This window comes from Spirosoma panaciterrae DSM 21099, assembly GCF_000374025.1.
Taxonomy (GTDB): Bacteria; Bacteroidota; Bacteroidia; order Cytophagales; family Spirosomataceae; genus Spirosoma; species Spirosoma panaciterrae.
This window is the reverse complement of the sequence record NZ_KB893193.1, coordinates 1-57,671: the sequence shown is the minus strand read 5'-3', so window position 1 is coordinate 57,671 and position 57,671 is coordinate 1. Positions and strand designations below refer to the sequence as shown.

Sequence of the window (57,671 nt, the reverse complement as noted above, 5' to 3'; positions counted from 1 at the left end):
AGTAAGGATGCCTTTCAGCGCGTTATTGTCTTTGCTCGTACCAAAGAGACCGCCGAGAACATCTATAAATTTCTGGCACGCAAAGTGATAGAGTCCGATAAGATTCGGGTTATCCATGCCAACAAAGGCCAGAATGCGCGTATCAATGCGATGGAGGCTTTCAAAGAAGGCAACATCCAGGTATTGGTTGCTACCGATGTGGCTGCCAGAGGGATCGACGTTGCCGAAGTTAGCCATGTTATCAACTTCGATCTGCCGTTAATTTATGAAGATTATGTGCATCGCATCGGTCGTACAGGACGAGCCAACCGATCGGGTGAAGCCATAACGTTTCTGACAATGGCCGAGGAGTATCATGTGCAGAAGATCGAAAAGATTATCCGCATGAGCATTCCACGGAAGCCGCTTCCAGCCGAAGTAGAGGTTACGGAAACGCCTTTCGATGAGCAGCAAGCCATGCTTCGGCAGGTTGATGAACAACGGCGAAAAGAAGATCCTACCTTCCTGGGGGCTTTTCATGAAAAAAAAGCAAAAAATTTACCGGGTGGTAAAACAAAATTGACCAACAAAAACAAGCCGGGTGGTGCCAAGAAAGTGGCCTCTTCGTTGAAAGGACAGGCTTCTGGGACTCCAAGACGTAAAACCGGGACACCGTCAGGCAATAAAACAGGTACAGGCAAAGGCTCAGGATTTCGGGGAGGACGACGTTAATTTGCCCGTAATGTACTAACTTGGTTTCCCGTTTCGTTGTATCGTAACACATACCTGCGTGTAGTACATGCTTCCGATGAGCGTTCGCATAAAGCTGATACAGTGGACTTTACTTGGATTGCCGTTTTTATCGGCAGCCCAACCCAAGCAGTTCATTACATCGGCGCGTTCGGGCGATACGGTTCGGCAGTCCAAATCCGAGCACGATCACTCCGAAACGCTTGCTCACCCTGCCGAATCAACTTTAGATGCATCGGGAGGCCTTGCTGTCAATACCATTCCTTTGTTTGGCGAACGGCCTAAAACGGCCGAACAGATTAGCGAAGAAATTCACTTTTTGAACGACTGCGACCGGAATTTTGCCAGCCGTACCGAAGCCAGTGAATTCTTTGCCAATCGTGGATGGGATTACATCGATAAGCAACAATTAGATACGGCTGCGCACCGCTTCAACCTGGCCTGGTTGCTCAACGATAAAAATGCGGATGCGTACTGGGGCTTAGGGGTAGTCTGTTACCAGAAAAACCAACTGCCAGAAGCCATCCGGCTAATGAAAAAAGGCGTTGCTGTTGACGAAAACAATACGGTACTGATGACCGATCTGGCAACCCTGGAAATAAAACATTACCAGGAGAAACCGAATGAAGAAATGCTGACGGATGCCGAAGCGAATCTTCAACGGGCCATTGGCGTAAACCCAAACGCCCTGTCGTATCAAAAGCTTTCAGTGGTTTACTATCTGAAAGCGAACTATCAGAAAGCCTGGGATTATTTTCATCAGGCCAGTTCCCTCGATTTTTCGGCCATCGACATCAGTTATCTTAACGAGCTTCTGGCCAAGCAACCTGATCCTAAAGGAAAATTTAAGTAGAGACGCGATCCGTCGCGTCTCCTGCCCGGATGGTTTTATTTGCAAACGAGAATGCTGCTGACGCATAGGAGACGCATTATTGCGTCCCTACATTAATTCTCTGTTTCTTCTTCCTGAACTACTTTTTCTTTAGCGCGTTCGTAAGTAACTTTTCCTTTTTCGTCCCACTCGGTGATGGTATAGGATTCAAATTCAGTATCCCACTGGTCGCTGGCATATTGTGTGAGTTTACGACGCATACGACGGCCTCCGGGATTAATAGGGTAATACTCTGTCCAGCGGCCTACTTTTATCCCATTATCGTATTTGCCCTCCTCGGCCAGCAATCCGTTTTCATGAAAGGCCATGTATGTGCCTTTAATTTTCCCATACTCCATCGGGATAATCTCTTTAATCTTATGATGGGTAGAGTCGTAAAAAGTCAGTTTTGATTCGGCCGGAACGCCCTGATGCCAGCGGGATTTATCCAACAACATAAAATGGCTGTCGTATTTCTCCCAGCGGCCATCTTTCATACCCGCATAGTAATAACCTTCTTCGATCAGATCGCCGTTCTGATACCGTTTATAGGGGCCGTGCAATAACAACCCAGCGCCTTCATCGCGTACGATCGAGTTAGTGACACGACCTGACTTCTGATAATATCGATAAATGTCCCGAATGTAGGCTAAAGGTTTGGCCGCATCGTTGTCGCGCAATACATGAAACTCTTCGACGATTGTTCGATCACCACTACCAAACTTGGTATACGCTTTTACCATCGAAAGTCCTTCGTATTCGGTTTTCGACTGCTTATTTTTGGATTTCCGGTCAGCTTTTAGTTTTTTTAATTGCTTAACTTTCAGCCCCAAGTCGGGCATAATCCCTGAGAGATAGGCATCCTTCTGATCTTTAAGATCGTTAACGTAAGCATCTTTTTTTTCTTTCAACGACGACATAGTGGGTAAGCCCAGTGTTGTCATGGATGAAGGTACTGACGAAAAAGGGGCAAAAGGAGATGATGGTGCTCCCGATGACTCAAGTACTGGTTTGGCTGCAGTTGTCAATGACGATGGAGTTGTCTGCGCCCACCCAATCGGCACAATTGTTACCGAAATTACCAAATTGAAGATAATTAGTTTAAATTTATTCGCAATCATGGCAATTTGACCAATTGGAGACCTAAGTTTGTTAGTTTTGCAACGCTTTACCTCATTGCAATATTTTATCAACCTGTCCACCAGACCTTCCGGTGGTTTATCTATAACGTGTACTCGTGGAAAAACAAGCTCGTATTTATGTAGCCGGACATCGGGGGATGGTCGGCTCTGCCATTGTCCGTAAACTTCAACAGGAAGGTTATACCAACATTATCTCCCGTACCTCATCCGAACTTGACCTGCGTAATCAGGCCGCTGTTGCTGATTTCTTTGATCAGGAGCGCCCCGAGTACGTATTTCTGGCTGCAGCTAAGGTGGGTGGTATTATGGCTAATAACACCTATCGTGCCGAATTTCTGTACGATAATTTAATGATTGAATCAAACATTATTCATTCTGCCTATAAAACAGGCGTAAAGAAATTGTTGTTCCTTGGTTCGTCGTGCATTTACCCCAAATTAGCCCCCCAACCGCTAAAAGAGGAGTATTTATTGAGTGGCTATCTCGAAGCGACCAACGAGCCGTATGCCATCGCAAAAATTACAGGGATTAAACTGTGTGAAGCGTATCGTAGTCAATATGGCTGTAATTTTATTTCGGCCATGCCAACCAATTTATACGGCCCGAACGACAACTACGATTTACAAGGCTCGCACGTACTTCCAGCCCTGATCCGGAAATTTCACGAAGCAAAAATCAACAATCTACCTACTGTAGAAGTCTGGGGAACAGGCTCACCCATGCGCGAGTTTCTCCATGCCGATGATCTGGCCGATGCCTGCTTCTACTTGATGCAACATTACAGCGACGAGTTGTTTGTCAATATCGGAACGGGTGAAGATGTGACCATTAAGGAACTGGCGGAGATGGTAAAAGAAACGGTCGGTTTTGACGGTGAGCTTCGCTGGAATACCGATAAGCCCGATGGAACCCCCCGCAAATTGATGGATGTATCTCGGCTCCATGCCATGGGCTGGAAACACAAAACGGAATTAAAACAGGGCCTGGAGTTAACCTATCAGGACTTCCTGGCCAATGAGGTTTTATATGTTGAGTAGAGTTGTAACACCTCGCGTCTCAAGACCGGATGGTATTGTTCGCCAATAAACTGTAGCTGACGCAATGGAGACGCGAGGTATCGCGTCTCTACAGTTTTGCGGCTGGATTTCCAAAAACGGTTGTTCCGGCAGCAACATCCTCAACAACTACGGAACCTGCCCCAATACGGGCATTTTTGCCGATTGTGATACCCGCCACGATGGTTGCGCCGGTACCAATAAAAGCGCCTTCGCCTATAGTTACCCCACTGTTGATCAGGCTTCCAGTCCCAAGCTGAACATAGTCTCCAATTTTAGCCTGGCTCTCAACAACGGCCCCCGACTGAATGATACAGTGCTGACCCACTTCGGCATATGGATTAATAACAACCCGAGCTGCGATGAGATTGCCATGGCCGATACTCGCCAGTGTTGATACAATAGCAGTATCATGAATGGCGTTGACGGGTTGCACCTTGCGTCGTTCATTTAGCATCTTCACCAGCCGCTTTCGCACGCGAACATCGGCAATGGCCACAAACGCTTCGCATTTCTGCCCGATCAGTTTCAGGAATCCATCGTCATCGGTTTCACCCAGCACGGATACATCACCGAACTCCTTACCATGCAGGTTTTTATTGTCGTCAAGTAGGCCGTACACTACTACATTATTCCGTTGAAACAGGTCTAAGGCGGTCACGCCCAGGCTTCCTGCTCCCAAAATCAGCACTGGATTCTCCATTTACTGTGGTTTATTAAGTCAATATGAATAACCGCCCTGATAGAGCAATAATATTGTCAATTTGGTAACAATCCCATAAATCCTGGTTCATATAGGATAGGTACCTTCGTTCATGCAACCAGGTACGCAATTCCGAACGATTGTTCTTTCCGATATTCACCTCGGCACTGCCGGTTCGAAAGCGAAAGAAGCCACTGAGTTTTTGCGCAATTACTCGTGCCAGAAGCTCATTCTCAATGGCGACATCATCGATGGCTGGCAGTTGAAACAGTATGGCACCTGGAAGAAAAAGCACACTGCTTTCTTTAAAACGGTTTTAAAACAAATCGTTCACTACAATACAAAAGTTGTTTATCTACGGGGAAATCACGACGATTTTCTGGATCAGGTGATGCCTTTAAAAGTCGGTAAAAACTTCTCCATCCGCAAAGATTACACCCTGAATTCGGGCGATAAGAAGTTTTATGTGACCCACGGCGATGTTTTCGACTCGATCACGTCGCAGATGAAATGGCTGGCCTATCTGGGCGACTTAGGATATACCTTTCTTCTATGGGTCAACAAGTTTTATAATACCTACCGCACCTGGCGCGGGCTGCCGTATTATTCGCTTTCTCAACAGATTAAATCCCGGATCAAAAAAGCGGTAAGCTACATTTCCGATTATGAACAGAAACTCACCGAGTTAGCCCGCGCCCGCCATTGCGATGGGGTTATCTGCGGCCATATCCACCAACCCGCTATTCGGGAGTTTGACGGCATCATATACATGAACTCAGGCGACTGGGTCGAATCGCTTAGTGCGCTGGTCGAAGACCACGAGGGCCAGTGGAGCCTGCTCTACTACACAGCTGATCTGGGAGAGGATGAGGACCCGATGCTACCCGTAAAGCCTGTCAGTCAGCCATTTCCTCTTCCTGTAAAATCCATGTCGGCCTAATAGCGGACCTGCTCTCCGTTTTGTCAGGCACTCACAGAATCCAAACTATTTACAGATCGTAATTCATACGTCATGCGGGTTTTATTTTTAATACAAGGTGAAGGTCGTGGGCATTTAACACAAGCCCTTTCTCTTAATCAGATGCTGAAACAGGCTGGACATGATGTTGTTGGGGCCATTGTTGGCGTAACGGCCGAACGCGACGTACCCACTTTTTTTAGCTCTGCTTTTACGGCACCTATTACGCCCGTTTTTAGCCCTGGTTTGGTGTATAATACCAGGACGAATGCTCTTGAACCGTTTAAAACCACGCTGAAAGCCATCAGGACTGTTCGCCCATTCTGGCGCAGCCTGAAACAGGTTCGCGACATGATCGAAACGGAGCAGCCCGATGTGGTGGTCAACTTTTATGAAATGCTGGGCGGTATGACCTACGCCTTACTACGCCCGTCGGTACCTATGGTATGCATTGCGCACCAGTACATGGCTTTTCATTCGAATTTTCAATGCCCTAAAGGCCAGTGGTTCTACCGCCAGGCCTTCAAAATAAATACCCGGCTCACTTGTTTCGGGGCCAATGAACTCCTGGCCCTTTCCTTCGATAAACAGCCTGACGAACCACGCCAGCGTGTTCGCGTGGTTCCTCCGTTGCTTCGGCAGGAAGTAACGGAATTGAAACCCTCCGATGGCAATTCACTGTTGGCTTACGTTACCCAACCAGGTCTTAAAGTCGAGTTGTTAAAAGCCCATAAACAGCATCCCGAAATCCATATGGATGGCTTTCATTCGGGCACTACCCTACCCGACCAGAAAGTGGATGATACCCTGACCTTTCATGCCATCGATGGAAAGCGTTTTCTGGAATTTATGGCCCATTGCAAAGCGATTGTGACTACGGCTGGTTTCGAATCGGTTTGCGAAGCGGCTTATCTTGGCAAGCCAGCCCTTCTGATTCCCCAGGCAAATCACTATGAGCAGGCCTGTAATGCGATCGATGGGCAACGGGCGGGGGTTGGTACAGCTTCCAGCCGATTCGATCTGGACAAACTAATCGAGTATTTGCCGAAGCATAATGCGGCCGTCAGTGAACAATTCCGTACCTGGCATGCTCAAGGCTATTTTATGTTCATGGCCGCATTGAATCGCACTCAAATGCCCGCCAGTCGCCCATCGGGTGGGTTTTTCTGGACCCGGATGCGGCACTTGCTCCGGTAAGGTATTGGGCAGCTTTACCCATCACCTTTCGCGAAAGGGTTCTGACCTGTCTGCTTTTTGGTAATAAAAATGCAATGGGTCGGGATACCGATAGATGTATTGTATGGCTTTCAAAAGCTTAGCAGGGCTAATCAGTTTGTAAGGTACTGGTTCGGTAGGCTCGATGAATTGCGGCAATGCATACCCAAAATCGGCGCAGCTTTTCCGATAAATAGCTTCCCGTGTTGGATGAATAGGTGATACGGCATTGAATGTCCCACCTACTCGCTTCTGGATCAGTTCACGTAGAATACCTACTGCATCATCACGGTGTAGATAATTTACTGGTACATGCCCTGTATCGACGGTTCGGCCTGCGACGTATTTACCCGGAATTCGGTCATAGCCCATCAGTCCTCCACAACGTAAGATCGTAACCACCCGTTCTTCGGCTTTATCAAGCGCCTGGATAAGCTGTTCGGCCTGTACTAATCCCGGTGAAGCCGATTGACCGGGTGATGTTACATCCTCTTCAATAACCTCACGATTCAACTCTGGGTATATGGATGTAGAGCTAACGTAAATAATATGTTTTACTGAAGAATCCGTTACGGCATCGACTATGTATTGAATCTGAGCGGGATGAAAATCGTCACCTAATTTTCCTGCTTTGGGTGGTATATTAATCACCAGTGTATCGGTGTCCAGCAGCGCATGTAAGTTACCAACCGGCTCCGGGTTGAGCTGGAGTTCATACGCAGCCATTCTCTTCTCGTCCAATACAGCCGCTTTTTCGGCCGACGTTGTGCTCCCTTTTACAGAAAAGCCCTCACTCAGCAAACGCTCGGCCAGCGGCATTCCAAGCCAGCCAAGACCAATGATTGAAACGTTTCTCACGGACATTTTCAGAAGCCTATACCAAAACTTAATGTCCTCACGTCGGGTCCTTTGTTGGTTTGAAACAGTGGACTCATATCGTATTTAACAAAGAAATCCAGGCTTCGAATCCCTAAATGTGCCATTAGTCCGTACCGAAAATTGTTCAGGTAGAAATCGGAATGACGGCGATCTTTACCTCCATCTGCCTCCTTAATTTTCCGATAGCTATCCAGCCTGTAATTGGCATATCCGCCAAGACCAATATGACAGACTTTCTTGCCACTACTATTATAAAACGTTACGCGGGGCACTACTGGAACACCAATTGTACAAACGGTAAGCTTACTTTTTTGTAAATCCCGACCTGCATCTGGAAATTCTACAGCCGTAGTTCCTTTCTGAGCGATGTAGTTTCCATCGAACATAAAGTTATTCCAGGCCAGTTCTACGCCATAATACAGCTTTAAGGAAGCGTATTTGCCTCGAATGATCGTTGGCATTGCGCCTACAGACAACGCCACGTACCGCGAGCCTATTGGACTCAAATCGGGATAGGTGGGTGACGAGCTTTGCTGAATCAAATTGTTCAAACCGATACTCAAGCCATAATCAAAGCTTCCTTTATCCCGGTCGCGTCGTTCTCGCCGTTCTCGTTCGTAATCACTATCCCGCTTCGATGTTCTTTGGGTCGAATCGGTTTTCCCGTTAATAATTACCGTAACGCCATCGCTTTTTTTGGTAACCACCAGCACGGTATCTTTCAGGTATCGGTCTCCATCCTGCGAAATTCGGGTTTGCCCCCCCGGCACAGAATCCAGTTTCATACCCATTTCCCGCACAATTTTATTCAGATCGTAATTCGACAGGGCCTGAATAGCCGCTTTATCGGGCGCATAAATTACCAGTCGGGTGCGGTTGGCGAATCGGATCACCAGCGAGTCTGTTGGGCTCATTGGTTTCGCCTGTGCCAGCATAGCTATTAGGCATACTGTTACCGTAGCCACTGCACGTAATACTTTGTTCATTGCTTACTGGATTTATCTTTATCGAGGCTGTGTTTTAGGCCGCTATAGGCACGTCCTAATAGGCCCCGATCCTCATTCGTTGTATTCTCGTTATCCCGTCGGGCAAAGAGTTCACCTTCTTTAAAACGTTTTACCTGTTGCCATAGCCCAGTGTTCTTTGTGTCTTTTTCCTGCTTTTCAGTAAGCGCCACTACTGGTTTTTCCTCCGAAGCGGCTTTTACAGCCTGCCGGGCCGCAACCAAGGCTTCAGGCTCTGCAATCGTAACAACCAATACCCGCTCAGCCGCAGGAGTTGGCTTTGCAGCTGGCTTAACCTCTGCTACTTGTTCAGATACCGCTGGCTTATCTGCTGCGGGCGTGCTAACGACATCTTGTCTGGCTGGCCCTTCAACTGATTTATTCTGTGCCAGGACCTGTTCTGGTGCGGCTGAAGGAGCCGACGGTTTAACTGATTTGTAGTTTCCAGCAGGTTGCAATTCTGAAGGATTCGTCTGCTTCGTCTGAACAGCGGGCTTTTCGACGACGGCTACTTGTTCGCCCTGAATGGGTTGGTTTATATCCGTTGCCTTTGTCTCTTTTGAAGTTGATTGGTTTTTTTCTGCTTTTTCGGTTGTTATCGACTTCGAATCACCTTTCTGAGGTTCTGTCCGTTTGTGAGGTGTATTGGTTGCTACCTGATTTTCTCCACCTGTCGATGAGCTACTTGATGGCCAGTAAAGCCATCCAAACAGGCTAACCAAAATCAGGCAGGCAGCAGCCGCCATATATCGTTGTATGGTCGGATTTTGCCAGAAAACGACCCGTGCTTCAGGTACACGCTTACCCATACGTGCCTGTAACCGCTCGAAGCCATCGGCACTCGGCGGCAAAGACATATTGCCCAGTTTTCGGGCAAATAAGTCATCGATTGGCTGCTTTTCCGACTGTTTTTTCATAATATCCATGTTGTCCAGATGATTTACCCTGAACGGCCTCCTGTTCTAACTTCTTTACATTTGCCTGCAACAGCGTTCTTGCGCGACTTAATTGCGATTTCGATGTTCCTTCCGAAATACCGAGCATATCTGCAATTTCGGCGTGACTATAGCCTTCGATGGCATACAGATTGAAGACTGTACGATATCCATCGGGCAATTGATTCACCATCCGTAACAAATCATTCTCATTAACGGCGGTATCTGCCCACGCATAGTCTGGCTCAACAGTTACCTCATCCATGGAGACCTCCTGACGCCACTGTTTATTTTTTCGCAGAAACATCAGCGATTCCGTTACCATCACCCGCCGAATCCACCCTTCAAAGCTCCCATCTTCCCGAAACTGATCAATTTTCTCAAACACACGCATGAATCCGTCAATCATCACTTCTTCGGCATCATCCCGATTGGCACAATAGCGTGTACAAACTGCCAGCATTTTACCGGCATACCGTTCGTATACGACCTTATGAGCGCGGCTTTCTCCCCGCTTCAGGGCAGCAACCAACTGCGCTTCGGTCGTAAAAAACGGTATAAGTCGGAGCATAATCCTTTAGGTTCGTTGAGAAGATGCAAATTACTTAGATGCCGGTTGCATGGCTAGTCGAAAATTTTGAAATATTTTCGCATCATTCGTCTATACACTTTTTGCAAGTTAAGAACCCAGGCATCTGATAATAGAAAAAGGGCCTTTAAAGCCCTTTTATATATTTGATTCCAGCCACATAATACAGCCAGATCACACGCGATATTCGAAAATTAATTGGGGCGATGACAACCATTAGAGGGGCGATGATCGCAGCATATACCCACCCTTCAGGGTCTCCAGCCAGGTAAAACAATAGAAATCCCATCACCAGAGCTACCCCTCCTGAAATGGCGTAGCTAACATACATGGCTCCGATGAAATAACCCGGCTCTACTTCGTACCGCAATCCACAATGCGGACAGTGTTCATACATATCATCGAATCCACGCAGCGAATAGAAGGGTTTTCTAAAGATTTTCCCCTTTCTACACCTGGGACATAGCCCGCTTAATGCGGCCTGCAATTTCGAGACGTCTTCCATGCTCCTGTTTACTATTCCGATACCACAGATAGCCAATAGAGGCTACAATAAGGTAAGGAGCTAATAATAAATATAAAATACCAAAATTCAGGTTCGATGCCACTACGCTCCGGCCATTACTAACCGTACTTTCAACTGTTCCCCGGCACATAGCACACTGCGCCATACTATCAGGGCTTGCCACAAATAAGAGAATGACCACTACCAGCCAAATTTTCCAATTTTTCATAGCTTTTAGCGAGTTAATGAAGATAATATGGCTTAATCATTAGGTACACAATAACCCCTGTTATACTAACGTACAGCCAAATGGGATAGGCATATTTTACCGTTTTTTTATGCTTCAGAATTTGTCCATTCAGGGCAAAATATACAGCCCTTAGCACAAACCAGACCACCACAACTGAAAGTACAATGTGTGAGATCAACAGAAAATAATATACCGGACGAATCCAGCCCTGGCCTCCATAGGGTGTCGAATCATTTGTCAGGTGGTACAACACATAGCTTACCAAAAACAACGATCCAAGGGTAAATGCCGTCAACATGGTACGCTTATGCGCCTGTACATTATTCTGTTTGATGAAATAAAGGCCGAGTAGCAATAGTACCGATGTTATCGAATTGATTATGCCATTGATGTGAGGGAGGTAAGAAGTCCAGTTTCCCAAATCGACTTTCTGCCGAATACCCAGTAGTATAGCCACGGCTACTGGAATGGCTATAGCCAATATATTGATGACTCGATTTGCTTTCTGCTCCCTTACCGGCTGCAATACTTCCATAGCGTTATTCTTTGTTATAAATATCCAGAAGTACTCGAATTTCAAGAATCAGGCGATCGACATCTTCTTTGTTGGTTCCATCATAGAACCCTCTGACAATCCCCTCTTTATCTACCAATACCAACTTTTCGCTATGAATAAAAGTTTCGTCAGGTTTCCCCTCTTTTACCCCCGCATCGACAGTTGGAAGATAGTATCCATGCATCGCTAAATCATATATTTCCGCCTTGTCTCCCGTCAGGAAATACCATTTCCCCGGAATGGCATCGTACTTCTGAGCATAGGCTTTCAACTGGGCTGGCCTATCATGCTCTGGGTCTACTGTATGCGATAAAAAGACGATTGATGGATTCTCCCGAAAAATATCCTGTACACGGGTTAACTGAGATGCTATTCGTGGACAAATTGTACCACACCGTGTAAAGAAAAAGTCGGCTACGTAAATCTTATTTTTGACAATCGACTGGTCTATCGTTTTCCCGTCCTGATCGATCAGGCGAAAGGGAGGGATGTGGTTATAGACGGTATCAGTCATACTACTACCATCAGGTAAAGTGACCTTACCCATTAGGGGCTCTCCCTTTGCCGAGTCAATTTTGGGCAGATACCGCGGCAGAACATAGTGGTTCTGGGTCCCAAACCGAAGGAATAAATACAACAAAGCCGGGACCAGCAGCGTAGCGAGCAGGATCCCGGCTTTTTGATTCGTACTCATAATATCAACCAAATACTGAAATGCCAATCCAGGCTCCTTCAGTCATTAAGGCAACTAATAGCCAAATAACAAAAACGATTGGAATTACGATAGCCCAAATCAGGCTCTTCACTTCATGTTTGAGGTGCATAAACTCGCCAACAATGTAGAAGGCTTTCACCAATGTCATGATAACGAAGAATGATGTACGTAACCCACCAGCCTTCATTAAGTAAGCAAGGGTAAATTCAACAGCCGTTATAGCTGAAAGAATCCAGAATGTACGCCAGATGGCACCTGTATTTGCGGGTGGGATTTCACCAACTTCATGGGTCCCGTGTGAGTGATCAGCCATTTTTTAGAAAAGTGGTTGTTAAACCAGATAGAAGAACGTAAATACAAATACCCAAACCAGATCGACAAAGTGCCAGTAGAGACCAACTTTCTCAACCATTTCGTAATGGCCCCGACGCGCATACAGCCCAGTAGCAGCCCGATAGAAAATCAGAATATTCAGGATAACGCCACTAAATACGTGCGTACCATGGAAACCCGTGATGAAGAAGAATAGGTCAGCAAAAGCGGGAGGGCCGTACTGGTTTTCAACCAGATTAGCTCCGAAAATGGTCCGTTGAATAGTTTGCCCATTAACAATCTCACTGATCGTCGTACCTGTTTCCGTGCCATGAATAAAGTGTGACCACTCCCAGGCCTGGCTACCCAGAAACGTAAAGCCGCCTAAAATGGTCCAGAGCATGTATTTTTCAACATCGGCCTGATCCATCCGGTGACCTGCTTCGACGGCTAATACCATTGTAACACTACTAAAAATCAGGATAAATGTCATGATCCCCACGAAAATCAGCGGAGCATGAACACCATGCAGGAATGGAACCGCAGCATACACCATTTCGGGTGTTGGCCAGTACAGGTTCGAGAATTTAAATACTTCTCCGTAAATAGCCGGGTCCCAGGCTGGATAGCTAAACCGAATCAGACCGTAGGTTACCAGCAAAGCTGAGAACGTAAACGTATCAGAGATCAGGAAGAACCACATCATCAGCTTGCCGTAGCTCACTTTCATTGGTTCAACACCACCCATCCAGGTTTTCTTATCGAAAATAGCGTCCGAGTCGGTTGTTAGGGTATCGTGTGTTACAGTAGCCGCCATGCGTCTAAGAGATTATCAATGAAAATAGACTAAAAAGAAAAACAAATACAACCACAAAATATCTAAGAAATGCCAGTACGTAGCCGCAATTTCTATTTGATTCAGACTCTTGGCGTGAATTCGGAGTCGGAAAGCCGCCACCAAGGCAAAAACCAGTACAATTATACCGGAGATGAGGTGGAAACCATGTAACCCCGTAAAAATGTACATGAATGAACCCGCTGGATTGCCCACGAAGAATACATTCTCGTTTACCAGGTCAACCCATCCCAGGAACTGCATGTACAGGAACACCGCTCCAAGCACAAAAGTAACAGTTATCGCAATTTTCAGATTGCCGAAGTTGTCTTTTTTTGCAGACAAATATGCCCAGTGCATGGTTAAGCTACTCATAACAAGCACAACCGAACTATAATTAAAAATAGGCGGTATGACATATTCCAGCCAATTGCCTTCGGCTCTACGTACCAGATAAGCACTGGTCATAGCTGCAAAGAGCATGATGATACTGACAATGAACAACCATAAAATGAATTTACGGGGATTCATTGAGAGCGTTTCTTCCGGCTCTTCTACTAATGTTATGTTATTTACTAATTCGCTCATGATTTGTTGTTATACTTTATCTAACAGATACACAATCTGTACGATAGGCAGATAAAGCAATGAACCAAACATCATTTGCAAGGCTGCCTTATCCGTACAGGTTCTCATTAAATGGAACGTTTGCGCCAAAAACAAGATTCCGCCAAACATGGCTACTAATGCCGAATTAATCCCCGTCATACCCAGAAAATAAGGTAGCCAGCCAATTGGAACCAGGAACAGCGTATAAATCATTATACGAAAGGCGGTCTCGGTTGTTTTGCCATCCCCGGGCATCATCTGGATACCTGCTTTCTTGTATTGATCGAAAGCCAGCCAGCCGATCGCCCAGAAATGTGGAAATTGCCAGAAAAATTGAATGGCAAACAGAATGCCAGGTGCCCAGCCAAAATGATTTGTTGCCGCTACCCACCCAATCATAGGCGGGAAAGCACCGGGCAATGCTCCTACAAATACGGCAATTTGCCCTTTCCGTTTGAGTGGAGTGTAGACAAACCCATATAGCAATAGGGATAAAACAGCTAATGCGGCTGCCCGTATATTGAAAACTTCTACGAACAAATAGCAGCCAATTGAAAACAGGATCAAAGCAAAGGTTGCAGCCTCCCGTACAGTCAAGCGTCCCGTTGGTAAAGGTCGCACAGCCGTACGCTTCATCAGTTTATCAGAGTCTTTCTCAATAATCTGATTAATAATATTAGCCGCACCCGTAATAGCGATCGAAGCGACAACTAAAACGATGAGCTTTATCCAATTGGTCTGATCGGCCGCTAAGCAATACCCAAACACACCTGAAAAGACAACAGCCAGCGTTAACTTTAACTTGATTAACTCAACATACGCTTTCGCCTTTTCGCCGAACGTGCTTACCGTTATTATTCTTTCCGTATCAAGCATGTGCTACTTCTAAATTTCGCCTAACCTTCTTCGATAGTAGGATATCAGGGGTTAAGGCGAGTATGGCAATAAATTGTAAGCCGACCAAAAGGATAGCCAACAGTAAATGCATTGGTTGCGCAATGGCTGGAACATTCAAATAAGCCATTATAACACCTGTGCCTATTTCCAATATAACACAGGCAAGTAGGCCATTCGATATCCAGTTTAACGTTCTTCGTTTATCTAGTTTTCGTAACTGGTAGATTAAAGTCAAATGTCCCGCTAACACAACCAGGGAAAACGAACGATGAACATAAAAACGCCAGTCAAGACTACTAATCCAGTTTTCGCGTTGTTGATAGCCCAGTTTTTTTACAACCAGATCGAGCGCTTCCCGTACTTCAGTCCCTAGTACAACCTGTCCTATTGTTACTAGAATCAGCGATAGCGCCAGCCAGCGCAAGCCTGATTCTTTTCGCTTAGTCAGGTTTACAGCTAATTGAGCACCTTGTGAGCGTACCCAAACAAATAGCAATGCAAAAACGACTAGTATAGCCAGCAGCATATGAATTGTAATCATATACTGGGCCAATTCTGTCGACACTACCTTAGACCCTAGCCAACCGTTTAAGCCAATGAGAATGAAAGCAGCCAAGCTCCCCCAAACAATGGCTCTATCTTTTCGCCAGAATGAAAATGATGTTATTAAAGTAGCGAAAACTAAAAAACCAGATAATACACCAACCAGTCGGTTCAGATATTCAATCCACGTTTTTACAGGATTGAATTCTATCTCACCTTTTAGTTTGGCTCCGTATATCTCCTGATAATTGGCTGGTAGCTGCGAAAGCTCGGTAGGCGGAATCCAGCGGCCAAAACATTTTGGCCAGTCTGGACAGCCCATTCCAGAGCCCGTCCCTCTGACAATACCACCTGCCAAAACAACTATGTATATGGCAACAATTGTCAATAGAGCCAAGCTCTGGAAGCGCAGTTCCTGTTTATTAGTGAGGCTGTTTGAACTGGTCATTCAGATTTTGTGCCTCAATTTCTTTCTCCAGCCCAATCAGCTCATTTTCATGCGGCAGATTTGACTCAGGAGTTTGCGAGTAAGGCACGTTTTGAGGAATGAAATCATCCTTTGCACCTGGCTTACTATAATCATAGGCCCAACGATAAACGGCAGGAATTTCACCGGGCCAGTTACCATGACCTGGGTTGATTGGTGCCGTCCATTCCAGTGTATTCGATTTCCATGGATTTTGTGGAGCTTTCCGACCTTTAAACATGCTGTACACGAAATTCCAGACGAAAATCCACTGAGCCGTGAAGGTAAAAATAGCAGCAAGGCTAATGAAGCTATTCATATCAGCGAAGATATTCTTCGTGAAGTCATAGCTTGTGAAGGCATAATAGCGACGTGGGAAACCAGATATCCCAATGTAGTGCATGGGGAAGAATACCAGGTAAATACCAATAAAAGTTAGCCAGAAGTGAACATAACCAAGCTTCTCGTTCATCATCCGACCAAACATTTTGGGGAACCAGTGGTAAACCCCGGCCAACAGACCAAACGCTGAGGCAGCACCCATCACGAGGTGGAAGTGAGCAACAACGAAATAGGTATCGTGCAGTTGAATATCCAATGCCGAGTTACCCAGAATAATACCTGTTAATCCACCTGAAATAAAGAAGGATACCAGACCGATCGAGAACAGCATCGCTGGTGTAAACCGGATATTTCCACGCCAGAGAGTTGTAATGTAGTTGAACGCTTTTACCGCTGATGGCACTGCAATAATCAGTGTCAGGAACATGAAGATAGAGCCCAGGAATGGGTTCATACCTGTCACGAACATATGGTGAGCCCATACGATAAATGCCAGGAAGGCAATACCCATCATGGAGGCAATCATGGCCCGGTAGCCGAAGATCGGTTTACGCGAGTTAGTCGCAATGATTTCGGAGGTCATTCCCAATGCTGGCAGTAGTACAATGTATACTTCCGGGTGACCAAGGAACCAGAACAGGTGTTGGAACAAGATTGGGCTACCACCTACGTTTGGTAAGGCTTCTCCTTTAATATAGATTTCGGACAGGTAGAAGCTTGTACCGAAGCTACGGTCGAAAATAAGCAGCAAAGCGGCCGAAAGAAGTACAGGGAACGAAATCAGACCCAGCACAGCCGTCAGGAAAAACGCCCAGATCGTCAGGGGGAGTTTGCTGAACGACATGCCTCTTGTACGCAGGTTGATTACTGTTGTGATGTAGTTAATACCTCCCAGCAACTGCGATACAATGAACAGAGCCATACTGATCAGCCACAGAGTCATTCCCAATTCAGAGCCTTTGTGTGCTTGCGGTAGCGCACTCAATGGTGGATAAATTACCCAGCCACCAGCAGCAGGACCTGTTTCAATGAACAGAGAACCAAGCATAATCATACTGGCCAGAAAGAAGAACCAGTATGACAACATGTTCAGGAAGCCTGATGCCATATCGCGGGCACCTACTTGTAAAGGAATCAGGAAGTTTGAAAATGTTCCGCTCAATCCGGCTGTCAATACAAAGAATACCATGATGGTTCCATGCATCGTTACCAATGCCAGATAAAAATCGGGGTCAAGCTTACCCGTCTCGTTGATCCAGTTGCCAAGAATTGGCCGTAAGAAATCCAGTTTCATATTTGGGAAACCCAACTGAAGCCGGAACATGACTGATAGGCTAATGCCAATAACTGACCAGATAATACCCGAAATCAGGTATTGCTTGGCAATAGTCTTGTGATCTTCTGAAAATATGTACGTGCGCCAAAAACTTTGTGGCTCATGGTGGTCATGCTCTGCTGCATGGGCCACAGTTGCCGAGTTAGCTGCTACAGTCGCCATAGTATTTGGTTTCTTGTAAGTTTAGAAATTAACGGACTGAAGCGCTGGCTACAGTCTCTCCATTTTTAACAATTGATGCCGTTGTTGTATCAGCAGGAGCAGCCGTTTCTGGCGCTGACAGATACTTAGCTGCTTTTGCTTTCAAATTAGCAGGAATACGCGAAGCTAATTCGGGAGTCGAAGTCAACAAAGGTTTCTGCTCTTTGCACCAGGCCTGCCATGAAGCTTCATCTTCAACGATCAAACGAATACGCATTGAGAAGTGGCCCTGACCACATACTTCTGTACAGGCAATCTCATAAGTAAAGTTGGGATTACCTGTGATATTCTTCATTTCATCCGTTGTTTTATCAGCGGTGAATTGAAAACGGGTAGGCATACCAGGCACAGCGTCCATTTTCACACGCAGGTGAGGAATAAATACACTATGCAGTACATCACGAGCCCGAATTTTCAAAAGAATAGGCTTGTTAACCGGAATATGTAGTTCCGAGGTCGATACAAAATCATCAAACGACGATTCGTCAGTATAGTCAATACCTGTTTCGTTATTACTATCGATCAATTTGTAATTGAATGCACCGAGCTTATTATTATCAACCCCTGGGTAGCGGGCAATCCAGTTGAATTGCTTTCCTACTAGTTCAAATACTTGTGCATTTTCAGGCGCTTCAGCCATAATATCACGCCATGCACGCCATCCCGTAAAAACGAGCAATGCCATGACAACGGCAGGAATCACGGTCCAGATTAGCTCTAGTTTGTGGTTTTCTGGATAGTAAGATGCTTTATGACCTGGCCGGTATTGATAACGCCACGCAAAAAAGAATAACAAGGCATTGGTAACAATAAAGGCAATTGTAATAATGCTCATCGAAAGCCAGAACAGAAAATCTGTATGGCGCCCATGAGGACTGGCAGCTTCAGGTAGAAAGAATTGGCGGGCATGCAGAAATGACCATATTGCCGCAATTAGACCCACCACAAAGAAGACGACCATTAAGCCTGCATTCAGGCGGTTACTCATGCCAATTCGGTCTTCATCGACTGGACCACTGGCACTCTGTACTACGGAAGCCATCCGAGAAATGACCATCACTGCCAGTCCCAGGAAGATTACCGATAATATAGCAATTATATAAACCATTGTTCTGTACAGTTATTGATTAAATATCGTGGTGCAGCGTTTCTTCCAGCATCGGGTGATTTTTTGGAATCAGGTTCGCTTTTGATAACTGCGAGTACAGCGACCAAACAAAACCAGATGCAAAAATAAGGATCATACCAAATTCCAATGGTCCGAATCCACCGTGTTCACCCACTGTTCCGGGCATGATATTATTATAAAAGTCAAAGTAGTGACCAACTATAATACACCAGGCCGCCAGTTTCAGAATGATATTTGTCCGTTTGGCATCCCGCGTCATCAAGATTAAGAATGGGAACACAAAACATAATAACAAATTTACGAGGAATGGAGCTTTATAGATTCCCCCGTATCCACTAAAACGTTCGCGGTAATAAATAGTTTCTTCGGGAAGGTTAGCGTAATAGATCAACATGAATTGCGCAAACCATACGTATGTCCAGAAGATCGTAAAGGCAAACATAAACTTACCCAGATCATGCAAATGACTTTCGTTCACCCATTTCAGGTAGCCCTGTTCCCGCAGCGTTACTACCGTTAAGGTAATAATTGCCAGACCTGTTACGTGCCAGCTAGCGAGTGTGTACCAACCGAACATTGTGCTGAACCAGTGCGTATCAATCGACATGACAAAATCCCAGGCTGAAGTTGACGACGTTACGCCAAAAACAAGCAGGAAAGCAGTGCCAAACTTGATACTCTTTTCATAATAGTCGGTGCCTCCATACAAATCCTCCTGTAAAGAGAAATTACGTAACATTCTCCATAAGCCATACCATAAAGCAAAATACAGGATGATACGGGTCAGGTAAAAAGGGGTATTGAGGAAGCCTTTTTTACCATTAATGATCGGATCAAACTCAGGACTGGCTTTATCATACAAACCTGGGTGAGTCCAGTGAAATAAGTCATGGCCTGCAATAAAGAAGACAGCGAGCACAACCACGCCCATAAATGGCAGGTAAGCAGGCATTGCTTCAGGGATCCGCTTAAAAGCAACTGACCATCCAGCTTGCGCTAGATAGTTGTACGACATAAAGAACATGCCAATGACCGAAGCTCCTGTGAAATAAATGGCGTTCAGCCAAACATTCGCCCACAAGCGGTTGGTCCATTTATAGGCATGATGCGCCCCTTCATGCGCTTCATGTCCACCAGCACCATGAGCAGCCACGTGAGTCTCGTGTGAGCCAGCCCCTGATGCCAGAAGATATGCGCCAATTGCTACCAGCGCAACTCCCACTCCAAGGCTAATCATTATTCGACGCTTGGACTCTGCGGTAAATTCAAATTCTTCGTCTAAGGACGGTATTGCGTGAGCCGATGCCATTCTTAACAGTTTTCAGTTTTCAGTTTTCAGTCATCCGGCAGGTTAATCTTTTTCAAGTGCCCCCTAGCCTATGAACTCAAAATTATCCTTGTTGTAATTTGTGTACGTACTGCACAATTTTCCAGCGATCTTCTGGCGTAATTTGTGAACCATGTGGCCACATACGGCCTTTACCGTTTGTGATTACGTGGAAGATGTGTCCATCATTTAGCGTTTTCAGCGCGTCAGAGGAATAGTTAGGCACCCCTTTGTACTCCTTACCTACCAGACCATCGCCTTTACCGGCTTCACCATGGCAATGGCTGCAATACCGAGTGTATAGGGTTTTACCTTCAGCCAACGACTGCTCGGTTTCTGGAATCGGATTGGTCAGCACACGTTCGGCAATTTCGATACTGTCGGCCGGAATATGATAGATCATCAAATCCGTTTTAGCATTTGCTCCCTCTCCAAACGTTGTATGATAGTTTGGCCGGGCTACAGTACCTCGTGCAGGCAAACGCATGTTCAGCCCTTGAGGGTTAATCGTATTTGGACGAATCTGACGGTAGGGCTCATAACCTACCGCATCGTACATCTGAGGTGCATATTCAACCCCGGTATTATCATGACCTCTTTTGCAGGCTGTTCCTGCAAACATCAGCCCGATAATCGCCAGCGCGGTTACACTCGTATGTTTAGTAATCATTCCCATCCTGAATATTAGAACTGCTTAACATTTACTTCAGCAGCGCCTGATTTCTTCAGAATCTGCTCAATATCACCTTCACCAATATTATTCTTGCTAAGATCAATAGCCATAGCAAATTTATTATCGGTCGTTCTGAGATCGTACATCAATGGTTTAACTGTAGGGCCGAGACCATTCGATACGAGGAATGTACCGACCATGCCCAATGCACAGAAAAGTACGGTCAGCTCAAAAATAACAGGTACATATACGATAGGTGAGTATGAATCTTTACCCCCAACGATCATTGGCCAGTCGAAACCTTCCGTATAGAAGGTCAGCGCCAGTGCGGTAAGTGTACCGGATAATCCGAATAAGAAAGCGGCAATACCCAGACGTGTACGTGGATGACCCAGCGCTACGTCTAGTCCGTGGATCGGGAACGGTGAATAGACTTCATGAATCCGAACACCTGCTTTTTTTACTTCTTTAACGGCCTGTAATACCACATCATCATCGTCGAAGATGCCGACCAGGAATTTACCGTTATCGTGTGCGTCTGACATACTTTATTCGGTTTACGGTTTACAGTTTCCGGTAGTATATGTACCGAAAACCGTAAACCGAATAGGTTATTACTCTACGTTTTTGTTAAATGTTGGATTTGCAACGCGCTCACCTTTCGCAACGCCCGATACGGAAACAGGCAGTTTCTCAGAAGACGACTTGATGATGGTTTTTACTTCGGCCATATTCACAACTGGCAAGAATTTCGAGAACAGCAGGAATAGTGTGAAGAACAAACCAAACGAGAAAATGTAGTCGCTGATATCGAATAGGGTCGGGTGGAACATCGCCCAGCTCGATGGGAGATAGTCGCGGTGCAGCGAGGTAACAATAATTACAAACCGCTCAAACCACATACCGATGTTTACAACTACCGACAGAACAAATGTCCAGACAATGCTCCGGCGAATCGCTCGTGACCAAAAGAGCTGTGGAGTAATAACGTTACAGGTCATCATCGCCCAGTAGGCCCACCAGTAAGGACCAGTTGCCCGGTTGATGAACGCATATCCTTCAAATTCAACACCCGAATACCAGGCGATGAAAAATTCCGTCAGGTAGGCTACACCCACAATCGAACCCGTTAAGGTGATAACCTTGTTCATCGACTCGATGTGTTCGACCGTAATGTAATCTTCCAGCTTAAATACAACCCGGATAATAAGCACCAGGTTTTGTACCATTGCGAAACCGGAGAAGATAGCCCCGGCAACGAAGTAAGGAGGGAAGATCGTTGTATGCCAACCTGGAATTACCGAAGTAGCAAAGTCAAAGGATACAATCGTGTGTACCGAAAGTACAAGTGGGGTAGAAAGACCAGCCAGAATCAAACTCATGTATTCATAACGAGCCCAGGTTTTCGCTGAACCATTCCAGCCCATTGCAAAAGCACCGTAGATATACCGCGATACTTTACTTTTTGCCCGGTCACGAATGGTAGCCAAATCAGGAATAAGGCCCATGTACCAGAATACGAGCGATACGGTAAAATAGGTACTGATGGCGAACACGTCCCAAACCAGTGGCGATTTGAAGTTAACCCAGAGTGAACCGAGCGTATTAGGCAGTGGCAAACACCAGTAAGCTACCCAGGGCCGACCTGCGTGCATCATGATGAAGCTAGCTGCACAGATAACGGCGAAAATGGTCATAGCTTCAGCCGCCCGGTTTACAGCCGTCCGCCACTTCTGACGGAACAACAATAAAATAGCCGAAATCAGCGTACCAGCGTGACCGATACCTACCCACCATACGAAGTTGGTAATGTCCCAGGCCCAGCCGACAGTTTTGTTCAGCCCCCAAACACCCAGACCTTCCCACCACGTCCAGAACAGACAGGCCGTTCCGTACGTGAGAACAATTACCGCAATCGTGAAGGCAATGGTCCATTCACGAGTCGGATTGCCCTCAACCTGCTTACTAATATCCTCCGTTACGTCGGCGTAGGTTTTGCCACCGGTAACGAGAGGGGTTCTTACAGCTGATGTAACATGCGACATAATACTTACTGTATTTACGATTTACGATGTACGACCTACGATATCAGACGTTGAACCTGTCCATCGTAAATCGTAATTGAGTTTATGCAGGCGTTTCCTGCTTCGCGTTTTTGTTATCTTTTGGCTCTTCGTCCTTATTCCGAATTTTCGTTAAGTACGAAATTTGCGGCCGCACGTTGATTTCTTCCAATACGTGGAAAGCTCGTCCCTCCTGCTCAGCCATAACCACTTTCGAAACAGTGCTTTCTGGGTTGTTCAAATCGCCGAAGATAATAGCATTCGTTGGGCAAGACTGAGCACAAGCGGTTTGAACTTCATCCGGTGCTAACCGACGACGCTCTTTCTTGGCGGTCAGTTTACCTTCCTGAATCCGTTGTACGCAGAATGAACACTTCTCGATAACTCCCCGCGAACGAACCGTTACGTCTGGGTTAATGACCATTTTACCCAGATCATTATTGAAATGATAATCGAAATTATCATTGTCAAAGTACTTGAACCAGTTGAACCGACGCACTTTATAGGGACAGTTGTTGGCACAGTAACGGGTACCGATACAACGGTTGTAAGTCATCTGGTTCAGGCCTTCCGTGCTATGCGTCGTAGCCAGTACCGGACATACCGTTTCGCAGGGAGCATTGCTGCAATGCTGGCAAAGCATCGGCTGGAACGTTACTTCCGGGTTAGCTGAAGCCACTTCCAGCGCCGTATAGTCTTCAACATCAGCATCGCTGCTATAGTATCGGTCGATCCGCATCCAGTGCATTTCACGACGACGAAGAACTTCCTTACGACCAACTACCTGAATGTTGTTCTCAGCATTACAAGCCACTACGCAAGTGCCGCAACCGATGCATGAGTTCAGGTCGATAACCATACCCCATGAATGGTTTGGCTTGCCGTACCCGTTCCAGAGCGTAATATCGGTTGGGTTAACAGGCCCCTCAGAAGTTTGAACTTTGGGTTCGTAACGGCCTGCTTTAGCATTCTTTTGGTAGGCGGCTAAAACCGTTTCCTGCAATACAGCCTTACGGCCCATTACCGTTTCGTGCGTCTGGGTCTGTGCAATCTCGTGCGAACCGCTGGCTTTATCTACTTTCGCACTGAAAGCGGAATAGGTAGCATAACCACCAGTCAGGCTAACAAATGGGAAAGCGTTTTTACCAACACCGTTTGCTGATTTACCGGCTTTCTCACGACCGTAACCAATCGCAATCGATACGGTATTGTCGGCCTGACCAGGCTGTACCAGTACAGGCAGTTCAACCGACTTGCCATTAACGGTTACGGTTACCATGTCGTTTTGAGCAACGCCCATATCCTTCGCGGTTTTCTGGGAAAGACATGCGTAGTTATCCCAGCAGGCTTTCGAAACCGGATCTGGCAATTCTTGCAACCAGGGGTTATTGGCCATAGCGCCGGACCCTACACCCACTTTCTCGTATAGAGACAACTCCATACCCGTAGTTGGCTTGTATCGTTGTGCAATGGCAGCTGCAGCTTGCGCCACATTTCCACTGAAGGATGTTCCGCCTGCCGAAGCCGCACCAGCATTGGGTTCAAATACACCATCATTCAGGCATTTAACCCAGAAGGCGTCGAATGAACTGAAACCAGATGCCTGCGAATAATGGGTGGTACGCCAGTAGTTTTTCAGGTATGCCTGATAATCGGACGGTTTACCAGCCCATTTCAGCAAACTTGATTGGTATTGACGAGTTTTGAAGATCAGCGTGATGGCTGGCTGCATCAGGCTAAAATAGCCCTGCTTTGGCTCAGCGTCGCCCCAGCATTCCAGATAATGAGGAGCAGGCGTAATGTATTTGGCTAACGAAGCTGTTTCATCGGCCCGATCAGCAAACGAAACGGACAGTTGAACTTTGGGTAACGCTTCGGCCAGTTCAGCACCACGAGGATGATCGTATACAGGATTGGCCGAAATGAAGAATGCTGCACCAACCCGACCACCTTTAACTTCATCGATAAAGGCATTCATTTGCTGGTCATTACCCTGACGGTAGTTTACCGGCGTGTTGATGTCGATCGTTGTGCCATAACTACCCAACAGATTGTTCAGCGCGTTGACAATAGTTTGAACATTTGGGTCGTTCGAACCCGATACAACCAGTGCTTTACCCCGTGAATTTGCCAGATCCGTAGCGGCCTTATCCAGGTGAGCTACATCAACCGAAGGGGTACTCAGCGCACCACCACCTACTTTAGCCGCTACCTTGTTATAAAGTGCAGCCACAACTAATCCTTCCTGCGATGGCTTGATGGCAGTACGGTAGTCAGCATTGGCACCCGTCATCGAAAGCCCTGTCTCGAATTGATAATGGCGAGACATGGTTTTCTTACCACCCGCCATTGCGCCTACCTGACGACCCTTTGCGTAGGCCCCCATGTATTCGATCGGAGCGATCCAGGTTCCCAGGAAATCAGCGCCGATGCTAACGATGGTTTGCGCTTTGCTAAAATCATAGGATGGAATTACTGCCTTACCAAACGAAGCCTGATTCGCCTGTGTGATTCCAAATACCGAATTGGCATCGTACATAATATGACGAGCAGTTGGGAATTTCGCTACAAAATCAGCGATAACGGCTTTGGTAGCTGGACTAAGAATCGTAGACGAAACAATCCGAATGGCCCCACCTTTAGCCGCTACTGAATTCAGCTGGCTAAGGATTTCGCGATCGGCTGTATCCCAATCGATGTCGGCATCGCCACGTTTGGGGCCTTTCAGTTTATCAATATCGTAAAGCGAAAGCACCGAAGCCTGAGCCCGTGCGGTTGTCTTTCCTTTCGATATAGTCGATGATGGGTTCCCTTCTATTTTAATAGGCCGACCTTCACGCGTTTCTACCAGGACAGAAACATAATCGCCACCCTCTACGAAGGTGGATGCGTAATAGTCAGAAATTGAGGGGAAGGTAAATTCCGGTTTGTTGATATACGGGATGGCTTTATGAACCGGCGTTTCACAGGCTGCCAGCGACACAGCAGCCATACCAAATCCCATTACTTTCAGAAAGTCACGGCGTTGGGTGTTTGAGCCACCGAGCAAACCTTCTTCCAGGTCGTTCGACGATTCGCTCAGGTCGGGGTTGGCAAATTCGCTGTTAGCATTCTTAACAAACGTAGCGTCGTTGCGTAACTCCTCGAGCCCTTTCCAATACCGTTTAGATGTATTTTCCATGCGTGTTGTATGCGGTAAGTACCCTATTGGTTGAGCTGGCCTATACGGCCCGGTGGATTAATAGTGACATTTAGAACATTCAAGACCGCCAATGTTAGCTACTTTAAGCGGCTCTTTGCTTTCTTTGCGGTGCAACGCCACAAGCTTGTCGTAGTAGGCGTTGTCTTTTGTGTTCACATCCGTCCGGCGATGGCAGTCAATACACCAGCCCATAGTCAGTGATGAACGGGCTTCAACCACTTCCATTTTCTCGATTTCACCGTGGCAGGTCTGACAGGCTACGTTCCCAACGTTTACGTGTTGTGCGTGGTTGAAGTAAGCCAGATCAGGCAGGTTATGAACCCGAACCCATTCGATGGGCCGATTCTCTTCAATAGCCGTATAAATCTTTTGAATTTCGGGCGACTCTTTTTTGATAACGCCGTGGCAGTTCATACAGATGTTAGCAGCCGGAATGGTAGCGTTCTTCCCTTTTTGTGCACCTGTGTGGCAGTAGTTACAATCAATTTTGTACTGACCAGCATGCAGTTTATGCGAATATGCAATAGGCTGCTTTGGTGCATAACCCTGTTGGATACCTACACCATAAGCACCGTCGATGGTTTCTTTAGCAACAACCAGCAGAAACAACCAAATGACGATGGAACGAAGTGTAGGATTGTTGAATGCATTCGATAAACCCGTCTTCAGTCGCTGACCGAAAGCAGAAGGCACTTCGGCACCTTCGACCGTAGCAGGCGATACGGCTTTCGACAGAATGCTTACAATGGCCAGCAGAACGCCAAGAACCAGCAGCATAACGATCAGCAGTGCCACCAGTACAAACGTGAACAGTTCCGAAGGGCCAGAAGCAGATGCCGTTTGGCCACCACCTGCGGGAGCAGTACTAGTATCTCCTGCACCTGCTGGTGCAGGTTTGTTGGCCTGATCGATGTAGGCCAGAATACCGTCGATGTCTGCATCGGTTAAGTTGGGGAAGCTAGACATCTGCACTTTCCCATTGGCGTTGAACACCTGATTGGCGTACTGGTCGCCCGAAGCGATCAAAGCAGATGAATTCCGAATCCACTTGTGTAACCAATCTTTACCAGGAGTACGTGACTCAACGCCTTTTAAGCCAGGCCCTACCACTTTATCGGCCGTTACAGCGTGGCAGGCAGCACAGTTTTCGGTAAACAGCTTCTTCCCTTTTTCAGCATCTGCACCACCTGCAGTAGCCGCATCCTGGGCTCTCACCTGACTACTGGAAACCAATAGCATGAGCGATAGGATCAGGGCCCCACCAAGTTTGTATAAACGACTCATTTTATGAACTATATTAATTGAGTGAATCAACATAATCACCACCGCTTTTTATTTAGCGCCCAAAAGTACGACACGATTGCTGTATAGGCAAAAGTTGGTGTTTAGTTATTTGGGCACTCTTTTTTATTTATATTCTTTCTAATTAAGAACCTTTTATCAACCCCTACGCCCGTTTAACAAATTCATACTTGTTTTGTCCAAAACAAAAAATACCACCCTGCACGAGTTCAACTGAAGTCGGACAAGATGGTAAATGAGGCACTTTTCTTTCTGAATGTGAAGAGGTTCCGAGCGGATTCGAACCGCTGTACGAGGTTTTGCAGACCACTGCCTAGCCACTCGGCCACGGAACCTTTGTGTCCTTATACATGAAGACCCATGCTTTCGGGAGTGCAAACATACGATTTTATCTTGTTTTAAGAAAATAGATACAAAAAAAATACTCCTGACTATAGCAGACAGGAGTATTTTTTTAAACAAAATTAATCTGAATTAGTTACGACCTTCCATTTGTTCTTTCAAAGCCGCAAGCGCATCAAGATCCCCCAGGGTAGCACCGCGTTCTGGTGCCGATGTTGAACCAGCTTTCGAAGCAGAGGCTTTGGCAGCTTTTGGTTCTTTAACGGGTTCATTTTTCTCCTGCCATGCTTTCGTGTGCGACAGCATGATGCGCTTCTCTTCTTTCGAGAACTCGGTTACTTTGAAATCGAGCGTTTCGCCAACTTCGGCAAACGTTCCATCTTCTTTCGCCAGATTCTTCAACGACGAGAACCCTTCGATACCGTATGGCAGCTCAAGAGTAGCCATTTTGTCGTTTTTGCTCAGGATGGTGCAACGGTGAATTGTACCAACAGCGAATACGGTTTCGAACGTATCCCATGGGTTCTCTTCAAGCTGCTTGTGACCCAGCGCCAGGCGACGGTTATCAACATCCAGTTCCAGTACCACTACTTCGAGTTCGTCACCTACTTTGATGAAGTCTGAAGGATGCTTGATCTTCTTCGTCCACGACAAATCCGATACGTGTACCAGACCGTCGATACCTTCTTCCAGTTCAAGGAATAAACCGAAGTTCGTTAGGTTACGGACCACTCCTTTATGCTTCGTACCAACGGCATATTTCGTACGCAGTTCGGGGCGAGTCCAGGGGTCTTCAGTTAGTTGCTTAATGCCTAACGACATTTTACGATCAGCACGATCGAGCGTCAGTACAACGGCTTCTACTTCGTCGCCCACTTTCAGGAACTCCTGTGGGTTACGCAGGTGCTGCGACCACGACATTTCGGATACGTGGATCAAGCCTTCTACGCCTGGCATAATTTCGAGGAACGCACCGTAATCGGCTACGTTTACGATTTTGCCTTTTACTTTCGAGCCAACCTGAATATCTTCGGCCAATGCATCCCATGGGTGAGCCTGAAGTTGCTTCATACCCAGCGAAATCCGCTTTTTGTCCTCGTCGAAATCCAGAACAACTACGTTCACTTTCTGATCGAGGTGCAGCACTTCGGATGGGTGGCTGATACGGCCCCACGAAATATCCGTGATGTGCAGCAGGCCATCGACGCCACCAAGATCGATGAACACACCGAAGTTGGTCATGTTCTTGATAACGCCTTCGAGTACCTGACCTTTTTCGAGGTTGTTCAGGATTTGAGCGCGTTGTGCTTCGAGGTCTTTCTCGATCAGGACTTTGTGCGAAACGACTACGTTATCGTTGGCATAGTTGATCTTGACGACTTTAACCTCCATTTTCTTGCCCACGAAGATGTCGAAGTCACGAATAGGCTTCACATCGATTTGCGAACCAGGCAAGAACGCTTCTACACTATAAATATCGACAATCAGACCACCTTTGGTCCGGCGTTTTACGAAACCATCGATTACGAGGTCTTCGTCGAGCGCGCGCTGAATTTTCTGCCATGCGGTAATCACTTTCGCTTTTTTGCGCGAGAGTACCAACTGGCCATTCGGGTCTTCCTGATTTTCTACGTAAACTTCAATTTCATCACCCATCTTCAGGTCGGGCATATCCCGGAATTCTGAAGCAGGCACCAAGCCATCCGACTTAAATCCAATGTTGAGTAATACTTCCCGATCCGTTATCCCAACGACGGTTCCCATTACTACTTCTTTTTCTTTAACTTCCGACAGGGTATTGTCGTACAGTTCCATCATCCGGTTGCGCTCGGCATCCGAATAGCCACTCCCAAACCCTTTGTTGTCTGCGCGGTCCCAATCAAATGCCGGCAGTTCGCGTTGCTGCGTTTTGCTCATAAAAAATGTTTTCCTGACCCACTCAGTACATCAGCCCGTAGGTCAATGGCGAGCTGACTTTTGGTTATAAGTTGATTACCTGTAAAAAAGGCCTGCAAAGATAGCAAATGCTTTCAGAAAAAAGTTTCGAAAAGGGCAAAAGTCTTTGAAAAAGAGGGAAAAAGGAATAAAGGGAGGAAGGGGCCGAGAGGGAAAGTCGATGCCAGCGGCATTTCCTGTCTCCCTTTCGTCCCCTTCCTCCCTTTATTCCTTTTGGCTATTATTGGAACGCTTTCTCTTTCTTCGCTAAGAACGGCATCCAGCTTTGTTCGATGGAGCCAGAAAATTCGCGTAAAAAAACCAGAAACGTAGGTTTGAACGGTTTCTGGCGCAGTTTCATGTTAGCTTCATCGGGCGTATAATCACCTTTCCTCGAGTTACAGCGTTTACAGGCCGTAGCGAGGTTGTCCCAACTGGTTTTACCTCCCCTCGATTTAGGCATTACATGATCCAGCGTCAGATCTTCAGTAGTACCGCAGTACTGACAATGATGCCCATCGCGTTTGAAAATATTTTGCCGGGTAAGCATAACGCCTTTGTAAGGCAGATTGACGTATCGATGAAGCCGGATAACGGACGGCATCGGGAACTCGGCGGAGACAGTTCGAAGGGTGAACTGCTCAGATTCGGCAACAAGTTCAGCTTTGTCTAAGAAAACCAGCAAAAATGCCTTGGGAACGGAGCAAATGCTGAGAGCACTGTAATCTTGATTTAAGACTAATACTTTCCTACCCATATCGCGTTTAAATGCCTCTGTACGAAAGCAAGTTACAGAGTTATCTACATAACGACAAGAGTTTAGAAAAATTAAATAACTGGAGCCGGCAAAAAGGCGAAGGGAGACATCGGTTAAGGTCTTTTCCTTTTGCTGGCTCCAGTTATTTTAATACCGCTCCCGCTGCAAATCCCGCGTTACATCGCGCTCTTTGATGCTTTCGCGCTTGTCATAAAGTTTTTTACCCTTAGCTAAAGCTATCTCGATTTTAGCAAACCCGCGCTCACTAGTGAATAATCGGACAGGTACGATCGTCAGCCCTTGATCTTTTAATTTTTCAGTGAGCCGTTTTATTTCCCGTTTTGTCAGCAGAAGTTTACGGTCGCGGAGCGGCTCGTGGTTATAATGAGTTCCTTCGGTATAAACCGAAATACTCATTTGCCGGATAAATAGCTCATCGTTATGAATCAGGCAATACGCATCCTGCAAATTCACTTTGCCCTGCCGAATGGATTTTATTTCGGTGCCAGTCAGAACAATGCCCGCCGTATAGGTTTCTAAAAACGAGTATTCGAACGAGGCCCGACGATTTCGGATATCAACCTGTTTAACAATCGAAGCAGATGCCATTATTGATATAGGATGTAGGAAATATGATGTATGAGCCTTCAACGAAGAGCACTGCATCAAAAATAAATCAAGTTTATCCGATCTGTAATTGACCGGGTAAGACCAACAACGTTGAAACTTTACGAGAGGTTTATAGGACACCAAAAATTTCAGACGGGTATGCAAACAAACCCGACCTACTGATTATCGAGTTCAGTAAGTCGGGTCTGTACCAGCAAAAACACTAAATTTTATTTCTTTGTCTGTCTTGCCTGATATTCTTTATTCAGGCCATCCAGAATAGTTTTTGTCTGATCAGCCTCTGGATTGGCAAACAGGATACCACCACCTTTTGTATACCCGAGAACAAACTCGTATTTGTTCTGAGCATTTATCTTTTTGAGGTAGTTGTATATCTCATCATAAAGCTCTTTGTTTTTGGTTTGCTCTTCAAGCGCCAGATTTTGCGCAGCCCGGTCGCGATAGGCCAGAATATCCTGCTGTTCTTTTTGCAGTGAGGCTTCTGTAGCCCGGCCCTGTTCCTGCGTCATGGTGGCGGCACGTTGCTGAAAGAAAGCCACTTTGTTTTGCAGATTCCGGCCTTTCGACGCAATGTCATTTTCCAGTTGAAAGCGCTTACTTTCCAGCACCTTCTGGGTATCTTTAAAGAAATCGTATTTATTCAACAACGAATCAACATTGACATATACGATGGCTTTGCCTTTGGCTTCGGCCGGTGCAGAAGTAACCGGAGCCGTTTCGGACTGAGGGCCTTTAAAATGTAGGTAGTACAGTACAGCTACGGCAATCGTCAGGACGACGTTTAGAATTAACGAGGCATTCTTCACAGGAAATAATTCAGTTAGTTATCAGTTTATTCTACAAAGGTAGAGGGAATTACGATTTTACTAGCTACGGGTCATGATTTGATTTTGAGCAGCCTGACGAACAAAATAACCTGACAGGCCAGCCAGCCCACCAACTAATCCACCTACAATGGCCGTTACTAATCCGGGAAGAATAGGGCTGCTTGTTTTAAAAAGCAATTCGCCCATGCGCCCAGTAAATATTCCATCGGTACGTACATGGAGCATAACAGCATAAGCCAGCCATATCAATGCAACTCCGTAAAAGCCAGCAAAGAACGCCTGTCCTGCGCTTGGGCTACGCCATAAACAAACCAGAAAGGCAACCACAGCCAAGCTCCACCAGGGTAATACCAGTTGGGCCAGCAAACTCAAAATAGCAATCAGAATAATTTGAATCATGGTAGTAAGGCAGCCATCCTGCCGCATTATCGTAGAATAATTTTTTGCTTAACGCGAGGGCTTTTATCCTGAGCCGTTTGCAGGTAAAGCAATTCATTAAGCTGGCCGGTTCGCCAGGTTTCCAGTAAATCCTGATAATGTGGACTTCCGGGGTTGCCCGACTGACCACCCGGAAAGACACCATAGGCTTTAGGCTGTTCGCCAAGCGCAACGACCATTCGCCAGGAGGGACCTGCCCGCTCGCTGGTTGCATTGACAATACCACCACCTCCGCCAATTTGTACATTTAGCGCACTAAACGCATCGACACCGGGCAGTAGGTGCCGAATCGATGTGCTTTTGTGAGGGCCCCATGCCCACGAAGACCCAAATGAGCCATGCTTTTTAGTCAGTGTATCACAGGCAGCCTGGAAGCTTTGCGTCAGTACATCGGTCATGCGTTCGCGAGCAGGCGTTTTTACATTATCGAACCAACGAGCCTCTGGGTCGCGCTGCATCATGGTCAGTGTTCGGTCGAAAGTAGGGCTACGCATGGGTAAAGAATCACCCATGTCGAACTCATCCGCCCAGATCGCTTCGAGTAACCGCTGCGTCCATTCGGTAAAGACCGTTGCCCCGGTTTCGGCCACATCATTATTCATTTTCCAGGCTTTCAGCGCAGCCAGTGCTTTTTTCTGATCGGCACTCAATCGGCTCGCATCAAGACTGGGCAACATTACGGGTAAAGCGTCGGCGGCTCTTAGATTGAAGTTATCATTCTGCAACATCCGCAGGCTGTCGATCGTGGCATGTTGCATGGCCGTCAGCCGTTGATTGATTCGTCGTCCACGCTCAGCGGGTGCAAATTGCCAGTTGAGATAATACGGATACGTTCGGTCGGTTGAAAACTGGTTGGCCGAACTCACAAATCCCCGTGGCGGATTCTTCACCAACGGGTTTTGATCGGCGGGAATAAAACCATGCCAGTCATCAACAGGGTCGGTGCCATCCAGCAGAAACTTTCCCTGATCCATCCATTTCAGGGGGAAACGTCCATTGGGCGATATGGCAATATCGTTTTGGTTACTGGCAAAGATAAAGTTCTGGGCTGGCGCTACATATTTGGCCAATGCCTGCCGATAATCATCATAATTCTTAGCCCGGTTCAACCCATAAAAACAGGCAATATCGTTCGATGGCTCGTGGGCAATCCAGCGAGCCGCATAACCAATCGGAATATTTTTTCGAAATGCCTTCGCTCCGGGCATATAGACAACCGGACCATGGTGCGTATAAAATACCGTATCGACCACATCGGGCTTGCCTTTTACTTTAATAACTTCGATGCGGGCTCGGGTGGGCTTCCATTTCTTATCGTGCCAGTATTCCCGATGGGTAGCATCCTTAAATTTTACCGTATAGAAATCCAGTACATCAGCCCCTACGTTTGTTACGCCCCAGGCCACATTCTTATTGAAGCCAATGATTACATTCGGGGCACCCGGCAAAGTGGCCCCATATACATTGACCGTCGGTGAAACCAACTGCATCTGATACCAAATGGATGGCAGACTTAATGTCAGGTGAGGGTCGTTGGCCAGAATAGGGTGGCCAGTAGCCGATTTTGATGGACCAACCGCCCAGTTATTCGAACCGATTTCAGGGTTAGGCCTCCGAAAGCCAGCATCAAACCAGGCAATCATATCGTTGATCGTGGTGTCGTTTGGAGGAGGTGGAAGGGGCGATACCGTTTTAAAATTCCATGTTGTGCCGGGAGGAATAATCGGATCTTCGCGGGTCGGGTAATCCGGGAAAAGATCGGCCGTAATTACAGACCCGTATTTCCGCAGTATATTAGTCATTAACAAATCATCGGCCCCACTGGCGAGGGTGCTGGTCATCTGTTTTAGAAGTAGAGCACACTTGAGCGGTGTCCAGGCTTCAGGGGCATAACCCAGAAGCTTATATTCGATTGGGTACTTAGCGGGTGATAGCTGATCAATCCAGGCATTAACCCCGGCCGTATACGCATCCAGTGCAACTTTCGAAGCTGGGTCGGCCTGCATACCTCTAAGGGTTTGCTCAGCCCCATAGCCCATACCCATATGCCGATTGTAGCGGTCCAGTTCAAGTGCCCGGTCACCAACCAGTTCGGATACACGCCCGGCCGCTGCATGCGTCTGAAACTCCATTTGCCAAAGGCGATCCCGAGCGGTTAAGTAGCCCTGAGCAAAAAACAGGTCATGATCGTTCTGGGCAAACACATGGGGAACTCCCTTATCATCGATCAGAACCGTTACAGGAGCCTGTGTTCCTTTTATAGTGATTTCTTCATCGGTGACCTTTGCCGATTCAGCATTTTGCCAAAAGCCAACAAATGGACTCAATAATGGTCCAAAAGCCGGAATACCTCCCCAGGGTCTGTTTAGCCCCCAGATTAGCAGAACCGTCAACAGAGAAACAACAATAGCTTTGGTATAGCGCATAGATAAGTTAAGGAGCGTGGGCTTGTTTTTCTGCAAGTTTACTATTGCACTCAACAAATAAAAAGTATTCTTTTCTTTACCAGATTAAAAGGTTTATATTTGTACACTATAAGGCCTCGAACACCCATTTTAACGACAGTTGTTTCCACTCATCTGGTGACAAAACGTATGGATCAGACCGATACAGCAGTAACGCATCGCTTACCAGAAGACGGCAAAACGGCGTTCGGCAACCTGTTTCGGAATCATCGTCACTATATAAATAGCTTAGCTATAGTGTATATAAACGACCTCTCCCAAGCCAGACATACCTTTTCAGAATCTTATCTTACACACAACGGGCACCCATGTCCGTAATCAGTACTGTATAATCCGTTAAAAACTATTCAGCAAAAGCCATGTATCAGGTAGCAGACACCATCAGCAACGACAGCCGGGAGCTTATAGCTACCGAAGAACCGCTTGCCCTGAGTGAATATAGCTCAGTAGTTCGAGACGGGTTACGTCAACTCTCCGTTCAGCGTCGGTTAGTGTTTACCTTACGTTCTGAACAAGGGCTTACCAATGAAGAAGTAGCCGAAAAGCTCCAGATTCCGGTTAGCCAGGTAAAAACGCAGTATTATAATGCCTGTCGGTTTTTGCGTGACTACCTGCGCCAGCATGCTGGTGTAAAAGCCATGCTGGTTGTTATGACTACTTTCTGCAATTAATTTCTTCTGCTCTGCTTTTTATCTGTCAATCATTGACAGATAAAAATCTAGCTGCCCTGACAATTTCTTTTCTTTGCTGCTTTACTAACCTTGTAGCGCCTGCTGATTGTAGGCGCTTTAGTTATTTACGCTGAGGGCTAACTGAACAAACCAGCTTTTTAGAGGTTCTACCAGCAATTATGACTACACCCATTCCTCTACTCTTCATTGTTTTACTGACGGCCACACGGGCAACTGCTCCTTCCAGTTTTGATATCCAAGGCCACCGGGGCTGTCGGGGGCTGATGCCCGAAAACACGATACCCGCTTTTCTGAAAGCTCTGGACCTGGGGGTTCAAACCCTGGAAATGGATGTGGTCATTAGTAAAGATAAGCAGGTAGTGGTTTCGCATGACCCGTATTTCAACGCGGACTTCAGTCTCACGCCCGATGGCAAGCCCGTTAGCAAACGGAATCAGAAGAGCATCCTGCTTTATCAGCTTAACTACGCCGATATTCAACAGTACGATGTGGGTTCGAATGGCAACCCGGCATTCCCCGAACAGCAAAAACTAAAAACATTCAAACCACTTCTGAGCGAGGTTATTGACGAAGCGGAAGCTTACCGAAAAACAAAAAACCTTCCCGCATTCGCCTACAATATTGAACTCAAAAGCGAACCATCGGAATATAACCTGAGCCAGCCCGAACCAGCCGCCTTTTGTGAACTAGTTCAGGCCGTTCTTAAACAAAGCCTTCCTCCCGAACGAGTAACCATTCAAAGTTTCGACTTTGCTATATTACGTCAGTGGAAACGTGGAGCAGATGCCGGTAAATATCCTAAAGTAAAATTGTCAGCACTGGTTGAAAATCTTCGAAGTCCTGAGAAGAATATTGAGGAGCTGGGTTTCAAACCGGACATCTATAGTCCCTATTTCCGACTTATCAATCAGGACAAAATTTCCCGGCTGCATGATCAGGGCATTCTGGTCATTCCCTGGACGGTTAATCAACGAGCCGATATGGTTCGACTAAAAGAATGGGGGGTTGATGGGCTAATCACGGACTATCCCGATCGGGCCAAAGGATTATAAATCAAGCAGAATAGTTATAAATTTGAAACCCCGGCCTATTCACTAAAGTTGTATTGCTTATTTTAGCCCCATGACTTTGCTAAACACCACGCTTAAATGGCTTCTTCAACGGCGCATTCCGCGTATTGAGGCAATGATGCAGCAGCCCGGCGTGGTGCAGCAACAGGTATTTCGTCAACTCATTCGAGCGGGTCGTCGGACAGAATGGGGAAAAAAACATCAGTACCAATCCATCCAAACCATACAGGATTTTCAGCGGCAGGTGCCAGTTTCCAGTTATGAGGACCTGTTTCCGTATATCGAACGGGTTTTGAAAGGTGAAAATAAAGTACTCTGGCCATCTCCGGTTCGCTGGTTTTCGAAATCGTCAGGCACGACCAATGCCCGCAGCAAGTTCATTCCTGTAACTATGGAGTCGCTGGACGAAAGCCACTTCAAAGGAGGTAAGGATATGATGGCGATGTATATTGCCAACAATCCAGGTAGTCGGGCATTTGAAGGGAAAGGATTATCCATTGGTGGTAGTCTTCATCCAAATCCGTACAGCTCCAACAGTGCCGTAGGCGATGTATCGGCTGTTGTGATGAAAAATCTACCTAGCTGGGCCCAATACATTCGTACGCCATCACTCCCTGTTGCGCTGATGGACGAGTGGGAATCCAAGCTGGAACGGATGGCCGAAATCACAGCCACCGAAAACGTAACCAGTATGCTGGGTGTACCTACCTGGGGAATGGTCCTGATCGATAAAGTGCTGGCCCGAACGGGCAAATCGAATATTCTGGAAGTATGGCCCAACTTTGAAGTGATGATGCACGGGGCTGTTAATTTTCAGCCCTACCGGGAGCTGTTCCAGCAGCAGGTTTTTCCCTCGGCTCAAGTTCGGTATCAGGAAATTTACAATGCCTCCGAAGGTTTTTTCGCCATTCAGGACGACTTAAGCCGGGTGGGCGAAATGCTCCTGATGCTCGACTACGGTATTTTTTACGAGTTTGTTCCAATCCAGGAAGCCGATCAGCCTTTTCCTAAAGCACTGACGATTGAGGAAGTCGAACTGGATAAAAATTATGCGTTGATCGTATCCACCAATGGAGGCCTGTGGCGCTACAAAGTAGGTGATACCGTTCGATTCACGTCGCTTTATCCTCATCGGTTAAAAGTAAGCGGACGTACCAAACATTTTATCAACGCTTTTGGCGAAGAGGTGATTGTCGAAAATGCCGAAACCGCCATAACCAAAGCCTGTGAGGCTACGGGAGCCGTGATCTCCGACTATACAGCTGGGCCCGTATACATGGGCAATGGCAGTAATGGTTGCCACGAATGGGTCATCGAGTTTACTCATGAACCTGATAATCAGCAGAAATTTGAGCAGACACTGGATGAAACCCTGCGGCAGATCAATTCGGACTACGATGCCAAGCGCTACAACGATATGGTACTCAAGCGGCCGCGTATCCATGTAGTACCACCCGGAACCTTTTATGCCTGGATGAAACAACGGGGCAAATTAGGTGGCCAGCATAAAGTGCCCCGTCTGGCAAACTCCCGCGAATACCTGGATGATATTCTGGGTCAGGTACTCGAATGGTAGTACTTTATTCTCCTCATCGGTTAGCCTCTGAAAGCCAGTGAAATTGCCGCTCGGCCAACTGAAAATGGCGATTCTGGCGTTTAAGAGCAACCTTTACTGAATCATTCCGGACTTTCCCCCGCAACAGAATATGATTCGTATCGGGCATGGTATAGTGCATGGTAAACAGGGCTGTGGTATCAAACGAGTTTTTCCTAAACGTAATGGTATGCGTTAGCGAATCAAGTTTATAGCTGAAGTATCCCCGCCGATAGCGCTGCCGAAACAGCGTATCCGAGGTTAGAATACTACCCGATGTAGTAGGCTCAAATACGACATCTTTCCAGCGTAAACTGTCGACAGGACTTCCCTGAAACTGCTCGACCGAGAAAAAGCCAGTTGCCAGTTTATTAGGTGCAGGTCCTTGATTTGAATTCGCAGCGAATTCATAAAAAGGTATAATCAGAAAGAACAGAACAAAAGCGGCTTTTAGCGCTATCCGACTTCGTTTCGACCATGTTCCGGGCAAGGTATACCGAACCGTCGGCTGTGTGGGCCGGTTAAAAACAAAGAAATCGAGCAATCGTTTGGCATCGCCCAGCAACAGAAAATTGCTCAGTAGAAACAGATGAATGGAAAATAGCTTGACAGGAATGTCGTAGCAGAGGTTCATCATCATCACATTGAGAAAAACACTGGCTGCCACAAAAGCGCCTAACGTGCTGGTTCGTCGGAAGAGGAGCAGAAGACCCGCCACTACCTCAACAGCGCCAGAAAAAAACTGATAAGGGGTCGAATAGCCAATAAAATACCACGAAAAACGCATAGGCAATAAATCGCCCAGGGGTGTAGCCAGCGCACTCAATGGGGGAAAAATCATCTGCTGGCCAAATAGCTTGATAATGCCATAGCGTAAGGCCACCATTGCCACATAGTACCGAACAGCCACTAGTAGCCAGTAATAGGCGACCGTATAGTTCGGGCGTTTGTCAAAAATTGTCCAGATGGTTGTTCCCAGCAACGCTACCAGCAAAAAAAAGCCTAGCTGAGCATACCCATAAGAGGTATCACCGCTGCCATTCAGAGGGACCAATACATCTTTAATGTGAAAGAGATAGGTGTTGGCTAAATTGACCAGCCAGTTCTCAACTTCCCCATAATACTCACTGAACCAATTCAGAATCGGAATCCCACCAAGCCACCCCAGGGGCGACATATACAACAACAGATAAATACAGCTAAATCGAAACAGTACTTTACGCCACCAGGCCCACCGATCGGTAGCCAGCAAAGTCGTTGTTGTCATAAATAGATAGGTTTACAAAAGAGGTTGACTGGTTATCAAATATAACAAAAGCGGTTGACCATAAGCGGCTAAGTCCGTCAATCGTGGTTACCTTTGCACTGAACGAAGCCCCTGACTCTACTGTTTTATCCCTAAACGATTCTTAAAAGACGAGTAACCAGGGTAGCCTTTCGTTGCTCATCTGCATTGTGGCTCCATGAAATCTTTCGATATCCCTGAATACTACCGCAGCCGAATTATTACTCCCCTGAAGGAATTCCGTCGGAAGCGTGACAAATTAAAGCGTGACTTCTCCCCTACCCTGCTTGATTTTGGTCCCGTCCGGGTGTTGCTTGCCCGTCATTTCGGGTTCTGTTATGGCGTCGAAAATGCGGTAGAGATAGCGTACAAAGCCATTGCTGAAAACCCAGGCAAACGGATTTTTCTGCTTAGTGAGATGATCCATAACCCCGACGTAAACGGGGATTTACAGAGTCGCGGGGTCCGTTTTCTGATGGATACCAAAGGCCGCCAACTTATCCCTTTCTCGGACTTAAACCCCAACGATGTGGTCATTATTCCGGCGTTTGGAACGACACTGGAGACCCAGCAGCAACTGGCGGCTCTCGGCCTGGATGTAGTCAAGTATGATACGACCTGTCCCTTTGTCGAAAAAGTCTGGAATAAGGCCGGGCAGATTGGCCAGAAGAACTATTCAGTGATTGTTCATGGCAAACCCAGTCACGAAGAAACACGGGCGACCTTTTCTCACAGCAAAGAGACGGCCCCAACGGTTGTGGTGAAAGATATGGCGCAAACCCAACGTCTGGCTAAATACATAACCCACGAATTACCCGTCGAAGCGTTTTACGAAGAATTTGCCGGTCAGTATTCGGTTGGTTTTGACCCTACCCGCGATCTACAACGAATTGGTGTTGTGAACCAGACCACCATGCTGGCATCCGACACGCAGAGCATAGCCGATTATTTGAAACAGGTTATGATTCAGCATTACGATTTGACGGGCGACTCGGTTGATGCACACTTTGCCAATACGCGTGATACGCTGTGTTACGCGACAAACGACAATCAGGATGCTACGTATGCATTATTGACGAGCCCAGCTGATTTTGCAGTGGTTGCGGGCGGATACAACTCATCCAATACATCCCATATTGTCGATCTGTGCGAAGCCAAACTCCCAACCTACTTTATTGAATCGGCACAAAAAATCGTATCCGATACGCTGATTCTTCATTTCGACCATCATACCAAGCAGGAGATAACTACCGAAAACTTTATCCCAGCGCATCGGCCCGTTACGATTCTGCTAACCTGTGGAGCCTCATGCCCGGATGCCGTTGTGGAAGGCATTTTGCTGAAACTTGCTGGCTTTTTCCCTGATAGCAAGTCCGTTGATGACGTTCTGGAAACCATCATGCAATAGCTATCTATTTCTAAACCTGCGGCTATTGTACTTTTATAACCATTTCCCGGCTTTCATTCCGCAGCCGATCCAGGGCTGTAATGGCATACAGATACTTCTTTTTCGGGTCGGCGGTTTTGTCGACAAAGCGGGTGGTTCCTTCGCCAATGCAGTGCGCAACAATATGCCGGGGATCATCCAGACGTAATCGAGGGCGTCGGCCTTCAAATCGGTACACCAGGTAGGCTTCGGCTCCATCACCATCACTGGCTTCGGGCGATTGCTCCCAAAACAACTCTACTCCCTCTGGCGTAACAGCCGCTTTCAGGTCACGGGGCGGCAAGGGGGGAATGCTATCGAGCCACGGCATGGGCGGTACTAATGCCAAATGCCGGTAAAAGTTGGTTTGCAGCGAATCGCGAATGGCCAGCGGATTCAGTTTGAGATTCTTGGCGCTGAACAAAACACTCCCCTGTACGGCTTTCTGCTGTCGATTGTACCGAAACTGATTCGGGAACTCAGTAGCCCGCCACCAGCCCGGATCGCGCTCCGAACCTCGCCCAACCCGATAGGCGCCATGCCCGATGTATAAATGTACCTTGCCTGTATTCCGGCACCACCAGTCAACCAGTGTTTTGTAAGGAACCCGCCCAAATTCTGAACTGAAATACACCTGAGGTACGATGTAGTCGATCAGCCCTTCGCGCACCCACTTGCGTGTATCGGCATACTGGTCATAATAGGCCTGCCCTCCGTTGGTAGCTGACCCTTCGGGATCACTAGCCTGATTTTTCCAGATGCCAAACGGACTCACCCCAAATTTTATCCAGGGTTTGTTCTCCCGAATCGAGTCTCGTAGCTCGACGATTAGTTTATTCACATTATCGCGTCGCCAATCGGCTTTTGTCTGCCCATTATTATTGGCCTGGTAGGTAGCATCATCGCGAATAACTTGTCCGGGTTCGGCATATGGATAAAAGTAATCGTCGAAATGGATACCATCAACATCGTACTCGCGTACCACATTAGCCACAATGCCGGCAATATAGGACCGTACGGCAGGAATACCCAGGTTAAACAGTTTCTTGCCTCCGTAAGATAAGAGCCATTCGGGCTTACGGTACATAATATTGGAAGGGGCAATACTGGCATATTTGCTGAACGAAGCCCGATCAAGATTAAACCAGGCATGAAATTCAAGCCCACGCTGATGCGCCTGCTCAATCATAAATTCCAGGGGATCATAAAACGGGGTGGGGGCCAGCCCCTGCTGCCCCGTTAGCCACTCCGACCAGGGTTCCGAGCTTTTGGCATAAAACGCATCGGCAGCCGAACGCACCTGAACAATCACGGCATTCAGACCCATTTGCTGATACATGTCAAACATTTCAACAATTTCGCGCTGCTGATCTGCCACAGGGAGCCCTTTCTTACTGGGCCAGTCAATATTATCGACCGTTGCGATCCAGACGGCCCGGAATTCCCGTTTGGGCGGGGCTGGGGTTGGGAAGGTTACCTCATCGTATCCGAGGGTGTCGGCGGGAGGGGTTATCACTGCCGTCGTTGGCTTTGGACCCGTCGTTTTGGCAGGTGCCGCTTGCTGAACAGGTGGGCGTTGTGTTGGTTGAGCCACCCGAACGGGTGGTCTTCGGGCCGCTACCGGAACAGGTTTTGCCTGACGGCAACTTATCCAGACGAGAATACCGAGGAATAGGGTTAAAAAAGCAAGCGAACGCATTCGGAACAGTGGATTAACCAACAAAAATAGCCATAGTCAACTATACTCAGGCTCATAGAAAAGCCTTTTTGCTATACATCTGACCCTTTCATTACTACTAACGGTATTTTTTGTAGAAGTCGATATGGGAAAGATTCTTTTTTACGTACTTACCAGAAAATCACCACTTAATAAAAAGGCCATTTGGCAACCAGACCGATTCGCTAAATTTTGTGCCGCTTATCAGAACAATACACTATATTTGTTTCGCTTTTTGGAAAAATTCAGTATGTTTTAAGAATTTTCTATTGTAAAAGAGGTAGCTTTGCACCGTCTTGTCAATAAATTTCAACAGACTACACTACTTATGTCGGCACAGAAATTAGATCAGATAGATCGTCACGTATTAGAAATACTACAAGCAAACGCTAAAATCACAAACGCACAGCTCTCAAAGGAAATTGGCCTTTCGCCCGCCCCTACCCTTGAGCGCGTCAAGAAACTGGAAACTTCAGGAATTATTCAGAGCTACCATGCTCAGTTGAATCGGGACAAGATCGGTCTTGGCGTTACCACCTTCGTTATGGTTACGCTGGTTGGTCATAAAAAAGATACCACCATGTCATTCGTTGATCGGGTCAATCAAATTCCCGAAATCATCGAATGCCACCATATCACTGGATCAGGCGATTTTCTATTGAAAGTTATTGCCAAAGACATTTCATCGTATCAGGCCCTGATGCTCGATGTGATCAATGAAATCGACGAGGTAGCCAGTACGCAGACCATGGTTATTATGTCGACCTTCAAAGAAAGCAAGGTACTGCCTATTCCTTAATGTATGATGTATGATATAGGATGTATGACGTTGGTTCTCATACATCCTATATCATACATCATACATCTTTTACCCTCGTTTCCTGCGCTCTTCTCGTCTAGCCTTTTTGGCATCATCCAGCGCCTTTTTCGCTTCTTTGTACTGACTCGACTTCCGCTCGGCTTTGTCGATTACTTCTTTGAAGTAGGTTTGCGCCAGGTCATAGTTTTTTTCCTCTGTAGCAATTTTGGCCAGCCCCAGCACCGACGACCAGTAATAGCCCGCATTCGTCGCATTTGTCTGCTTGGCAAAATCAATAGCCTGCTGGTAATACTTCTTGGCTTCCGCTGTGTTCTTATAGAACAGATGATTGATATACGCTAAGATGTAAGCCGCTGTTCGTCCACCTACAGCCTCATAACCTGACTGCGACCGACTGATTTTCTCCAACATATCTTTCGAAATACGTTCCGCTTCATTCAAGCGCCCCGTCACAAACGCCGAGCGAGCATAATACCGTTCGAAAAACGGGTTATCAGGATACTGCTCGTTCATATACTTTGCCAACTCGTATGCCTTATCATACTGATTCTCCATGCTGTAAATCTGAACCAGAAAATAGCGGGCCTCAACGCGGGTGTAAAAAGCCGTATTAGCTGTTTTCTCCAGTTCTTTGATACCATTGGCCTTATTGCCTTTCGGGAAAAAGATCAGAATGGGTTTCAGCAACGGGTAGTTTTCGGGAATCCACTGTGCATAGTAATTGTACATTCCATCACCAAAAAGTAGTTCAGGACTGAAATCGGCATTTCCTTTACATTTTTCGAAGTATTTCAGGGCATTTTTCCCGGCAAACGTCGCCTTTGCCCACTTTTTCCGCTCCGAATAAAGCCGGCTTTTGAAGGCATAAGAGGCTGCCAGAAAAAAAGCAGGTTCGAGCTTATTTTCACTCTCATCGTATAGCTTTTCGGCCAATGTGATGGTCGAATCCATGTACATCAGGCAACGATCGTCGTAATCCGTTACATCGGTATTCGGAACAATTTTCCACCATTCGGCCAGGCCCATCAGAAATGTGGGCATTGGGTGATTCGGATAGCGAATGCGCAGCCACTTAAATTCTTTGTCAGCGTCGTAGAACTTATAGTTATACATTTGATTGATGGCCTCTGCCGACTCAATCTGAACGCCGGGGTGCTTTAATAAGCCATCATACTTCTTATCAAAAGCCGACGGGTCATAGAGTTGAGCCTGAACCAGGAGAGCCATGCTCGTCAGCCATACCGTCAACAGGATTTTTTTCATTAGCCTTCTTTATTGTTTCTTATTGATTGCCAGTCATTAACGTTTCTATCCGCTTTTTCTGTTGTAGAGCAGCCTAAAAACCATTGCCTCTTTATCAATTCAACCAATTTGCTCTGTCTATATGAACGCAAACCAACCTCAGTCCGTTTGCGAACCGGGATTTTTACTGTCATTTTTTGTCTGCTACCTACGTATGACCGTATCTTTGCGCCCCTACAGACGCCAATGCAATGACCGTTAACGACAAAACGTTTGTCCCGTTTATCCCAGCCGAATCGATTCAGAACCGGATTCAGGAGTTAGCCAGCCAGATTAATCAGGATTATGCCGACAAAAAACCTCTGTTGGTCGTCATTCTCAACGGCGCGTTTCTGTTTGCCGCCGATCTGATGAAAAACCTGACAATTCCCTGCGAAATCACATTTCTGCGGGTATCATCCTATAAAGGAACGTCATCGACCGGGCAACTGAAAGAAATTCTGGGACTTACCGAACCCATCGCCAGCCGAGACCTTATCGTAGTAGAAGATATTGTGGATACTGGCCGAACCCTGAATGATATTTGTGAACAGCTTCGCGTTTTAGGCCCCTCATCGCTGGCCATTGCCACCCTGCTCTTTAAACCAGAAGCCTTATTGAAGCCGATGAAGCTGGACTATGTAGGTTTCGAAATTGAAAATCGCTTCGTACTCGGGTATGGTCTCGACTACGACGGCCTGGGCCGGAACAGTGCTGACATTTTAGTACTTGAGTAGTGTAGTAACAGGAGCGAGGAGTGCGTATTCGGAGAAAACAATCTGTGCATCAGCAACTCCCAATACGCACTCCTTGCTCCTATTACTTATCGATCCACTTCCCCCATCACCACATCAATGGAGCCGATAATGGCAACCAGATCGGCCAGCATGGCTCCCCGGCTGATTTCGCTGATAACGGAAAGATTATGAAAGCAGCATGACCGGGCTTTGCATCGAACAGGGATGTCTGACTTTCCATCCGTTCGGAAGAAAAAGCCCAGTTCACCTTTGGCACTTTCCCCCCGCACGTAAAAATCCATCGCCTTCGGACGGATTTTCTTCGGAACAACCGCCTGAGGATCATAATCTCGGGTACGCCGATGATCGGATGTCAGTTTATCAAGACACTGCTCCACAATTCGGATCGATTCGTAACATTCCTGTACCCGAACATAATTACGGTCCCAGCAATCACCAACTGTTCCCATTTTTCCTTCGCCAATCGGAATAGCAAAGTCCAGCTCAGGGTATACCGAATAGCCATCTACCCGTCGTAAATCGTACCGCAGCCCTGAACCCCGCAGCATAGGCCCTGTACAGCCATAGTTGATAGCGACCGGCAAGGGTAAAACGCCTACATTGGCCGTCCGTTTTATAAAAATTTCGTTTTCGATAACCAACTGTTGTAGTTCAAGTAGCTTCGGTTTCAGGTAGGTGACAAACTCCCGGCAACGCGCTTCAAACCCGACAGGCAGATCATAAAACAGGCCACCAACCCAAATGTAGTTGTAAAGCATACGGGCGCCACTTACCCACTCCAGCATCCGAAGAATATGCTCCCGGTCGCGCATGAGCCACAGAAAGGGCGTATAGGCCCCAATATCCAGTGCATAAGTCCCGATACCGACCATATGGGCCGCAATCCGATTCAGTTCGGCTACCAGCACCCGTATGTATTCCGTGCGCTTCGGAATATCGTTCTGAATACCCAGCATTCGTTCAACGCCCATCACAAAGGCGTGCTCACAATTCATAGCCGCTAAATAATCAAGTCGGTCAACGAACGGAATAGCCTGGTTGAATGGTAACGATTGAGCATGTTTCTCAAAACAACGGTGCAGGTACCCCAGGTGCGGCACAACCTCCCGGATGATTTCGCCATCGGTTACGACTTCAAGTCGCAGAACGCCATGCGTCGATGGGTGCTGCGGTCCCATGTTGAGTACCATTTCGCCTTCGCCGAGCTTATCTGACCGATAGATATTCGGTTCAGAAGCCCGAAAATGGCCTGGTGCATATTCGTATTGAATTGTTGTTGTTTTCATAGCTGGCTCAACCTGCCCAAAGCGAAGTACGCAAAAGCGGCTTCTCAACTAAATTCAGGCTGTATGTAGTCCATCAAAGGTCGCCAGCCAACGGCCGAAAGTCAAACCGGAACAAAAATTCTGACTTAATTCATTACAAATCATCTGTTTTTCTAAGAAATCTATTGGCAAACTAAAAGTAATTCCGTACCTTTGCGCTCCTTATCGAGAAAACGAACGTTAGCAATGGCAAAGAAAGGCGCCAATAGAATCCAGGTTATTCTGGAATGCACCGAGCAGAAAGACAGCGGTGTACCCGGTATGTCCCGGTACATCACCACGAAAAACCGGAAAAATACGCCGGCTCGTATCGAGCGGAAAAAATATAATCCGTTCCTGAAAAAAGTAACGCTGCATAAAGAAATTAAATAAGTTTTAGTTTTACCATTTCCGATTTAGGATAGCGAGAGAAATCGACGCATCTGTTACCGTACGTACGGTCTGGCCTAAACGAAAGGAGTAAACTGTAAACCATAAAAAACCATGGCAAAAAAGGTAGTTGCAACCCTGAAAACGAAGGATAACGGTAAGGCATTTGCCAAAATTATCAAAGCCGTTAAATCGCCTAAAACCGGCGCCTACACCTTCAAAGAAGAGATGGTTCCTGTCGATGATGTTCAGGCTGCGCTGAAAAGCTAGTTTGATACCTCCAACCGATACAGCGGAACGTTTCCAGAAAAGATGTTCGTCCCACAGCCTCTACCAGGCTCTGTGGGACTTTTTTTGTTAGAGTTTTGTTGAAGAGAGTCGTCGGGCAGTCATTGCGAACCTTTAGGTTACTTTTGTGTCTATATTACCGACTATTACATACGATCGACTGACGACCGCACCGGCGTCCCGGCATCAACTAACGATTATTTTTTATGGCTCTATTCGGCTTATTCTCGAAAGAAAAGAAAGAAACCCTCGACAAAGGCTTAGAAAAAACCAAAGACAGCTTCTTCTCGAAACTTGGGCGGGCTGTTGTCGGCAAATCGACCGTTGATGAAGAAGTACTGGACGAATTGGAAAGTGTTCTGATCTCGTCAGACGTAGGGGTTGAAACCACGGTGAAAATCATCCGTCGGATCGAAGAGCGGGTTGCGCGTGATAAATACATGGGCACCAGTGAGCTTGACCGTATTCTGCGCGAAGAGATTGCCTCTCTACTTTCTGATAACACCACCTCCCGAACGCCGGACCGGGAGGTTCTGGACGATTTTGAGTTGCCTGCCAACAAGAAGCCTTATGTCATTATGGTGGTGGGCGTCAACGGAGTCGGTAAAACAACGACCATCGGCAAACTGGCGGCTCAGTTTCATAAGCGGGGCAAGCAGGTAGTTCTGGGCGCTGGCGATACGTTCCGGGCAGCGGCAGTCGATCAGCTCAAACTTTGGGGCGACCGCGTTGGTGTTCCGGTCATTTCCCACGGGATGAATACGGACCCTTCGGCAGTGGCCTATGATGCGGTGAAAAAAGCAACGGACATGAACGCCGATGTCGTGATTATCGATACCGCTGGGCGGCTGCATACCAAAGTCAACCTGATGAATGAGCTGACAAAAATTAAGCGGGTCATGCAAAAAGTTACCCCCGACGCTCCACATGAGGTACTTCTGGTGCTGGATGGCTCAACGGGTCAGAATGCATTTATTCAGGCTACCGAGTTTACGAAAGCCACCGAAGTAACGGCCCTAGCCATCACCAAGCTAGACGGAACGGCGAAAGGTGGGGTCGTAATTGGCATTTCTGACCAGTTCAAAATCCCGGTTAAATACATTGGCGTCGGTGAAAAGATCGACGACCTGCAAACCTTCAACAAGATGGAGTTTGTGGATTCGTTCTTCAAGAAATGAGTTTGTAAACTCTATTTCCTATGAACTACCTCGCCTTCATTCTTTGCTTCTTGGCTCTTTCTTATTCGACCCTGGCTCAAAAGCAGCAACTTAGGAAATCCACTAGACCCACAACATTTCAGGGAATTTGCGGGGTCGTGCTGGAAAAGAAAGGGAATCATATGCCTGGTCCGGGTAAGTCGGCTTCTCAGGGAACGCCTATTGAACGCGAGGTTCTCATTTTTCCCTTACTCAATATGAACCAGGTGAAAATGGGTGACAATGGATTTATCGATTCAGTCGGGAATGTAAAGCCAATAAAAACGGTTAAATCAGACAAGTCAGGTAAGTTTTGCGCGAATCTGCCTGTTGGTCACTATTCGGTAGTTGTACGCGAGTCGAAAGGACTGTATGCCAACCTATCGGATGCACATAATAATATCTTTCCGGTCAATGTTCGGAAGAATATCCGCTCTGAGGTAAAAATAGAAGTTACGCATCAGGGGGTGTTTTAATGTAACGCGGACATCCTGTCCGCCTTGTTGAAAGATTTAGCGGATATTCTGTCCGCGTTACCAATGAAAACCAAAGGATCACGTACCAATAAAATCAACATCGTCACACTGGGTTGCTCGAAGAATCTGGTCGATTCGGAAGTGCTGTTTACGCAACTGAAGGGCAACGGCATGGACGTAACGCATGAATCGAAGAAAGACGACGCCAATATTGTCGTTATCAACACCTGCGGCTTTATCGACAATGCGAAGGAAGAATCGGTTAACACCATTCTGCGCTATGTCGATGCTAAAGATGCGGGTATGGTCGACAAAGTATATGTAACGGGCTGCCTTTCGCATCGCTATAAAGACGAACTTGAAGTCGAGATTCCCGATGTCGATGCCTGGTTTGGTACCAACGAAATGCCTCGGTTGCTGAAAACCCTCCGCGCCGATTACAAACACGAACTCGTTGGCGAACGACTGCTGACCACACCGGCTCATTTTGCCTACCTCAAAATTGCCGAAGGCTGTGACCGGCCCTGTTCGTTCTGCGCTATCCCGCTCATGCGTGGCGGACACGTATCCCGCTCCATAGATGAACTGGTTACTGAAGCGAAATCACTGGCTCGCCGGGGTACGAAAGAACTGATTCTGATTGCTCAGGATTTGACCTATTACGGGCTGGATCTCTACAAAAAACGTAATCTGGCTGACCTGATCAATCGACTGGCGGATGTGGAAGGCATCGACTGGATACGGCTACAGTATGCTTATCCGTCTGGATTTCCGCTGGAAGTGCTTGATGTGATGCGCGACCGGCCCAATGTGTGCAATTATCTGGATATGCCCCTGCAAACGGGATCAACAGAATTGCTGAAATTAATGCGCCGAGGCATTACCCGCGAAAAAACAGAAGCGCTCATTGAAACCATCCGGGCCAAAGTCCCTGATATTACCCTTCGAACGACCCTCATTGTAGGCCATCCGGGCGAAACCGACGCTATGTTTGCTGAGACCTACGATTTCGTGGAACGTATGCGTTTTGACCGGATGGGTGTGTTTACCTACTCGCACGAAGAAAATACGCATTCATACTCTATGCCCGATGATGTTCCGGCCGATACAAAGCAGGAACGCGCCGACGAGCTGATGGAGCTTCAGCAGGGCATTTCGCAGGAATTGAATCAGCAGAAAGTAGGCAAAACGTACAAGGTATTATTCGACCGGAAAGAGGGTGGCTATTTCATTGGCCGGACCGAAGCCGACTCCCCTGAGGTTGATAATGAAGTGCTTGTACCAGCCAGCCAGTACGTCCGTATCGGCGACTTTGCCCATGTACGCATCGACCGGGCCGAAGATTTTGATTTATATGGTACGGTTATGTAATTAGCACTATGAAATTAACCGTAAGCGAGCTACAGGCCATCCGCAATTATCTTCAGGATAAGCCTGTGTTGCGCGCTTATGTGTTTGGTTCCTATGCCCGAAACGAAGCGAATCCCGAAAGCGATCTTGATTTATTAGTAGAACTAGATTACAGCCGACCTGTAGGTCTACAGTTCGTTGGCATGAAACTTGACCTTGAAGAAAGGCTCAATAAGACGGTCGATCTGGTTTCTAACAATGGCCTATCTCCCCGAATTCGTCCATTTATAGATCAGGACAAGCAACTTATTTATGAAAGGCCGGTTCGGTAACAAGCAGCGTATTGAGCATTCACTCGATGCTATTGCAGAGATCGAAAATTACATAAACAATCAGGAGTTTTCTGAATTTCTGACTAATTCGATGATGCGGTTTGCCTGCATCAAACAACTCGAGATCATTGGTGAGGCTTGCAATCATCTTGATGATACAATCAAAAATGAGTTTCCAGAAGTACAATGGCGTCAGGTGACTGGCCTACGACATATTCTGGTACATGAATATTTTGGCGTCGATGCTTCGCTATTATGGGATATAATTACGGGAGATGTCCCAACGTTGAAAGCTCAATTAACGCATATTCTGACAACTTTATAAGTTTTATATATACCCGAACAAGGCGCTTACTCTATGACCGAACCTTGCGGGGTGTTCTGTTGTTGAGCCGATAAATCCCAACTTCGTTCCGAATGGACTGTCAGTACCTGCCGCTTCGCTCTACCGGCCAGTTTTCGTCACTATTCCTTGACTACATTACCAAAACAGCTAGTTTAGCCCCTTTTTACAATCGTTTTCCTGAGATTACGGCTTTTGGCGATCAATTAGCCGAGAAGTCTTTTGACGAATCGAAACGGCGCATTTTAATGGATGCCTTAGAACGGCAATACAGTTCGATTGCGAATAAACCCGACGTTTCGGTACTGCTTCAGCCAAATACCTACACGGTTACTACGGGTCACCAGCTCAACATCTTCACGGGGCCGTTGTACATCATCTACAAACTGATTACAACAATCAATCTGGCCCGGAAGCTCAAAGAGACGTATCCCGATTACAATTTTGTGCCGGTGTACTGGATGGCAACCGAAGATCATGACTTTGCCGAGATTAATCACTTTTCGATGTTTGGGCGAAGTTATACCTGGCAAACCGAGCAGCGCGGAGCCGTTGGTCGGATGAACCCCAAAGAATTAGCCACGCTCTTTAAGCAGATTCCCGAAAAATTGGCTCTGTTCGAAGAAGCGTATTTAAAGCACGATACGCTCGCCAATGCGGCTCGCTGTTATGTCAATGAACTGTTCGGGGCCGAAGGATTGATCTGTCTGGATGCTGATGACGCTGAACTCAAACGTGTTTTCGCACCCATCATGCGGGACGAACTCCTGCATCAGCACTCCGGCGAACTGGTACAGCAGCGAACCGAGCAGTTGGAAGAATTGGGCTACAAAACCGTCATTGCCCCTCGCGACATCAATCTATTTTACCTGGACGATCAACTTCGCGAACGTATCGAGCGCAAAGACGACGGTACCTACCGGGTTGTGCACACGAAGCTCAACTTTTCGGAAGCCGAACTTCTTACCTTATTAGACGAGCAGCCCGAAAAATTCAGCCCCAATGTGGTGTTACGACCTCTCTATCAGGAAACCATACTGCCCAATCTGGCCTACATTGGCGGCCCTTCCGAAGTGCCCTACTGGTTGCAGCTAAAAGGTGTATTCGATCATTTCAATACGCCTTTCCCGATCCTGATGCCCCGAAATTTTGCCCTGTATGTTCCGGCCGTGGCCAACAAACGCATCTGCAAGTTGGGGCTGACTCCTGAGGAGTTGTTTCAGGATACGCTGAAACTCAAACACGAGTACATCGAACACCACGCCCGGCATACCCTTAAGTTCGACAACGAAAACAAGGTAGTCAATAAGGCGCTGGATGCTATTTTGCACAAAGCGCAAATGGTTGATCCTACACTCGAAAAAGCCGTTCTGGCCGAAACCAAGCGGTTTGCCAATGCCATTGCCCGGCTGGAAAAGAAAATGCGACGCGCTGAAGAACGAAACCAGGAAACGGGTGTTCGGCAACTCCTGGCCGTCAAGAGCGAGCTTTTCCCCAATGGAGGCTTGCAGGAGCGGAGCGAAAACTTCCTGACTTTCTACCTGAACGACAAATCGTTTTTACAAAAGATGCTCACCGTTTTCGATCCTTTCGATTACCGGATGCAGATTTGTATGGAATAGCCCAATGACAAAAGCCGAGTTGCGTCGTCAGTTTCTGGATGAGCGGAAAGGGCTAATGGTGGACGATGTACATGAGCGAAGCCAATCCATCGCCCGGCTTTTTTTCGACTTTCTGGCTCAACTCGATGCAGTCCCATCGGTAATCCACCTCTTTCTGCCGATTCAGCGACAGAAAGAGGTGGATACCTGGCTCATTATTCGCCACATTTGGGAGTTGTACCCAGCGATTCAATTAGCCGTTTCGGTAACCGACATGGCTACCAACCAACTCTCGCATTATCCGTTAGCGCCAGATACCATTTTGCGGGAAAATCGCTGGGGGATTCCAGAACCCGTTGACCCAGACCAGCCGACGCTCAACACCTCGCTGTTCGATCTGGTACTGGTTCCTTTGCTGGCCTTCGATCAGTGCGGTAACCGGATAGGCTACGGAAAAGGATTTTATGACCGTTTTCTGGCTAACTGCCGTCCCGATTGCAGAAAGGTGGGCTTATCCCTGTTTGAGCCAGTTACGCATATAGAAGGCATTGAACCGACAGATGTTCAGCTTGACGCTTGCATTACCCCTTCACAAATCTGTTTTTTTTCGTAATAATTCTCCTGTGCGTCAAAGTTTTGGCGTAATTTTGCACTCCAAAATCGAAATGCGGGTAATCGCCCGCTTTTAGTACTCTATTAAACAATTCAACTGCGGGGTTCTGCCCGCGCTACTAAAATGAAAATCGCAGTCGTTGGAGCTACTGGCTTGGTCGGTAGCGAAATCCTGAAAGTGCTGGAAGAACGCAACTTCCCTGTGTCTGAACTCATTCCCGTTGCCTCCGAGCGTTCGGTTGGTAAACAGGTTGAGTTTAAGGGTAAACCCTACACGGTGGTTAGTTTCGAAGATGCCATCGCTGCCAAACCTGCCATTGCGATTTTCTCGGCAGGTGGTGGTACGTCACTGTCGCTGGCTCCCAAATTTGCGGAAGCCGGTATCGTGGTTGTCGATAACTCGTCGGCCTGGCGGATGGACCCCACCAAAAAACTGGTGGTCCCTGAAGTAAACGCCGATGTGCTGACGCCTGAAGACAAAATCATTGCCAACCCCAACTGCTCGACCATCCAGATGGTGGTAGCCCTGAAGCCGCTGCATGATCGATACAAAATCAAACGAGTAGTGGTTTCGACCTACCAATCCGTAACGGGAACGGGCAAAGCGGCTGTCGATCAGCTTTTTGCCGAACGCAAAGGGGACCATGAAGCTCCTAAAGTATATCCCCATCCGATTGATTTGAATGTACTGCCTCACATTGATGTGTTCCTCGACAATGGCTACACCAAAGAGGAAATGAAGATGGTGAATGAGACTAAGAAAATCATGGGCGATGATTCCATCAAGGTAACGGCCACTACCGTTCGTATCCCAACGATTGGTGGTCACTCGGAAGCGGTCAATATCGAGTTCGAAAATGAGTTTGACGTGAGTGATGTGGTTGCTATTCTGAGCAATACCGAAGGGGTTATCGTTCAGGACGACCCCAAAAACAAAGTATACCCAATGCCGCTGACGGCACATGGTAAAGATGAGGTGTTTGTTGGCCGGATTCGTCGCGACGAAAGTCAGCCCAAAACGCTGAATATGTGGATCGTAGCCGATAATCTCCGTAAAGGAGCGGCTACCAATGCCGTACAGATTGCTGAATACCTGGTAAAACACAACCTGGTCGAAACCGAAGCAACTGTGGCGTAACTGTTTTTTAGTGATTAATGTCTTAAATCCCGTTCGGCTTGTAGCTGGGCGGGATTTTCTGTACTTTCGGATACACCGAATCATTTTTCCGTGAATCCAGATCCAGTTATCCAGCTTCAGAACCTACACAAGTCATATGGTTCGAGTCTCGTTCTCAAAGGCATTGACCTCAGCGTATCGGCTGGGCAGGTTGTGGGCTACATTGGTCCCAACGGGGCCGGAAAGTCAACGACCATCAAAATTCTGATGGGTATGTTGCCCGACTATTCGGGCGAGGCTGTTGTATTGGGAATGGACGTAAAAACGCAATCCATCGACATCAAACGGCGGGTTGGGTACGTACCAGAAAATGCGGCTTTGTACGACACACTAACCCCGCTGGAGTATTTGCAGTTCATCGGGCAGCTTTACGAACTTGACCTGGCCCACATCGACCGCAAAGCCCTCGACCTGCTTCGGCTATTCCAGCTTAGCGACCACGCCAACGCCCGCATGACCACATTTTCGAAAGGGATGCGCCAGAAAGTACTTCTTATTTCGGGGCTACTGCATAACCCGGATGTGATCTTTCTGGACGAACCGCTGTCGGGGCTGGATGCGAATGCCGTGGTGCTGGTCAAAGAGATTATCCGGCAACTGGCGAATGATGGCAAAACGATTTTCTATAGTTCGCACCTGATGGATGTGGTCGAAAAAATTTCGGATCGGATTATCATTATCAATCAGGGCCAGGTCATTGCCGACGGTACGTTTGCTGAACTTCAACACCAACGTCCCGAATCGCTGGAGCAGCTATTTTCTGAATTAACCGGCAACGAAGGTCAAACGAGTGTCGCCGAGGAGTTTATCAACACCCTGAAAAACTAATCGGCATGGTTACCATCATTCTTTGGGTTCTGGACCGTTTAAAATCGCTTTTTCAGGGATTAGGAGCCGACTATAGTCAACTACACGCCATTGTGCAGGTTAAACTCACGATGGATAGCCGTCGGAGCTTCGTCAGCCTGGGTCGTTATGGAAAGCAATCGGGTGAGAGTAGCAATAATTTCATTCGGATACTGGCCATTTATGCTATCATTGGCGGACTAATTAGCTTTGCCATGCTGGGCGTACCGCCCAAAGAGAACCTGTTTCTGCCGCTGACATTACAGTTTAGCTACATCATGGCCCTTTGCGCCATGACCCTGATTTCCGACTTTTCATCCGTCATTCTCGACTCCTCCGATAATCAGATCATTCTGCCCCGGCCCGTCAGCAGCCGAACGCTATGGCTGGCTCGTGTAGTGCACATCACCAGTTATCTGTTTGCGATTACCCTGTCGCTCACAGTAGTCAGTATTTTCATTCTGGCGAGTCGATTTGGGGCTGCTTCGGCGCTGCTGTTCTTATTATTGAGTCTGTTATCGGCCGTATTGATGGTATTTCTGACGAACATTTTCTATCTGGTTCTGATGAAATTTACCAGTGAGGAAAAGCTCCGGGAAGTGATCAATTATTTTCAGATCGTGATGGCGATTCTGTTCTACGGGAGCTATCAGGTTTTGCCCCGGCTCATCGGTTCAGAACGACTGGTCAGTGAGCCACTAGCCCATCAGGGCTGGCATTACCTAGTGCCGCCGATGTGGATGGCTGGCGCTACTGAAACTTTTATTCAACCCGTATTCGATCAAACCCATCTGATTTTTCTGGTGCTGGCACTAATTACCCCTTTTGCTGGCCTATGGTTTATGAATCGGTTTCTAACTACCGATTTTACCCAGAAAATCAGCAGTATCGATCAGGATGGGCGAACCACACCATCAACGCTTACCAGCGCATCGGCCCATCGGCAAAATTGGGTAGAACAGGTAGCCGATTGGTTTACGGGCAACTCACTGGAGCGAGCCGCTTTTGCCTTTACCTGGCGTATAACGAGCCGGGACCGCAAATTCAAGCTCAAAACCTATCCGCAGTTGGGTTTCGGACTGGCGTATGTAATTGCTATATCCTTTCAGGGTGGAGGCTTGGGCTCAGGCAATTTCTTCTATTTGTTTGCCCTTTACTTTGGTGGCATTTACGTGATGGTGGCGCAATACCAACTCCGCGTTTCGGACAACTACCGGGCTTCCTGGATTTACGGCAGTGCTCCCATCCAGGAGCCGGGCAGCATCTTATCGGGATCGTTAAAAGCCATCATTATAAAATTGCTGGTGCCTTTCTACGCCCTGCTATCGTCTTACGTTCTATTCCGGTACGGATTCGACAAGATCAGCGATGTATTATTGGCCTTCAGCAATTCGCTGGTGATGCTCCTGAGCGCAGCTCTACTCTCGACACGCACCATGCCTTTTTCGGTGGAGCAGGATGCTATGAAACAGAATAATACCGCACGCGGATTACTAATCAGCCTCGTGCTGGCTGTGGTGGGCTTTTCTCACTACGGCCTGACGCGTATTCCTTTCGGTGTTTGGGTAGCCTTACCATTGTCTATAGCTCTTTGCTGGTATTTACTTCAGCAGTACAAAAAGACAGCCTGGGAATCGATAGAGATGGCCTAACACAATTACCCCACCCTAAATCCCTCCCCTGATGCCCGGAGAGGGACTTAAACGGGAATTAGTCAAGCCCCTCCCCTGTATCTCAGGGAAGGGGTTGGGGTGGGGTAAACTCCCTACTTTAGCCGTTTAGTTGTCAGGTATTGGTGTCAGTTCACGATCCGAACGCGCACGGGTTCGGGAACAATCTGGGCGCCATCATCCAGCGTTACCAGAAACAAAAACTGAATCTCGGTGTAGTTGGGCAACACAATCGGTGCCGTCGCTACACTGGGGTACTTCTTCTTAAAATCGGCAATTGTAGTCGTAAAGACCGCCGTGGTGCCACTGCCTGCTATCGGGGCTGTGTTCAGTAGAGTCGTGGTATACGTCCCTGAGTTCAGGTTCCCTACCGTGATGCCCGTTCCTCCACCCAACACCTTGGTGATCTCCTTGATGGTGCGACCACTGCTGGCTGGAATCGACAGGGTGAACTGAATAGGACCACCCGCTGCCAAAGAACTAACGATGAAGGGGTTGAACCCATAGGTGGTCGTACCAGGAAAGGTGACCGGAATGGCCGGCCGATTGTCCCGCACCAGATCGCTGTAGACCAGATCGTCTTTGCAGGAGAAGCTGCCACCAGCCACCAGGGCCAGCAACAACAGGTTTAAAAGTATCTTTTTCATGAAAATGCGTATGACAGTTGGGGTAACCATTAATCCACATCCCACCAGACCCGTACGTT

At 47.2% G+C, this 57,671-nt stretch carries 58 protein-coding genes and 1 tRNA gene (1 of these 59 running past the window's edge); 24 read left to right on the top strand and 35 right to left on the bottom strand.

What is annotated here, in order from left to right; all coding sequences use genetic code 11:
• Both B153_RS0120270 and B153_RS0120265 read left to right on the top strand, forming a co-directional pair.
• Positions 1–711: the end of a DEAD/DEAH box helicase gene (locus B153_RS0120270; protein WP_020598574.1), read on the top strand. It extends 717 nt beyond the left edge of the window; only the last 711 of its 1,428 coding nucleotides appear in the window; the start codon falls outside the window, past its left edge; the stop codon is at positions 709–711.
• 76 nt (positions 712–787) lie between these two features.
• Positions 788–1,582, top strand: coding sequence for a tetratricopeptide repeat protein (locus B153_RS0120265; protein WP_020598573.1), 795 nt, complete (start codon positions 788–790; stop codon positions 1,580–1,582).
• A 92-nt stretch (positions 1,583–1,674) separates the two neighbouring features.
• On the opposite strand, the gene B153_RS0120260 is transcribed toward B153_RS0120265, so the two are convergent.
• Positions 1,675–2,544, bottom strand: coding sequence for a toxin-antitoxin system YwqK family antitoxin (locus tag B153_RS0120260; RefSeq protein WP_245564916.1), 870 nt, complete (start codon positions 2,542–2,544; stop codon positions 1,675–1,677).
• Here B153_RS0120260 and B153_RS0120255 point away from each other — a divergent pair.
• Both B153_RS0120255 and fcl read left to right on the top strand, forming a co-directional pair.
• The gene (locus B153_RS0120255; RefSeq protein ID WP_020598571.1) at positions 2,543–2,731 is read left to right on the top strand and encodes a hypothetical protein; all 189 of its coding nucleotides are present in this window, start codon (positions 2,543–2,545) and stop codon (positions 2,729–2,731) included. The genes B153_RS0120260 and B153_RS0120255 overlap by 2 nt on opposite strands.
• A 106-nt stretch (positions 2,732–2,837) precedes the next feature.
• The gene (gene fcl, locus B153_RS0120250) at positions 2,838–3,779 is read left to right on the top strand and encodes a GDP-L-fucose synthase (protein ID WP_020598570.1); all 942 of its coding nucleotides are present in this window, start codon (positions 2,838–2,840) and stop codon (positions 3,777–3,779) included.
• An 88-nt stretch (positions 3,780–3,867) separates the two neighbouring features.
• On the opposite strand, the gene B153_RS0120245 is transcribed toward fcl, so the two are convergent.
• The gene (locus B153_RS0120245) at positions 3,868–4,500 is read right to left on the bottom strand and encodes an acetyltransferase (protein WP_020598569.1); all 633 of its coding nucleotides are present in this window, start codon (positions 4,498–4,500) and stop codon (positions 3,868–3,870) included.
• A 112-nt stretch (positions 4,501–4,612) separates the two neighbouring features.
• Here B153_RS0120245 and B153_RS0120240 point away from each other — a divergent pair, with 112 nt between their 5' ends.
• Together B153_RS0120240 and B153_RS0120235 are read left to right on the top strand one after the other, a co-directional pair.
• Positions 4,613–5,440 (top strand): UDP-2,3-diacylglucosamine diphosphatase, encoded by an 828-nt coding sequence (locus B153_RS0120240; protein WP_020598568.1) that lies wholly within the window; start codon positions 4,613–4,615, stop codon positions 5,438–5,440.
• Between the two features lie 72 nt (positions 5,441–5,512).
• The gene (locus tag B153_RS0120235; protein WP_026262306.1) at positions 5,513–6,655 is read left to right on the top strand and encodes a glycosyltransferase family protein; all 1,143 of its coding nucleotides are present in this window, start codon (positions 5,513–5,515) and stop codon (positions 6,653–6,655) included.
• Positions 6,656–6,676: 21 nt separating this feature from the next.
• Here the strand turns inward: B153_RS0120235 and B153_RS35520 are convergent, their stop codons facing one another.
• From B153_RS35520 to B153_RS0120095, 28 genes are all read right to left on the bottom strand, one after another.
• On the bottom strand, positions 6,677–7,537 hold the full coding sequence (locus tag B153_RS35520; protein ID WP_040761746.1) for an NAD(P)H-binding protein: 861 nt from the start codon (positions 7,535–7,537) through the stop codon (positions 6,677–6,679).
• 2 nt (positions 7,538–7,539) lie between these two features.
• Complete coding sequence (locus tag B153_RS0120225; RefSeq protein ID WP_020598565.1) at positions 7,540–8,538, bottom strand: outer membrane beta-barrel protein; 999 nt, start codon at positions 8,536–8,538, stop codon at positions 7,540–7,542.
• A complete protein-coding gene (locus B153_RS0120220; protein WP_026262305.1) occupies positions 8,535–9,473 on the bottom strand; it encodes a hypothetical protein in 939 nt (312 codons plus the stop codon). Before B153_RS0120220 ends, B153_RS0120225 begins: the two co-directional genes overlap by 4 nt.
• Complete coding sequence (locus tag B153_RS0120215) at positions 9,439–10,062, bottom strand: RNA polymerase sigma factor (protein WP_020598563.1); 624 nt, start codon at positions 10,060–10,062, stop codon at positions 9,439–9,441. Before B153_RS0120215 ends, B153_RS0120220 begins: the two co-directional genes overlap by 35 nt.
• A gap of 145 nt (positions 10,063–10,207) precedes the next feature.
• Complete coding sequence (locus B153_RS0120210; RefSeq protein WP_026262304.1) at positions 10,208–10,585, bottom strand: DUF983 domain-containing protein; 378 nt, start codon at positions 10,583–10,585, stop codon at positions 10,208–10,210.
• Positions 10,530–10,814, bottom strand: coding sequence for a hypothetical protein (locus tag B153_RS0120205; protein WP_020598561.1), 285 nt, complete (start codon positions 10,812–10,814; stop codon positions 10,530–10,532). The genes B153_RS0120210 and B153_RS0120205 overlap by 56 nt, the downstream gene beginning before the upstream one ends.
• A 13-nt stretch (positions 10,815–10,827) precedes the next feature.
• Positions 10,828–11,370: a DUF420 domain-containing protein gene (locus B153_RS0120200; protein ID WP_020598560.1), complete on the bottom strand. Its 543-nt coding sequence runs from the start codon at positions 11,368–11,370 to the stop codon at positions 10,828–10,830.
• A gap of 4 nt (positions 11,371–11,374) precedes the next feature.
• Complete coding sequence (locus B153_RS0120195) at positions 11,375–12,085, bottom strand: SCO family protein (RefSeq protein WP_026262303.1); 711 nt, start codon at positions 12,083–12,085, stop codon at positions 11,375–11,377.
• A gap of 4 nt (positions 12,086–12,089) precedes the next feature.
• Entirely contained in the window at positions 12,090–12,419 is a 330-nt protein-coding gene (locus B153_RS0120190; RefSeq protein WP_020598558.1) for a cytochrome C oxidase subunit IV family protein, read from the bottom strand.
• A gap of 18 nt (positions 12,420–12,437) precedes the next feature.
• Positions 12,438–13,235, bottom strand: a complete 798-nt coding sequence (locus B153_RS0120185; RefSeq protein WP_020598557.1) for a cytochrome c oxidase subunit 3 — start codon at positions 13,233–13,235, stop codon at positions 12,438–12,440.
• 15 nt (positions 13,236–13,250) lie between these two features.
• Entirely contained in the window at positions 13,251–13,841 is a 591-nt protein-coding gene (locus B153_RS0120180; protein ID WP_026262302.1) for a cytochrome c oxidase subunit 3, read from the bottom strand.
• A gap of 9 nt (positions 13,842–13,850) precedes the next feature.
• On the bottom strand, positions 13,851–14,738 hold the full coding sequence (gene cyoE, locus B153_RS0120175; RefSeq protein ID WP_020598555.1) for a heme o synthase: 888 nt from the start codon (positions 14,736–14,738) through the stop codon (positions 13,851–13,853).
• Positions 14,731–15,750: a COX15/CtaA family protein gene (locus B153_RS0120170; protein WP_020598554.1), complete on the bottom strand. Its 1,020-nt coding sequence runs from the start codon at positions 15,748–15,750 to the stop codon at positions 14,731–14,733. The genes cyoE and B153_RS0120170 overlap by 8 nt, the downstream gene beginning before the upstream one ends.
• Complete coding sequence (locus tag B153_RS0120165) at positions 15,725–17,608, bottom strand: cytochrome c oxidase subunit I (protein ID WP_020598553.1); 1,884 nt, start codon at positions 17,606–17,608, stop codon at positions 15,725–15,727. Before B153_RS0120165 ends, B153_RS0120170 begins: the two co-directional genes overlap by 26 nt.
• 28 nt (positions 17,609–17,636) lie before the next feature.
• Positions 17,637–18,755 (bottom strand): cytochrome c oxidase subunit II, encoded by a 1,119-nt coding sequence (locus B153_RS0120160; RefSeq protein WP_020598552.1) that lies wholly within the window; start codon positions 18,753–18,755, stop codon positions 17,637–17,639.
• Positions 18,756–18,774: 19 nt separating this feature from the next.
• Positions 18,775–20,085 (bottom strand): hypothetical protein, encoded by a 1,311-nt coding sequence (locus tag B153_RS0120155; protein ID WP_026262301.1) that lies wholly within the window; start codon positions 20,083–20,085, stop codon positions 18,775–18,777.
• A gap of 82 nt (positions 20,086–20,167) precedes the next feature.
• Positions 20,168–20,773, bottom strand: a complete 606-nt coding sequence (locus tag B153_RS0120150) for a c-type cytochrome (RefSeq protein WP_026262300.1) — start codon at positions 20,771–20,773, stop codon at positions 20,168–20,170.
• Between the two features lie 14 nt (positions 20,774–20,787).
• Entirely contained in the window at positions 20,788–21,321 is a 534-nt protein-coding gene (locus B153_RS0120145) for a DUF3341 domain-containing protein (protein WP_020598549.1), read from the bottom strand.
• A gap of 69 nt (positions 21,322–21,390) precedes the next feature.
• Positions 21,391–22,821: an NrfD/PsrC family molybdoenzyme membrane anchor subunit gene (gene nrfD / locus B153_RS0120140; protein WP_020598548.1), complete on the bottom strand. Its 1,431-nt coding sequence runs from the start codon at positions 22,819–22,821 to the stop codon at positions 21,391–21,393.
• A gap of 82 nt (positions 22,822–22,903) precedes the next feature.
• The gene (locus B153_RS0120135) at positions 22,904–26,020 is read right to left on the bottom strand and encodes a TAT-variant-translocated molybdopterin oxidoreductase (protein WP_020598547.1); all 3,117 of its coding nucleotides are present in this window, start codon (positions 26,018–26,020) and stop codon (positions 22,904–22,906) included.
• A gap of 57 nt (positions 26,021–26,077) precedes the next feature.
• On the bottom strand, positions 26,078–27,358 hold the full coding sequence (locus B153_RS0120130) for a c-type cytochrome (RefSeq protein WP_026262299.1): 1,281 nt from the start codon (positions 27,356–27,358) through the stop codon (positions 26,078–26,080).
• 249 nt (positions 27,359–27,607) lie between these two features.
• A tRNA-Cys gene (locus tag B153_RS0120125) sits at positions 27,608–27,678 on the bottom strand.
• Between the two features lie 139 nt (positions 27,679–27,817).
• The gene (gene rpsA / locus B153_RS0120120; RefSeq protein WP_020598545.1) at positions 27,818–29,602 is read right to left on the bottom strand and encodes a 30S ribosomal protein S1; all 1,785 of its coding nucleotides are present in this window, start codon (positions 29,600–29,602) and stop codon (positions 27,818–27,820) included.
• A gap of 259 nt (positions 29,603–29,861) precedes the next feature.
• Positions 29,862–30,377, bottom strand: a complete 516-nt coding sequence (locus B153_RS0120115; protein WP_020598544.1) for an HNH endonuclease — start codon at positions 30,375–30,377, stop codon at positions 29,862–29,864.
• A 147-nt stretch (positions 30,378–30,524) separates the two neighbouring features.
• Positions 30,525–30,986: an SsrA-binding protein SmpB gene (gene smpB / locus B153_RS0120110; RefSeq protein WP_020598543.1), complete on the bottom strand. Its 462-nt coding sequence runs from the start codon at positions 30,984–30,986 to the stop codon at positions 30,525–30,527.
• 230 nt (positions 30,987–31,216) lie between these two features.
• Positions 31,217–31,813: an OmpH/Skp family outer membrane protein gene (locus tag B153_RS0120105; protein WP_020598542.1), complete on the bottom strand. Its 597-nt coding sequence runs from the start codon at positions 31,811–31,813 to the stop codon at positions 31,217–31,219.
• 60 nt (positions 31,814–31,873) lie between these two features.
• Positions 31,874–32,233 (bottom strand): hypothetical protein, encoded by a 360-nt coding sequence (locus B153_RS0120100; RefSeq protein WP_040761751.1) that lies wholly within the window; start codon positions 32,231–32,233, stop codon positions 31,874–31,876.
• 26 nt (positions 32,234–32,259) lie between these two features.
• Complete coding sequence (locus B153_RS0120095) at positions 32,260–34,698, bottom strand: penicillin acylase family protein (RefSeq protein WP_020598540.1); 2,439 nt, start codon at positions 34,696–34,698, stop codon at positions 32,260–32,262.
• 398 nt (positions 34,699–35,096) lie between these two features.
• On the opposite strand from B153_RS0120095, the gene B153_RS0120090 reads away from it, so the two are divergent.
• The 3 genes from B153_RS0120090 (at position 35,097) to B153_RS0120080 (ending at position 38,075) form a co-directional block, all read left to right on the top strand.
• Positions 35,097–35,408 (top strand): sigma factor-like helix-turn-helix DNA-binding protein, encoded by a 312-nt coding sequence (locus tag B153_RS0120090; protein WP_020598539.1) that lies wholly within the window; start codon positions 35,097–35,099, stop codon positions 35,406–35,408.
• A gap of 179 nt (positions 35,409–35,587) precedes the next feature.
• Positions 35,588–36,481 carry a glycerophosphodiester phosphodiesterase family protein gene (locus B153_RS0120085; RefSeq protein ID WP_020598538.1) on the top strand — a complete coding sequence of 298 codons (894 nt, stop codon included), beginning with the start codon at positions 35,588–35,590 and terminating at the stop codon, positions 36,479–36,481.
• Between the two features lie 70 nt (positions 36,482–36,551).
• On the top strand, positions 36,552–38,075 hold the full coding sequence (locus B153_RS0120080; RefSeq protein ID WP_026262298.1) for a GH3 auxin-responsive promoter family protein: 1,524 nt from the start codon (positions 36,552–36,554) through the stop codon (positions 38,073–38,075).
• Positions 38,076–38,088: 13 nt separating this feature from the next.
• Here the strand turns inward: B153_RS0120080 and B153_RS0120075 are convergent, their stop codons facing one another.
• Positions 38,089–39,360: a hypothetical protein gene (locus B153_RS0120075; protein ID WP_020598536.1), complete on the bottom strand. Its 1,272-nt coding sequence runs from the start codon at positions 39,358–39,360 to the stop codon at positions 38,089–38,091.
• 196 nt (positions 39,361–39,556) lie between these two features.
• On the opposite strand from B153_RS0120075, the gene B153_RS0120070 reads away from it, so the two are divergent.
• Complete coding sequence (locus tag B153_RS0120070; RefSeq protein ID WP_020598535.1) at positions 39,557–40,786, top strand: 4-hydroxy-3-methylbut-2-enyl diphosphate reductase; 1,230 nt, start codon at positions 39,557–39,559, stop codon at positions 40,784–40,786.
• A 22-nt stretch (positions 40,787–40,808) separates the two neighbouring features.
• On the opposite strand, the gene B153_RS0120065 is transcribed toward B153_RS0120070, so the two are convergent.
• On the bottom strand, positions 40,809–42,503 hold the full coding sequence (locus B153_RS0120065) for a glycoside hydrolase family 10-like protein (RefSeq protein WP_020598534.1): 1,695 nt from the start codon (positions 42,501–42,503) through the stop codon (positions 40,809–40,811).
• A 346-nt stretch (positions 42,504–42,849) separates the two neighbouring features.
• Here B153_RS0120065 and B153_RS0120060 point away from each other — a divergent pair, with 346 nt between their 5' ends.
• A complete protein-coding gene (locus B153_RS0120060) occupies positions 42,850–43,320 on the top strand; it encodes an Lrp/AsnC family transcriptional regulator (RefSeq protein WP_020598533.1) in 471 nt (156 codons plus the stop codon).
• Between the two features lie 69 nt (positions 43,321–43,389).
• Here B153_RS0120060 and B153_RS0120055 read toward each other — a convergent pair whose 3' ends face one another.
• A complete protein-coding gene (locus B153_RS0120055; protein WP_020598532.1) occupies positions 43,390–44,604 on the bottom strand; it encodes a tetratricopeptide repeat protein in 1,215 nt (404 codons plus the stop codon).
• A 230-nt stretch (positions 44,605–44,834) separates the two neighbouring features.
• Here B153_RS0120055 and hpt point away from each other — a divergent pair, with 230 nt between their 5' ends.
• Positions 44,835–45,359: a hypoxanthine phosphoribosyltransferase gene (gene hpt / locus B153_RS0120050; protein WP_020598531.1), complete on the top strand. Its 525-nt coding sequence runs from the start codon at positions 44,835–44,837 to the stop codon at positions 45,357–45,359.
• An 86-nt stretch (positions 45,360–45,445) separates the two neighbouring features.
• Here the strand turns inward: hpt and B153_RS0120045 are convergent, their stop codons facing one another.
• Positions 45,446–46,666: an NADH-quinone oxidoreductase subunit D gene (locus B153_RS0120045; RefSeq protein WP_020598530.1), complete on the bottom strand. Its 1,221-nt coding sequence runs from the start codon at positions 46,664–46,666 to the stop codon at positions 45,446–45,448.
• A 225-nt stretch (positions 46,667–46,891) separates the two neighbouring features.
• On the opposite strand from B153_RS0120045, the gene rpmG reads away from it, so the two are divergent.
• The 12 genes from rpmG to B153_RS0119985 all read left to right on the top strand — a co-directional run bounded on the left by rpmG (position 46,892) and on the right by B153_RS0119985 (position 56,947).
• Positions 46,892–47,077, top strand: a complete 186-nt coding sequence (gene rpmG, locus B153_RS0120040) for a 50S ribosomal protein L33 (protein ID WP_012929817.1) — start codon at positions 46,892–46,894, stop codon at positions 47,075–47,077.
• 111 nt (positions 47,078–47,188) lie between these two features.
• On the top strand, positions 47,189–47,344 hold the full coding sequence (locus B153_RS37325) for a DUF4295 domain-containing protein (RefSeq protein ID WP_020598529.1): 156 nt from the start codon (positions 47,189–47,191) through the stop codon (positions 47,342–47,344).
• A 224-nt stretch (positions 47,345–47,568) separates the two neighbouring features.
• Positions 47,569–48,540, top strand: a complete 972-nt coding sequence (gene ftsY, locus B153_RS0120030; protein ID WP_020598528.1) for a signal recognition particle-docking protein FtsY — start codon at positions 47,569–47,571, stop codon at positions 48,538–48,540.
• A gap of 20 nt (positions 48,541–48,560) precedes the next feature.
• Positions 48,561–49,034 carry a hypothetical protein gene (locus B153_RS0120025; protein ID WP_020598527.1) on the top strand — a complete coding sequence of 158 codons (474 nt, stop codon included), beginning with the start codon at positions 48,561–48,563 and terminating at the stop codon, positions 49,032–49,034.
• A 63-nt stretch (positions 49,035–49,097) separates the two neighbouring features.
• Positions 49,098–50,405: a 30S ribosomal protein S12 methylthiotransferase RimO gene (gene rimO, locus B153_RS0120020; RefSeq protein ID WP_020598526.1), complete on the top strand. Its 1,308-nt coding sequence runs from the start codon at positions 49,098–49,100 to the stop codon at positions 50,403–50,405.
• A gap of 8 nt (positions 50,406–50,413) precedes the next feature.
• The gene (locus tag B153_RS0120015; protein ID WP_020598525.1) at positions 50,414–50,716 is read left to right on the top strand and encodes a nucleotidyltransferase family protein; all 303 of its coding nucleotides are present in this window, start codon (positions 50,414–50,416) and stop codon (positions 50,714–50,716) included.
• Positions 50,697–51,041 carry a HepT-like ribonuclease domain-containing protein gene (locus tag B153_RS0120010; protein ID WP_020598524.1) on the top strand — a complete coding sequence of 115 codons (345 nt, stop codon included), beginning with the start codon at positions 50,697–50,699 and terminating at the stop codon, positions 51,039–51,041. Before B153_RS0120015 ends, B153_RS0120010 begins: the two co-directional genes overlap by 20 nt.
• Positions 51,042–51,133: 92 nt before the next feature.
• The gene (gene bshC, locus B153_RS0120005) at positions 51,134–52,681 is read left to right on the top strand and encodes a bacillithiol biosynthesis cysteine-adding enzyme BshC (RefSeq protein WP_020598523.1); all 1,548 of its coding nucleotides are present in this window, start codon (positions 51,134–51,136) and stop codon (positions 52,679–52,681) included.
• Positions 52,682–52,685: 4 nt separating this feature from the next.
• Complete coding sequence (locus tag B153_RS0120000) at positions 52,686–53,273, top strand: 5-formyltetrahydrofolate cyclo-ligase (RefSeq protein ID WP_020598522.1); 588 nt, start codon at positions 52,686–52,688, stop codon at positions 53,271–53,273.
• Positions 53,274–53,396: 123 nt separating this feature from the next.
• Complete coding sequence (locus B153_RS0119995) at positions 53,397–54,410, top strand: aspartate-semialdehyde dehydrogenase (protein WP_020598521.1); 1,014 nt, start codon at positions 53,397–53,399, stop codon at positions 54,408–54,410.
• Between the two features lie 90 nt (positions 54,411–54,500).
• Positions 54,501–55,277, top strand: coding sequence for an ABC transporter ATP-binding protein (locus B153_RS0119990; protein ID WP_020598520.1), 777 nt, complete (start codon positions 54,501–54,503; stop codon positions 55,275–55,277).
• Positions 55,278–55,282: 5 nt separating this feature from the next.
• Entirely contained in the window at positions 55,283–56,947 is a 1,665-nt protein-coding gene (locus B153_RS0119985) for a hypothetical protein (RefSeq protein ID WP_020598519.1), read from the top strand.
• A gap of 146 nt (positions 56,948–57,093) precedes the next feature.
• Here B153_RS0119985 and B153_RS0119980 read toward each other — a convergent pair whose 3' ends face one another.
• Entirely contained in the window at positions 57,094–57,612 is a 519-nt protein-coding gene (locus B153_RS0119980; protein ID WP_026262297.1) for a hypothetical protein, read from the bottom strand.
• Positions 57,613–57,671: the final 59 nt, after the last annotated feature.

Excerpts from the sequence above, each read along its gene's own strand:
- B153_RS0120265 (WP_020598573.1), top strand. The coding sequence starts at position 788 with ATGAGCGTTCGCATAAAGCTGATACAGTGGACTTTACTTGGATTGCCG.
- B153_RS0120255 (WP_020598571.1), top strand. The coding sequence starts at position 2,543 with ATGGATGAAGGTACTGACGAAAAAGGGGCAAAAGGAGATGATGGTGCT.
- B153_RS0120260 (WP_245564916.1), bottom strand. The coding sequence starts at position 2,544 with ATGACAACACTGGGCTTACCCACTATGTCGTCGTTGAAAGAAAAAAAA.
- B153_RS0120245 (WP_020598569.1), bottom strand. The coding sequence starts at position 4,500 with ATGGAGAATCCAGTGCTGATTTTGGGAGCAGGAAGCCTGGGCGTGACC.
- B153_RS0120240 (WP_020598568.1), top strand. The coding sequence starts at position 4,613 with ATGCAACCAGGTACGCAATTCCGAACGATTGTTCTTTCCGATATTCAC.
- B153_RS0120235 (WP_026262306.1), top strand. The coding sequence starts at position 5,513 with ATGCGGGTTTTATTTTTAATACAAGGTGAAGGTCGTGGGCATTTAACA.
- B153_RS35520 (WP_040761746.1), bottom strand. The coding sequence starts at position 7,537 with ATGTCCGTGAGAAACGTTTCAATCATTGGTCTTGGCTGGCTTGGAATG.
- B153_RS0120225 (WP_020598565.1), bottom strand. The coding sequence starts at position 8,538 with ATGAACAAAGTATTACGTGCAGTGGCTACGGTAACAGTATGCCTAATA.
- B153_RS0120220 (WP_026262305.1), bottom strand. The coding sequence starts at position 9,473 with ATGAAAAAACAGTCGGAAAAGCAGCCAATCGATGACTTATTTGCCCGA.
- B153_RS0120215 (WP_020598563.1), bottom strand. The coding sequence starts at position 10,062 with ATGCTCCGACTTATACCGTTTTTTACGACCGAAGCGCAGTTGGTTGCT.
- B153_RS0120210 (WP_026262304.1), bottom strand. The coding sequence starts at position 10,585 with ATGGAAGACGTCTCGAAATTGCAGGCCGCATTAAGCGGGCTATGTCCC.
- B153_RS0120205 (WP_020598561.1), bottom strand. The coding sequence starts at position 10,814 with ATGAAAAATTGGAAAATTTGGCTGGTAGTGGTCATTCTCTTATTTGTG.
- B153_RS0120200 (WP_020598560.1), bottom strand. The coding sequence starts at position 11,370 with ATGGAAGTATTGCAGCCGGTAAGGGAGCAGAAAGCAAATCGAGTCATC.
- B153_RS0120195 (WP_026262303.1), bottom strand. The coding sequence starts at position 12,085 with ATGAGTACGAATCAAAAAGCCGGGATCCTGCTCGCTACGCTGCTGGTC.
- B153_RS0120190 (WP_020598558.1), bottom strand. The coding sequence starts at position 12,419 with ATGGCTGATCACTCACACGGGACCCATGAAGTTGGTGAAATCCCACCC.
- B153_RS0120185 (WP_020598557.1), bottom strand. The coding sequence starts at position 13,235 with ATGGCGGCTACTGTAACACACGATACCCTAACAACCGACTCGGACGCT.
- B153_RS0120180 (WP_026262302.1), bottom strand. The coding sequence starts at position 13,841 with ATGAGCGAATTAGTAAATAACATAACATTAGTAGAAGAGCCGGAAGAA.
- cyoE (WP_020598555.1), bottom strand. The coding sequence starts at position 14,738 with ATGCTTGATACGGAAAGAATAATAACGGTAAGCACGTTCGGCGAAAAG.
- B153_RS0120170 (WP_020598554.1), bottom strand. The coding sequence starts at position 15,750 with ATGACCAGTTCAAACAGCCTCACTAATAAACAGGAACTGCGCTTCCAG.
- B153_RS0120165 (WP_020598553.1), bottom strand. The coding sequence starts at position 17,608 with ATGGCGACTGTAGCAGCTAACTCGGCAACTGTGGCCCATGCAGCAGAG.
- B153_RS0120160 (WP_020598552.1), bottom strand. The coding sequence starts at position 18,755 with ATGGTTTATATAATTGCTATATTATCGGTAATCTTCCTGGGACTGGCA.
- B153_RS0120155 (WP_026262301.1), bottom strand. The coding sequence starts at position 20,085 with ATGGCATCGGCTCACGCAATACCGTCCTTAGACGAAGAATTTGAATTT.
- B153_RS0120150 (WP_026262300.1), bottom strand. The coding sequence starts at position 20,773 with ATGATTACTAAACATACGAGTGTAACCGCGCTGGCGATTATCGGGCTG.
- B153_RS0120145 (WP_020598549.1), bottom strand. The coding sequence starts at position 21,321 with ATGTCAGACGCACACGATAACGGTAAATTCCTGGTCGGCATCTTCGAC.
- nrfD (WP_020598548.1), bottom strand. The coding sequence starts at position 22,821 with ATGTCGCATGTTACATCAGCTGTAAGAACCCCTCTCGTTACCGGTGGC.
- B153_RS0120135 (WP_020598547.1), bottom strand. The coding sequence starts at position 26,020 with ATGGAAAATACATCTAAACGGTATTGGAAAGGGCTCGAGGAGTTACGC.
- B153_RS0120130 (WP_026262299.1), bottom strand. The coding sequence starts at position 27,358 with ATGTTGATTCACTCAATTAATATAGTTCATAAAATGAGTCGTTTATAC.
- rpsA (WP_020598545.1), bottom strand. The coding sequence starts at position 29,602 with ATGAGCAAAACGCAGCAACGCGAACTGCCGGCATTTGATTGGGACCGC.
- B153_RS0120115 (WP_020598544.1), bottom strand. The coding sequence starts at position 30,377 with ATGGGTAGGAAAGTATTAGTCTTAAATCAAGATTACAGTGCTCTCAGC.
- smpB (WP_020598543.1), bottom strand. The coding sequence starts at position 30,986 with ATGGCATCTGCTTCGATTGTTAAACAGGTTGATATCCGAAATCGTCGG.
- B153_RS0120100 (WP_040761751.1), bottom strand. The coding sequence starts at position 32,233 with ATGATTCAAATTATTCTGATTGCTATTTTGAGTTTGCTGGCCCAACTG.
- B153_RS0120095 (WP_020598540.1), bottom strand. The coding sequence starts at position 34,698 with ATGCGCTATACCAAAGCTATTGTTGTTTCTCTGTTGACGGTTCTGCTA.
- B153_RS0120090 (WP_020598539.1), top strand. The coding sequence starts at position 35,097 with ATGTATCAGGTAGCAGACACCATCAGCAACGACAGCCGGGAGCTTATA.
- B153_RS0120085 (WP_020598538.1), top strand. The coding sequence starts at position 35,588 with ATGACTACACCCATTCCTCTACTCTTCATTGTTTTACTGACGGCCACA.
- B153_RS0120080 (WP_026262298.1), top strand. The coding sequence starts at position 36,552 with ATGACTTTGCTAAACACCACGCTTAAATGGCTTCTTCAACGGCGCATT.
- B153_RS0120075 (WP_020598536.1), bottom strand. The coding sequence starts at position 39,360 with ATGACAACAACGACTTTGCTGGCTACCGATCGGTGGGCCTGGTGGCGT.
- B153_RS0120070 (WP_020598535.1), top strand. The coding sequence starts at position 39,557 with ATGAAATCTTTCGATATCCCTGAATACTACCGCAGCCGAATTATTACT.
- B153_RS0120065 (WP_020598534.1), bottom strand. The coding sequence starts at position 42,503 with ATGCGTTCGCTTGCTTTTTTAACCCTATTCCTCGGTATTCTCGTCTGG.
- B153_RS0120060 (WP_020598533.1), top strand. The coding sequence starts at position 42,850 with ATGTCGGCACAGAAATTAGATCAGATAGATCGTCACGTATTAGAAATA.
- B153_RS0120055 (WP_020598532.1), bottom strand. The coding sequence starts at position 44,604 with ATGAAAAAAATCCTGTTGACGGTATGGCTGACGAGCATGGCTCTCCTG.
- hpt (WP_020598531.1), top strand. The coding sequence starts at position 44,835 with ATGACCGTTAACGACAAAACGTTTGTCCCGTTTATCCCAGCCGAATCG.
- B153_RS0120045 (WP_020598530.1), bottom strand. The coding sequence starts at position 46,666 with ATGAAAACAACAACAATTCAATACGAATATGCACCAGGCCATTTTCGG.
- rpmG (WP_012929817.1), top strand. The coding sequence starts at position 46,892 with ATGGCAAAGAAAGGCGCCAATAGAATCCAGGTTATTCTGGAATGCACC.
- B153_RS37325 (WP_020598529.1), top strand. The coding sequence starts at position 47,189 with ATGGCAAAAAAGGTAGTTGCAACCCTGAAAACGAAGGATAACGGTAAG.
- ftsY (WP_020598528.1), top strand. The coding sequence starts at position 47,569 with ATGGCTCTATTCGGCTTATTCTCGAAAGAAAAGAAAGAAACCCTCGAC.
- B153_RS0120025 (WP_020598527.1), top strand. The coding sequence starts at position 48,561 with ATGAACTACCTCGCCTTCATTCTTTGCTTCTTGGCTCTTTCTTATTCG.
- rimO (WP_020598526.1), top strand. The coding sequence starts at position 49,098 with ATGAAAACCAAAGGATCACGTACCAATAAAATCAACATCGTCACACTG.
- B153_RS0120015 (WP_020598525.1), top strand. The coding sequence starts at position 50,414 with ATGAAATTAACCGTAAGCGAGCTACAGGCCATCCGCAATTATCTTCAG.
- B153_RS0120010 (WP_020598524.1), top strand. The coding sequence starts at position 50,697 with ATGAAAGGCCGGTTCGGTAACAAGCAGCGTATTGAGCATTCACTCGAT.
- bshC (WP_020598523.1), top strand. The coding sequence starts at position 51,134 with ATGGACTGTCAGTACCTGCCGCTTCGCTCTACCGGCCAGTTTTCGTCA.
- B153_RS0120000 (WP_020598522.1), top strand. The coding sequence starts at position 52,686 with ATGACAAAAGCCGAGTTGCGTCGTCAGTTTCTGGATGAGCGGAAAGGG.
- B153_RS0119995 (WP_020598521.1), top strand. The coding sequence starts at position 53,397 with ATGAAAATCGCAGTCGTTGGAGCTACTGGCTTGGTCGGTAGCGAAATC.
- B153_RS0119985 (WP_020598519.1), top strand. The coding sequence starts at position 55,283 with ATGGTTACCATCATTCTTTGGGTTCTGGACCGTTTAAAATCGCTTTTT.
- B153_RS0119980 (WP_026262297.1), bottom strand. The coding sequence starts at position 57,612 with ATGAAAAAGATACTTTTAAACCTGTTGTTGCTGGCCCTGGTGGCTGGT.